Source organism: Sphingobacterium chungjuense (genome assembly GCF_011316935.1).
Lineage (GTDB): Bacteria > Bacteroidota > Bacteroidia > Sphingobacteriales > Sphingobacteriaceae > Sphingobacterium > Sphingobacterium chungjuense.
Genome location: NZ_WLYS01000006.1, coordinates 1 through 57671 on the forward strand (window position 1 = coordinate 1; position 57671 = coordinate 57671).

A 57671-nucleotide genomic window follows, 5' to 3' on the forward strand; every position below is an offset into this window, starting at 1 on the left:
TTCTAAAATTCAAAAGCTAAACTACTCACCACGCATCATGATCATTTCTTTAAAGAACTTTCTCGCCGCCGCATCGCGCTTTGGCCTTGTATATCTTATCCTTTCGGACTTGACTTTCTTTTTTTTGCTTCCCTTCCTCTGTGGTTGGGATTGCAAAGGTAGGAATCTTTTCTGATCTTCCAAATTTATTTTGAAAATAATTTTGGTGATCTCCGCTTCCCGAATCCGCTCGTTTTATCAGCTAACGCCTCCGTAAACTCGCTTTTTCTATCCTCTCAACATCCTTCCTCCCTTGCGGAGTGGTGCAAAGGTAGAATAAACTTTTACACTCCCAAAACCTTTTTTCCCTTTTTATGTTTTAGCAAAGCTAACTGCCTTAAAAAGAGAGAGATTTTTTTGAATAAAATCTGCTAATGATTCTCCCCCACCTCGTCATCGAAGAGTATACGATATGCTGGTGTATCGGTATCTTGATGCTGACCTGTTTTATTTGCCCAGAAAAAAGCGACTAAAAACAATATCGCTACCAAAGCACTACAACCAATTAATAAGAAAATAATACCCATAGCCTCTAAAAATTAAAGCAGTTTGCGTCGCTTTCCAAACCAACGCATGGACAAACTGGTAAAAGAAATAATCGTTGCTGTACTCAGCGGCATCAAAATCGCCGCGAACAAAGGTGACATCGCTCCTTGCACCGCCAGGCTTAAACCAACTACATTATATAAGATAGATATTCCAAAACTCAAACGGATCACCCATACCGCATCCTTGGCAAAGCGAAAGAAGTTGGGCAGGCGGTCAAAGTGCGCCCCATCGAGTATCGCGTCACAGCCCGGCGAAAAGTTGTTGATATCGTCACTGACGGCGATACCCATATCGGCCTTTCGCAAAGCGCCCGCATCGTTCAACCCATCGCCTATCATCGCCACCACACGATCATCTTGCTGCCAATCGGCAATTCTTCGCAGCTTGTCTGCCGGATGCTGATTGAATATTAAGCTAGCCCGATCTGGAAAAAGCACCCTCATTTCTGCACGATGTCGATCATTATCCCCTGAAATCAAATGCAGGCTATACTCCTTCGATAAATCATGCAAGACAGCACCAAGATTAGGTCGCCAAGATTGTTCGACCTGAAATACACCTTTCACCTCCCCGTTAATCTGTACATATACGACCGTGCCTTCGGCATTGACTTTCATCCCGACATGACGTGCGCTCCCCACTTTCAATAGCAACCCATCACAGGTTGCAGTGATTCCTTGGCCGGCCATCTCCTCAAAAGCACCTACGTCTTCATAACTTTTCCGACCTAGGTATTGCACGATCTGTCGACTAAGCGGATGCGAAGAATGCCGACATACAGAGGCAAGGGCTATGGATTCCTGATCATTTAGCTTCCCCTTCCAACGCATCTGAGAAGAAGAGGGTGACGAAATGGTCCCTGTTTTATCAAACACCAAACAATCAATGGCAGCCATTTGCTCTATCGCCCCTACATTCTTCACATAAAATCGATTTTTATCTAAGATGCTCAGTGCTGCCGACAAGGTAAATGGTGAGCTTAATGCTAAGGCACAAGGACAAGCGATGATCAGTACGGCAGTCAAGGCCGCCCATGCGTGGTGCATATTCCCGACGAACCACCAATAGCCCCAAGCCGACAAAGCAATAGACACCAAACCTATCGTAAAATATTTGCTAATAAAGCCCACGAAAGTTCGGTATTCTTTGGGTTTGGCTTCGTCCGGATCATTGTTCCACAATTTGGTCAAGTAGCTTTGAGACACAGGCTTCATCACTTCGAGTTCCATCGCCTCTCCCATTTGCCGGCCACCGGCATAAATCATTTCCCCTAGACCCTTGCGAACCACCTTGGATTCACCGGTAACAAAACTAAAGTCGACTGCCCCCTCTCCTTTCAACAGGATAGCATCGGCCGGAATAATTTCCTGATGTCTAATCCAGATTCGATCGCCCACCTGTAATTCCCCTAATGGTATCGACCGTTCGGCGCCGTTATTCAACACGGTGACCGCAACCGGAAAGTAAGACCGATAATCACGCTCGAAAGACAGGTGGTGATACGTATGCTGCTGCACCCAACGACCAATGAGAATAAAGAAGACTAAACTACACAACGTATCGGCAAAGCCGGGTCCCGTGTGCATAAGCACTTCAAATGCCGTGCGCAGAAAAAGTACTAGAATCCCTAATGCTAATGGCACCTCTAAATTCAAGCGACCGCGTCTCAGACTGTGCCAAGCAGAGCTGAAATAGCCGGATGCACTGTACAGAAATACGGGGAATGCTAGTAGTAAATTGAGATAACCAAAGTAATTGGAAAACTCCTTTTCAAAGGCAGACATGCCAAAATAATCTGGAAAGCTCAGCATCATCGAGTTGCCAAAGCAAAAGCCTGCTACCGCTATTTTTGCAATTAGCCCACGTTGATCCACCTTTTTATTTTGCTGCACCACATCTTGCAAGGTGATCTTTGGTTCATATCCTATTGAAATCAATAACATCACCAGTTCGCGCAAGCTAATGTTATGCTGGTCAAAAACGACGCTCACCTGCTTTTTCATGAAATCGACTTGTCCGCGCGATATTCCTTTATTGATGCGATAGAGATGTTCCAAAAGCCAGATACAAGAACTGCAGTGAATGGCCGGAATATAAAAGGTAATGATCGATCGTTCCTCATCCATATAATCCAACAGCTGCGCAATGATCTTGGGCTCGTCTAAGTAGCTTAGATCTACGTTATGATTATCACGCTGCGATTTGCCTGGATGCGTATTATACTTATAATAACTATCCATCCCATTGTTGTACATAATTTGATAGACGGTCTGACAACCCAAACAGCAGAATTGTCGCCCGTCGAGCAGGTATGGTGATGGACCTAGACTATCTCCACAATGATAGCATGCTTGATCAACGAGTAATTCGGAAGACATAGGGAATGTGTTTTAGGGTAATGATCTACACGGCCTGACTAAATCGAACCGGTAAAGTATCCGTTTCTTGGTGTAAATATTCATCAAATGCCGTACACACATTTCGTATGAGTGCTTTTCCCAATGGTGTAGCACGCACTACATTATCCTTTACACGTACTAATCCATCAGTTCGCAGGGATTGAAGACGTTTTATGATCTGCGCATTCTTGCTCCTATCTTTGGGATCTAACACCACTTTGTAGCGACACATCATCTCCAAAATATACCGCCGTGATTGCTCATCATCTTTCGATAATACATGCCCGCGCAAAACAGGCAATTCGTTTTGATCCAGTAGTCGATAATACTCCTCTACCGTTTTCACATTTTGTGCATAGGCCGACCATGCATCACTGATAGATGATACCCCCAAACCGATCAAGATCGGTGTATAGCTATCCGTATAACCCATAAAATTGCGATGCAACGCGCCATTCTCTGATGCCAATAACAAGCTGTCACCAGGCAAAGCAAAATGATCCATACCGACTTCTTTATAGCCTGCTTCGACGATCATGCCTTTCCCGAGTTTATATAAATCCATTTTTTCTTTGCCTACCGGCAAATCCTTCTCACTAAAATGCCGCTGACCGGGCTTGATCCAAGGCACATGTGCATAGCTATAAAAGGAGATGCGCTCTGGCTTCATCGATAGTGCAACCGTAATCGTATCAAATACCGAATGTAGCGTTTGCAAAGGCAAACCATAAATCAAGTCGAAATTGATGGATGTGTAGCCAATGGCGCGCGCTTGCTCCATCACTACTTTCACATCCTCGACGCTTTGCTTACGATTAATTACGCGCTGCACTTCGGGATCAAAATCCTGAATACCTAAACTAAGTCGTCTAAATCCAACATCATATAGCACCTGAAGGTGCTCTGCCGATGTATTGGCTGGATGTGCTTCGAAAGAGAAAGCAGGATTGGCATCGAGCGTATTGCCTTCTAAGACCGCAGCGATGAGTTGACGTAAATTTTCTGGAGCAAAAAATGTAGGCGTACCACCGCCCAAGTGAATTTCTTTGATACGTAACGGCTGATTACCTAAAATGGTACGATACATTTGCCATTCTTTTATGACGGCATTAATATAAGGCGCTTCCACCTGATGATTTTTGGTAATACGGGTATTGCAACCGCAATACGTGCATAAGCTTTCACAAAATGGCAGATGTATATAGACGCTAATGCCTTGCGCTGGATCTTGGCCAAAGTTTTTCTGCAATTGAGTGATCCAGCCCGCCGCACTAAAACTAGCCTCATTCCAGCAAGGCACCGTTGGATAAGAGGTATAACGCGGAGTCGCGACGTTATATTTATCGATGAGCTCATTTAGATTATCGGACATGTGGTTGTCCTCCTTCCCGTGCTGCATCAGTACCTTTTTTCGCGCAATCCATGCGGCATTGACAGGCTTTTCCGGCGCAGCCGCCCACCATCCAATTGGTTAGATTTTGCACGACTTGCGTAGCGATACCGTAAGGCGTCTGGTCGTCAAATGGTGTATTGGCTACATGCATTCGGAGTATGCCCGCAGCCGAAAGATCGATATGCGCGGTGGATGTGGTGCGCGTAATGACACTTCTCACACCAAGATGGTACAGATTCACCAACGCTTGCTGATCCAACACATCACGCTCCGATATGACGATCACCTCTTTGCCTTCCACAAAGTGCATAGTATCCATAGTCAATGGATTGGATATAAACGTAAAATCGTGAACTTTTGAATTGGCTTTGATAAGCAGTTCCTTTTCCTGCTCTAATATACTGTATGCTATAACTCTCATATCTTTCTTCGGTGTTTGCAGTTGATAAAAAACTACGAACAAAGATACCGGACACGAGTAGGCAGCCTCATGTATTGCATCAGCAAAAAATATGATCTTCGTCACCTATTGGCAACGGATTCGGAAAGTTTAGTGTTTGATACGATGAAGCTTTTCTACCGAGTTGACGACGATCGAATTGCCTTCTTTATGAATCAATTTCTCGTCTTTGAAATCGGCCAGCATGCGACTAATCGTCTCATTGGCTGTGCCGGCCAGTGCCGCAAGATCCTCACGAGAGATCCGGATGGTACATTGATCTTGTTGCGGAGCAGATTTTTCGGCCACCTCAATCAGCGCATTCGCGACGCGCTTACGCACCGTATCGTAAGCGAAGCCCAACATTTGCTTCTCCTTTGCTTGCACATTTCCAGAAAGCATTCGGATCACTTGCGCTGCCAATGCAGGTTTCCTATACATTAGCTCGAAGAAATCCTCTTTGGGTAGCAGCGCTACTTCGGCATCCTCAAGAGCAACAGCATTGTCACTATAACTCGTGTTGAGCAAAGGGGATTCGTAGCCAAAAAGTTGGTGTTCGGTAATAATCGCAGTCGACAATTCTCGGCCATCCACATAACTCAAAAAGGTGCGCACTTTACCTTTTATTACATAGTATATGAAGTAAGGTATATCACCCGCTTCGTACAACAGTTGTTTTTTCTTGACACGCTTAATGCGTGCTTCCCCGACCATCTGATCTAATAGAATTTCTTGCGCAATATCTTCCTTCGGCTCATTGGTTGCATGCGCAGAAAGTTGATTTCTCTTTTTCAGGCGCACTTCGATGGCATTAAGCAATTCGATATCGTCGAACGGTTTAGTCAAATAATCATCCGCCCCCATTTCCATCGCCTTGCGGATATCGGATCGCTCGGTCTTTGCCGTCAGGAAGATAAAAGGAATGTTTTTCGTGGTAGGATATTTCCCCAACATATAAAGCACACCATAGCCATCCAACTCAGGCATCATAATATCACAAAGAATAATATCAGGCACCTGCTCTAAGGCCAAATCCACTCCTTCGCGACCATGAGAAGCAGTAAACACTTGGTAATTGTCGGTGAGCTCCAAGATTTCTGCTGTACCTTCTCGGATTTCTAAATGATCTTCAATGATCAGTACCTTTTGCTTATGTGATGCCATGTTATGCTTTACTTGCAGAAAAAGTCATGCTAAAGGATGCGCCACGGTGCAACTCAGACCAGTAGCTCAGCTTACCCCCCATGAGTTCTACATAGCGCTTTACGATGTTCAGACCCAAGCCCGTACCGGGAATACTTCCCGTATTATGCGCTCGGAAAAAGGGTTCAAACAAACTCTGCTGCTCTTCCTGCGGAATTCCAATTCCATTATCTTTTACGGTGATGGCACAAGATTGTCCATTTATTTCGGTAGAAAACTCAATGTACGTATCTTCTCCAGAATACTTGATCGCATTGGATATCAGGTTAATAATACTACTTTTTATCAGATGTGGATCTAAGTCAAAGCTACCTTCAGAGCCCGTGTGTTGGTACACGATCAACTGATTTTTTTTGCAGATCAACTGCATCTCCTCAGTGATTTCCTCGGCCAACTGCACCAGATTGATCAATTGCTTCTCTACACGCACGACACCTGCTTCCAGCTTCTCTAAAGAGAGAAAGTCATTGAGGATGGTGTTCAGCAATTGAACCGAACCTTTGATCCGTGCCGTGTGCTTCGCTACCGCTTCGTGATCTGGCTTTTGCATGTATTTTTCGATCAGCGAAGCAGAAAGTTGCACCGAACTAAGCGGCGTCCGAAATTCATGCGATGCCATAGACACAAAACGAGATTTAAGCTGACTCAGTTCCTTCTCTTTCTCTAAAGAGATACTCACTTCTTGCTTTGCTTCTTCCAATTGCGAGACCAGATTGATCAAGTCTTTGGTACGGTCGCTTACTTTTTCTTCGAGTTCCACGGCATACTGCCGGAGTTTATCTTCGGCCGCCTTTTCCTTGGATAGATCGTGGATAAACCCGGTAAATATCTTTCGATTCTGATAAAACACCTCACTGACCGCTAAGCGAAAAGGAAACGTGGTACCATCTTTCTTGCGGCCGAGCACTTCGCGTCCTAAACCGATAATCTTGGCATGCCCCGTACGTTCATAGTTCTGTATGTATGAATCGTGGTTACCGCGATCAGGCTCTGGCATCAGCATACGGATGTTTTGTCCTACGACTTCTTCCGCACGATAACCAAACAAAGCCAATGCGGAAGGATTGATTGATTCTACCACGCCACGATTATCGATGGTTATAATACCATCGATAGCGTGGACGATAATGGCCTCTAATAGTTTTGCGTTATCCAAAGCAAAGATTACTTCACTAGTTTTTTGTATTTAATGCGTTGTGGCGCTATATCTCCTAGGCGTTTTTTGCGGTTTTCTTCGTACTCCGTGTAGTTACCTTCGAAGAAATACACTTGAGAATCGCCCTCGAACGCTAAAATATGCGTACAGATACGATCCAAAAACCAACGGTCGTGCGAGATGACGACCGCACAGCCGCCAAAGTTCTCTAAACCTTCCTCTAGCGCGCGTAGCGTATTCACATCAATATCGTTCGTCGGCTCATCCAGCAATAGTACATTAGATCCCTTTTTCAAGGTAATGGCTAAATGTACGCGGTTGCGCTCTCCACCAGATAACACGCCTACTTTTTTCTGCTGATCCGCGCCATTGAAATTAAATTTAGAAACGTAGGCGCGAGAATTGACCGATTTCGTACCGAGATTGATGTTTTCATTGCCATCGGTGATGTTTTCCCAAACAGATTTTTCGGCATCCAGATCGTGATGCATCTGATCTACATAACCCAGGGCAACCGTTTCACCGACTTTGAACGTACCCGTATCCGGTTGTTCCTGACCGGTAATTAATCGGAATAACGTGGTTTTACCAGCACCATTGGGGCCAATAATACCGACGATTCCTGCCGGAGGAAGTGAAAAACTAAGGTTTTCGAATAAAATACGATCTCCATACGATTTAGAAATCTGATCGGCTTCGATCACCACATTTCCCAAACGTGGTCCTGGCGGAATGAATAATTCCAATTTCGCTTCGCGATCCTGCGTTTCTTCCGAAGCCAGCTTTTCATAGTTATGCAGACGTGCTTTTGATTTAGCATGTCTCGCTTTAGGCGCCATACGTACCCATTCCAGCTCGCGCTCCAAGGTTTTCTGGCGTTTGGTTTCTTGCTTTTCTTCTTGTGCTAAGCGTTTGGCTTTCTGATCCAACCAAGACGAATAGTTGCCTTTCCACGGAATTCCTTCTCCACGATCTAACTCCAAAATCCAACCCGCTACATTATCTAAGAAATAGCGATCGTGCGTTACGGCGATCACTGTTCCTTGATATTGCTTTAAATGCTGTTCTAACCAGTCAATCGATTCGGCATCCAAGTGGTTGGTCGGCTCATCGAGTAACAAAACATCGGGTTCTTGCAGCAATAAACGACAAAGTGCCACGCGACGGCGCTCACCTCCTGACAAATTGGCAATTACCGCTTCTGGATCAGGACAGCGAAGTGCATCCATCGCACGTTCTAACTTGCTGTCTAATTCCCACGCGTTGCTCGCATCAATCTTATCCTGCAGCACCCCTTGGCGTTCTAGCAATTTATCCATCTCATCGGCATTCTCATATACTTCTGGAAGGCCAAATTTTTGGTTGATTTCTTCGTATTCTGCCAACACCGCTACGGTTTCCGCTACCCCCTCTTCTACTATCTGGCGAACCGTTTTTTCTAAATCCAACTGCGGTTCTTGTTCCAAATATCCGACCGAATATCCGGGTGAAAAGACCACTTCACCCTGTATGGATTTGTCCAATCCGGCGATGATTTTTAATAGCGAAGATTTACCCGAACCATTCAATCCGATTACTCCGATTTTGGCACCATAAAAGAAGGATAAATAGATATTTTTGAGTACTTTCTTAGATGGTGGGAAGACCTTAGAGACCCCTGCCATCGAGAAGATTATTTTTTCGTCTGACATAGCAAAATTGTAACTTATTTCAGACAAATATAGCGATTTGAAGTCAATTACTGCCATTTTGATCGTCCTTGGTCGGTGGCGCGATTGTTGATAAATTTATTGAAACATTAACGTAAAGGTTATTTGTAATTTTACTTACATTTACGATAGCACAAATAATTAGAAAGGTTTATAGATGGAAGCTAAATTTTCACCACGAGTAAAGGATGTGATCTCGTATAGTCGGGAGGAAGCCTTGCGTCTTCGTCATGATTATATCGGCACGGAGCATCTTTTATTGGGATTGATACGTGAGGGGGATGGTGTAGCAATTCATGTTTTGAAAAACATTGGATTGGACATGGCCGCCGTGCGTGAGTCCATAGAAGATGCCGTGAAAGGTTCTTCGATGTCCCGCACACCTATTAGCAGTGTACCGCTAACTAAGCAAGCAGAAAAAGTTCTTAAAGTCACGTATTTAGAAGCTAAAATCTTCAAAAGCGATATTATTGGAACAGAACACTTATTGCTAGCGATATTGCGCGACGAAGATAATATCGCCTCACAAATATTGAATAAACATCAGGTTACGTACGAGCAGTTCAAAAATGAATTGGCTCAAAACAAACCTGACATTACCAGCGAAGCAGCGGGCACGCCTCCGGGCGACGATGATTTTGCGGAGGATGATGCACAATTTGCACAACCAAAAAAGGTTTCGGACATTAAGTCCAAAACTCCGGTGTTGGACAATTTCGGGCGCGACCTCACCAAAGCTGCAGAAGAAGGAAGATTGGATCCGATTGTCGGACGCGAGAAAGAGATCGAACGCGTATCTCAAATATTATCCCGCCGCAAAAAGAACAATCCTATTCTGATCGGTGAGCCAGGTGTTGGTAAGTCGGCTATCGCCGAAGGATTGGCACTACGCATCGTACAACGCAAGGTATCTCGCGTTTTGTTTAACAAACGCGTCGTCACGCTGGATTTGGCATCTTTGGTAGCGGGCACAAAATACCGTGGCCAATTCGAAGAGCGCATGAAAGCGGTGATGAATGAGTTGGAAAAATCACCGGACGTGATCTTGTTTATCGATGAGATTCACACGATTGTAGGTGCAGGCGGTGCCTCGGGTTCTTTGGACGCATCCAATATGTTCAAGCCAGCATTGGCGCGTGGAGAGATCCAATGTATTGGTGCCACCACGCTTGATGAGTACCGTCAGTACATTGAGAAAGATGGTGCATTAGACCGTCGTTTCCAAAAGGTAACAGTAGAACCTGCTAGTCACGACGAAACGATTGAGATCTTAAATCGTATTAAAGATAAATACGAGGAGCATCACAATGTCGTGTATACGGAAGAAGCGATTAATGCCTGTGTCACTTTGACCACGCGTTATATTACAGATCGCTTTCTACCAGATAAAGCTATTGATGCATTGGACGAAGCCGGATCACGCGTGCACTTGACCAATATTCACGTACCACAAACGATTATTGACATCGAAGAGAAGATCGAAGAGGTAAAAGTCGAGAAAAACAAAGTGGTGCGTAGTCAGAAATACGAAGAAGCAGCAAAACTGCGGGATACCGAGAAAAAACTGATCGAAGAGCTAGAACGCGAAAAAGCCGCTTGGGAAGAAGAAACCAAAACAACGCGCCATACCGTTACGGAAGATAATGTAGCTGAGGTGGTCGCGATGATGACGGGTATCCCGGTGCAACGTGTGAGCCAAACCGACAGTCAGAAATTGCTCAACATGGGCGAATCGATGAAAGGTCGAATCATTGGCCAAGATGAAGCGGTGCAGAAATTGGTGAAAGCGATTCAACGTACTCGTGCCGGATTGAAAGATCCTAAGAAACCAATTGGTTCATTCGTATTCTTAGGCCCTACCGGTGTTGGTAAAACAGAATTGGCTAAAGAGCTAGCTCGTTTTATGTTTGACACGGAAGATGCGCTGATCCAAGTAGACATGAGTGAGTACATGGAGAAATTCGCCGTATCCAGATTAGTGGGTGCGCCTCCGGGATATGTGGGCTACGAAGAAGGTGGTCAATTGACCGAGAAAGTGCGTCGCAAACCGTACGCCGTGGTACTCTTGGATGAGATTGAGAAAGCACACCCCGATGTCTTCAATTTACTCTTGCAAGTATTAGACGAAGGTCAATTGACGGATAGCTTAGGTCGGAAGGTTGATTTCCGCAATACGATTATCATCATGACTTCTAATATTGGTGCACGCCAACTGAAAGAATTTGGTCAAGGAGTCGGTTTTACTACCTCGGCAAAAGAAAATCAGGCTGACTCACACTCTCGCGGTGTGATCGAAACGGCGCTCAAGAGAGCCTTTGCACCAGAGTTCTTGAATCGTATTGATGATGTAATCGTGTTTAATTCATTGGTCAAAGAGCATATCTTCAAAATTATTGATATCGAACTAAGAGCCTTATTTGGAAGAATTTCTGATCTAGGTCATACGATTGAACTTTCTGATGATGCAAAGAATTACATTGCAGAGAAAGGTTATGACACGAACTTTGGTGCACGACCGTTAAAACGTGCTATCCAGAAACACTTAGAAGATCCTATCGCAGAAGAGATTCTAAAAGACAATCTGAAAAGTGGCGACACTATTTTGGTGGAGTTCGACAAGGAGAAATCGGAAATCATTGTATCGGCAAAAGCTAATGCCACACCGGAAGGTGACGATGTCAAATCAGACAAGCCGGATAAGAAAAAATAGAACTTTAAATAGATTTAAGGAGCGCTATTGGTAGCGCTCCTTTTTTATGGCAATATTTTTGTTATAAGTGCTTAAACCCTCAAGGCACTTTGACAGTCGAAAACACATACACCTATATAGAGATAAACATTAGCAATACATTTAAAACAAATAACTCATTATGAAAAGAATTCTATTAGCCTTAGTGATAGCATCTGCTACTATGCTATCCTTCAACTCCTGTACAAAAGAGTATATTACCAATGAGAGCTTCCTACCTGGCATAGGTTTTTACGAAGATTTGGCTGGCGGAAGCGCTTGGGTAGCTATCAGTGGTCGTCCAAATGAATATGAACAAAGTATACCTATTCCTGAATTGGATCAGGCAGCATTTGAAGACGGGCATGTTAGTGTATCAATAGGCACAAGAACTGGATCTGGAATACAAGAGTTTCATAATATACCGGGAACTGTAGACGGTCGTACATATGATGTGCGTTATGCTAGAGAACGCGTTACAATTACAGTATTTACAACAGGAACTCTACCAGGTCCTTTAGTGGCTAAGGTCATTTTGACCGACGCTGGTATAGGGAACTAAGTTTCTTCCCAAATCCAAAAATTAAGAACCATTACGGTCTTATAAGCCTTACCCATATATCCATGGAGTAAGGCTTTATACCTTAGAGTCCAAAGTTCATTATTTATTAATTTTGATAGCCTTCAGATGATCCAACGGTATTCTGAAGGCTTTTTTTGTACAAAATAATGCAATTTACCCTATAACATTAATTTATTAATAAATAATTAATTTTCCCACTTAAGCACAAATATATATAGCAAAAAAATGCTAAAAAATTCACACTAAACACATTAAAGCGAAATAAATTTTGACTACTTTGCGGTAAATACGATCATTCCAAGACCAATTTTTATGAGCATTATTAACTTTGAAACTGCCACATTCAAGGAATTCGAAAACATTCCTGACCACGATCTGGCCGCTACCACAAAAGTTTTTAAAGAGTTTACAGATTACATGGAAAGCAATGAGCAAATGAACTTTCGCTTCATTACACGTGGATCTGGTCCGGAAGTGATTGTAAGTTCACCATTCCTAAAAGAACCCACCTCCTGCGTAAGCCTAGTATCAAATGACTATCTAAACTTCACCCAGCACCCTAAAGTCAAGCAAGCCGCTATCGACGGGATCACGAAGTACGGAACTGGCGCAGGCGCATCACCGCTGATTGGCGGACATCATGAGTACCATGTCATGCTGGAAAACAAATTATCTGCTTTTTTTAACAAACCAAAAGGCAGTAGTATAGTCTTTACAACAGGATACACCGCCAACAGTGCTACTTTATTAGCGCTATTAAAACTGGAGGATTGTGCCATTGTGGATATGGAGGTTCATGCCAGTGTATACGAAGGATTATTAAACACCAATACCAAACGCTTCCCGCATAACAGTATGGTGCATTTAGAACGCGCATTAGCAGACACGAAAAATACCCATCGTACGCGCTTGGTCATCATTGACGGCGTTTATTCACAAAATGGAGACTTAGCAAAATTAGATGAGATCAAAGAACTGGTTAAATCTTATGGCGCGTATTTAATGATGGATGATGCTCATGGTATCGGCGTACTTGGTGAAACCGGACGTGGTGCGATCGAGGTATATGATGCTTTGGAAGATGTTGATATTATTGCCGGCACCCTGAGCAAAGCATTCGGACATATCGGTGGATTTATCATCGCTTCACCTGATATTATTAATTATTTGCGTTATCAATCAAGGCAACAAGTTTTTTCCTCTACATCGACTCCCGCTACTTATGGCCTGCTAAAAGCCATAGATCTGATAGATGAAGAACCGCATTGGCGTAAACAGCTCGCTGAAAATGTTACCTATTTCCGAAATGGGTTATTAAGCCTTGGACTTGACATAGGTACGAGTGCATCCCCAATCATCCCGATCAAGATCGGAGATCCACATCGCACAGCTACGGTTGCCCGTATGATGTTACAAGCAGGAATTTATGCCAACTGCATAGTTTATCCCGGAGTAGCGAAAAAAGATGCGAGAATACGCACCAGCTTGATGGCAACGCATACTAAAGCGCATTTAGATCAGACATTAAATGTGCTAGAAGACATCGGAAAGAAAATTAGCTTGCAAAAATTACGCTAAATGAGTTTATTTCTTTTCGAATATGGATATAAATGACTAGTTTTGAATAGGTAGACAAGTAATAATGGCTAAACAACAAAGAAAAACTTACCGCGGCGTTAAAAACGACAAAGAGCGGACAATGGGCAAACTCGTCCAAGCTGTAGGAATAGTTCTCGAAGAAAAGGGCTACACAGGACTTACTATTGCAAATATTTCTAGAAAAGCAGGTGTAGATCGCAAATTGGTAACCTTGTACTTTGGTTCTGTAGAGAACCTGGTGGAGACCTATATCAAAGATAAGGATTACTGGGTGGCTGCGACCGTGGGCGCTATGGAATACTTTGGTCAGTCCCCTAAAGAGGGTTCTAAAGGCTTTTTGGAGTCTCTATTGACAAACCAAATGAAAGAGTTTGCCAAAAATCAGGAGATGCAAAAAGTAGTATTATGGCAGATAAGCGAAAATAGCGAGATCATGTCTAAAGTTACGCAAGAGCGCGAAAAAATGAGCGCCTTGTTTTTTGCATTTGCGGATAGAGAGATTGGACCAGATAAATTAGACTTGCGTGCTGTTACAAGCATATTAGTCGCAGGTATCTACTATTTGGTATTACATTCTAAAAATACCGATAGCTTATTCTGCGAAATTGACCTTACGACAGAGGAAGGCATGAAACGAATTGAAGATGCTGTTAAATTAATCCTTAAGTGGACGTATGACAGCGTGGAAATTCCACCAGTATCTGCCAACTAGGTAGAGCTTTGATTTTATAAATCAACCTCACAAACTAATTAGCAGCGATCCCATTAAAAAGGCTCAATATCCACTTGGATATTGAGCCTTTTTAATACAGCTAAACGGACCTGCGTATTTATTTACTAGCGAGTACCGCTTTCGTAAATTCCGAGTCCGACGGAGTTATGGCAGATCTAAAGCGATGTACCAATTTTCCGTCTGCATTAATAACAAACTTCTCAAAATTCCATTTAATATCTCCCGTAAAATCTGGATTAGGAGCGGAGGTCAAATACTTGAATAGTGGTGTGGCCTTATCCCCTTTTACATCTACCTTCTCAGATAGGATAAATGTAACTCCGTAGTTCTCTTCGCAGAAAGCTTGGATAGCATCATTTTCATCCAGCTCCTGACCGCCAAAGTTATCCGATGGAAAGCCAATGATCACCAATTGGTCACCATGCTGCTCATGCAATGCCTGCAAATCCTTGTACTGCTTCGTAAATCCACACTTGGAAGCCGTATTCACCAACACCAATGTTTTACCTTTGAAAGAGGAAAGCTGGATTTCCTTTCCGTCAATTGTCTTGATGCTATAATCATACACACCATTATTCAATGGCATAAGCATCGTAAAAACCAATAACATCTGTAACATATCTTTAATATATAAATGTAAAAATTACTTTATTCAAATTCCGCTCCATAATTGCCAACAGCTAAAGAGTTATCCATTTCCCTACGAATAACAAACTCATAAAGCGGCTTGATCGGGCTTTTCAAAATCCGCCCTACCCTCACACCATGCAACTCACAGACGTCTCGTAGTTGCATATCGAAGTGGAAAGCCACTCGACCGACGAAATTACATTCATGCTCTGCGTAATTAGGATAGGTCATGATATGAGTCCGGACGAACTCATCGAAACCATTACGCAACAAAGTATCTATGTAAGAATTTAATCTATTTTGATCCATAAATGGCACAAAAGAAGCTAAGTATGCATTCGGTCGGTCTTTTTGGTAAACGTTCTTAACGACCACCTCTTTGGTTAAGCGATATTGTTCCTCAAATAACTTAGCAACATCCCGAGGCATATTGCCATAGAGAAAATCCATAATTAATTGCTTTCCAAACCAAGCACCGGAGCCTTCATCGCCCAATACATAGCCGTTGCCATGTAAACTGGGTGATAAATATTCGCCATCAAAAAAGCTCATGTCTGATCCTGTACCGATATTGCAAACAATGCCTTCTTGCGTACCTAATGTAGCATATGCCGTACCCATCAATTCGGTTTCAACCGATATAAAGGCATCTGGAAAAATGGCAGAAAGTGCATTGGATACGATTTCACGTCTATCTGGTGTAGAACATCCTGCACCAAAAAAATAAACTTCGTGTACTTCTGAAATATACGGAATGATTTCCGGCACCTCACCCAGTACACGAGCAATCTCTTTCTCACTTACGAAATATGGATTCAACCCTTTTGTCCGAAAAGACAAAGGATCACTATCTGGTAAATGTAACATCCATTCCGAACTCGACGACCCACTATCTGCTACTAAAATCATAATTTATTACTAGTAATCACTACTTCAAATATACTATTATTCTCCCGAATTTGTTTTAGCCGCTTGCAAAGCGCTGTCGATGATCTGGGTATAAAAAGCTGTTTCTGTCATACCAAAAGCCCGTACCTGCTGTGGAATAAAACTCTGTGCCGTCTGCCCAGGCGTCGTATTAATCTCAATAAAGTAAAAACGACCCGTCTCCTTTTGTAGAAAGAAATCCACCCGTACCATACCACGGCAATTCAACTTACGATACACATCCTTTATAATGCGGGCACTAAGCGCGTTTTGTTCTTCGGTAATAGCAGCCGGCGTGATTTCTTCTGTCAGCCCCGGAATGTACTTCGCTTCGTAATCAAAGAATTCTCTAGTCGTGATCACTTCCGTAGCGGGCAATACCACTAAGTCGCCATCGGTATTTCGAAAGATACCGCGCGAAAACTCGCGACCTTCAATAAACTCTTCGACTAGTACTTGCTGTCCGGTATGCGCCGCATCATACGCTTTCGCTATGGCGCTATCCAATTCATCTATCGTTTTTACTTTCGTCATCCCGATACTGCTACCTCCCGCATTGGGTTTTACAAAAAATGGTAAGGATAACTTTTCTTTTACTTGCTCTGTCGCAGTTTTTCGATCTCCAGCAAACAGCAGCACCGAGTCGGCCAAATGTATATCCGCAATGCCGGCTAATACTGCCTTTGTATAGCCTTTGTTCATTGTCAAGGCAGACGTGAGGGCATCACAACTGGTGTACGGCAGTCCGATCATATCAAAATATCCTTGCAGCCTCCCATCTTCGCCTGGGCTACCATGCAAAACGATAAAAGCAAGATCAAAAGTGATCTGATGATCGTCGATCACCAGCGAGAAATCATGTCTATTAATATCGAATTTCACACCAGCATCGTTCACATAAAACCACTGATCGCGCATGATCGATATCGGATATACCTCGTAACGTTCGGCATCCAGTTTGGAATGTACAAACGCGGAGCTTTTAAAAGAGACAGCTGCTTCCTCTGTATATCCACCCGTAATTAGGGCTATTTTTGTTCTCATATAATATTGTCTGATCTAGTATTTTTTGGTCAACAAATATAAATAATTACTCTTCACATTATCGCACCGCGATCTTCACCACAATTAAGGAAAACACCAACAGACACAAAGGCGTGTAATAAAGTGTATCATGGTACGCAAAGACCGTTTGCTTTACATGCTTGAAAAGACCGACATACTTAAAATCACCCATTGCTCTCACCAAAAAAATCAATGCAATGATGACCCATAAAATCCTCTCATACAACAAGGGCACAACACGTGATAACTCGACATGAGTAAGTAGCAGCAAGGCACCAAAAAATAAACCGATCACTACGCATGCCCCGAATCCCGGATCCAATAGAGGAACACCGTCGGACGTGGTAGGAATCGCCAGTTCCTTGCTCCAAACACCTCCAAAAGCCCAATAAAAATGCATAGCACCGATACCGGAAAAGATAATTGTTAATAGCGTTTTACACAGTATTCGCATCTCCAGCCAGTTCTTAACCATGTTACAAAATACAAAAATATCTAGTAAAATATGCTACAACGAGCCACCGGCGCTTTTGGTTTAACCAGCATAGATTGCTACGCGTTGTAAGCTAATTGCGTTATATAGTTGTTTACAAATGGATGAGTCTATAATTCGAACATACGAAAAGACAGGTTTATGTATATATTTGTACGGTATTTGTAAAAGAGTATTTCGGTGAATGGGAAATAGTAACAACTTTACGAATACTACATAACAGCAAATTACGCATTACAGCAAGATACATTATATGTCAAAATTCTTTCTCTACCTAAGAACTAATACCTTTCGAAAAAATCTGATCTACGCCATCGTAGGTATCATTGTATTGTTCATCCTGACGTATATTGGCCTGCGCATTTACACAAAACATGGTGATCGTCAAGAAGTTCCCGTGTTAAAAGGGTTACACATTAGCGAAGCGATTGCACTGTTAGACAAAGTTGGATTAGAATATCAGGTAGATTCCATCTATCAATTGGATGCGCGTCCGGGTATGGTTATTGAGCAAGACCCAGAACCAGCATCAGCGGTGAAAGGTGGGAGAACCATTTACTTGACTATTATCACGCAAACCGCTCCAGAGATTGCTTTTCCAGAGGTGATCGATAAAACCCTGATTGAGGCGACTTCCATTATCAAAAATCATTCGTTGAAATTAGGTGACACGACGTATGTCAACGATATTGCACGTGATATGGTGCTTGATGCCACATTTGGCGGTCAGCCAATTACCGCAGGGCGAATGATTCCAAAAGGATCTCGCATTAATTTGGTGTTAGGAAATGGTCGGGGCAACGACCAGGTGAACATTCCGGAATTGGTCGGATTGCCGTACAGCGAAGCTGAATTTGCTTTACGTGGTTTGGGTTTAGTGGTTGGAAGCATCAGCTTTGCTGATGGATCACGCGATACGATAAACGGAACCGTTGTAGAACAAACGCCAGATATATCTGCGCAATTTATTCCATTGGGCTCTGCCATCCATCTCAAATTATCCAACTCTGTTGTACCTACTACAACCGAATAGCTCCACCTGTCATGCAAGAAGTTCAACCAGAGAAAAAAAGAAGAAACGTATGGATTCCGGTCGGAATCGTATTCGTTATTATCGCATTGATCGTATCGTGGATAGCCTACTTAGCGGTATTGGCGCCTACCGTGCAGACCGATGCCGAATACTTTTATGTACACAGTGACGATACTTACGATGATGTGATGCAACGCATCAAAGAAGAAAACATCGTACGCAATTACACACTTTTTGAATACATGGCCAAAGCCATGGATCTTCCAGAAAACATCAATCCTGGCCGTTATCGCTTAGATTCGGAAATGAACAACCGTCGCTTGATCGGCAATTTGCGGGGTGGTTATCAGGAGGCGGTGAAATTCAGATTCCAGAATGTACGATTAAAGGAAAACTTTGCCGGCTTGTTAGGACAGCATTTCGAGGCCGATTCATTAGAATTCCTGCAAGTACTACAGGATGAAAAGACCGCGGAGAAATTCGGCTTTACCTCCGACAATTTTTTCTCGATGTTTATTCCAAACACGTACGAAATCTATTGGAATACGAATCCACAGAAAATCATGGCTCGTTTCCATACAGAGTATATGAATTTTTGGAACGCAGATAGAAAAGCAAAAGCCGATGCCTTAGGCATGACCACGCAAGAAGTGAGCACCTTGGCAGCTATTGTGAAAGGCGAAGCAATGCATACCGATGAAATGCCCGCCATTGCCGGTCTGTACATCAACCGCTTAAAGCGCGGCATGCTATTGCAAGCCGATCCCACCGTGATATTTGCCAATAATGACTTTACCATCCGTCGTGTCTTGAACCGCCACCTCACCATCGATAACCCGTACAACACCTATCGTTTCAAAGGATTGCCACCGGGACCGATCATGATGCCAAGCATTGTGGCGATAGATGCCGTGTTGGATTATAAAAAACACGATTATATCTATATGTGCGCCAAGGACGACTTTAGCGGATATCATTTATTTGCCACAACTATGGCCGAGCATTTGGTCAATGCGCGCAAGTTTCAACGTGCTTTGGACGAAAGAAACATCAAGCGTTAGCACAATAGCAAAGGGGCTTTTTGTCATTTTGCTATATTAATTTTAACTTCGCCCATATGTTTGTATTCGAAAACAAGATACGTGTACGATACGCAGAGACCGATCAGATGGGCTACATGTATTATGGTAATTACGCCACATATTACGAAGTTGCACGGACTGATATGCTACGCAGCACAGGCATTTCTTACAAAGAACTCGAAGCCATGGGCGTAATGATGCCTGTGATCGAAATGCAAACCAAATACTTACAACCGGCCAAATACGATGATCTGATCACGATCAAGACGACCATTCGGGAGCTTCCTAATGTGCGAATTTGCTTTGAATATGAGCTATTCAACGAAGCAGGCGTATTGTTGAATACCGGCAAAACGTTACTCGTTTTTGTAGACATGGCCAAGAACAGACCCTGCCGTGCACCAGAAGTATTTATGGACAAAATAAAATCATATTTTTCTTAAGATGCAAAAGGTCCATAATAGACTCTTGAACGTAAGAATCTACGATAACTTTATCGAATGGACGAAAAGTGCTGTGCTACCGGGCTTTGGATCATTGCCCTTATATACGGTTTTTGCTTTTTTCTTTCAGGAAATTGCGCGTGAATCCATCCTCAACAAAGCTTCTTCCTTAGCCTACAACTTTATGTTGGCTATTTTTCCGGGAATCATTTTTCTATTTACACTTATTCCATACATCCCGGTAGACAATTTTCAGGATCAATTGATGGAACTCATGCAGGTAGCCATGCCAGAGAGTGCCTACGAATTTCTGGAAACAACCCTGAATGACATTATTAAAACCCAAAATACCGGACTATTATCCACCGGTTTTGTCTTGTGTACGTTTTTTGCGACGAATGGCATGACCACTTTGATGATGACCTTCAATAAATCTTCCTTGTCCAAAGAAGACCGTAGTTGGGGGCAGAAACGTATTGTTGCATTAGCATTATCAGTTGCCATCGTCTTGGCATTAGCCATTGGGATCTTCTTATATGCTGGCGCCAACTTTTTGATCAATTACTTGAAAAACACCATTGACTACGATCTGAACTATTTTTGGCATATCCTGATCAAGTTTGTACAATGGTTGTTTATGTTCGGCATCTATTTTTTCACGGTAAGCCTAGTCTACAAATTTGGCCCTAGTCGCAGTAAGAGATGGAAATTTTTCACTCCCGGTGCTACGCTCGCTACCGTGCTGGCTATTCTATCTTTTTCTGGGTTCGCTTATTATATAAACCAATTTGGCACGTACAATAAGCTATATGGATCTATCGGTACATTGATCGTGATGATGATCTGGATGTATTTAAATGCATTAATCTTGATCGTTGGGTTTGAACTCAATGCCAGCATTGCGCTTTCCAAACAAAGCATTAAGATTGTACGTCCGCGCACCTACAATTCCTTTAAGGCAGATAGCGCAGAAAAGTAGCCACAGCAGAGTAGCTACTGCCTTTCACTTTTCCTTAATCTTTTTTCTACATAAATAGTTGTATATAAAAGTTTTTTGTACTTTTGCAGTCTCTGCAACGCAGGGAAAAGGAGAAAATTAATTAATGGCAAAAAAACAAGAAGCAGAAAAAGAGTTAGCGGCGAAAAACGCAGAGCTACAAGGTGCTGACACTAAAGTAGTGAAAGACACTGAAACCATCGAATCTGAAGCAGATTCAAACCTAATCAACGAGATCAAATCTAGTTCACTAAGCACCCCAGAAGGTGACTTTGACTGGGATTTCGATGAAAAAGCCTTCGGTAACTACAGCGAGGCTGAGCGTACTAAACTAGAAGAGCAGTACGCTGGTACATTCAATCAAATTAACCAAGGTGAAATTATTGAAGGTACTGTAGTATCTATCAATAACAAAGACGTGGTATTGAATGTTGGATTTAAATCTGATGGTTTAGTAGCACTTTCTGAGTTCCGCGACCTTCCTGAATTGAAAGTTGGCGACAATGTTGACGTATTTGTTGAATCTCAAGAGGATGCAAATGGTCAATTAGTATTGTCACGCAAACGTGCTAAGACACAAAGATCTTGGGAAGCAATCAACGAAGCTTTGGAAAATGATGCAATCATTGATGGTTTCGTGAAATCACGTACCAAAGGTGGTTTGATCGTGGACATTAAAGGTGTAGAAGCTTTCTTACCAGGTTCACAGATCGACATCAAGCCTATTCGCGATTACGATATCTATGTAGGTAAAACAATGGAATTCAAAGTGGTTAAAATCAACCACGAATTCAAAAACGTTGTCGTATCTCACAAAGTATTGATCGAAGATGATTTGGAAAACCAAAAATCAGAGATCGTTGCGAAATTGGAAAAAGGTCAAGTATTGGAAGGTACTGTTAAAAATATCACTGACTTCGGTGTGTTCATCGATTTGGGTGGTGTTGATGGTCTACTTCACATTACAGATATTTCTTGGGGTCGTATCGAGCATCCAAGAGAAGTTCTTGCATTGGATCAAACAATCAACGTGGTTGTTCTTGATTTTGATGATGAGAAAAAACGTATCGCTCTAGGTCTAAAACAACTTTCTGAGCATCCTTGGGAATCTTTGAGCACTGATCTTGAGATCGGTTCTAAAGTAAAAGGTAAAATCGTAACTGTTGCAGATTACGGTGCTTTCCTTGAAATCATCCCTGGTGTAGAAGGATTGATCCACGTATCAGAAATGTCTTGGTCTCAAAACCTACGTTCTCCACAAGAGTTCTTGAAAGTAGGTGACGAAATCGAAGCACAAATCTTGACTTTGGATCGCGAAGACCGCAAGATGAGCTTAGGTATCAAACAATTGACTCCAGATCCATGGCAAAACATCGCTGAGCGTTACCCAATCGGGTCGAAAGTGAAAGCGGCTGTTAAAAACATGACTAACTTCGGCGTATTCGTTGAGTTAGAAGATGGTATCGATGGTTTGATCCACATCTCTGACCTTTCTTGGTCTAAAAAAATCAACCACCCGAACGAATTCACTAAAGTAGGTGAAGAACTAGAGGTTGTTGTATTAGAGCTTGACGAAGAAAACCGTAAATTGTCTCTAGGTCACAAACAATTGGAAGAAAACCCTTGGGATACTTTCGAAACTATCTTCACGGAAGGTTCACTTCACGAAGGTACTGTGATCAAAGTTGGTGACAAAGGTGATATCGTTGCACTTCAATATGGTGTAGAAGGATTCTGTCCATCGAAACATGCTGTTAAAGAAGACGGTACTGTATTGAAAGTTGACGAAACTAACGAGTTCAAAATCATTGAGTTCAACAAAGAAAACAAGCGTTTGGTAATTTCTCACTCTCGTATCTGGGAAGATAAGAAATCTGAAGCTCGTGTAGAAGAATTCAACGCACGTAAGAAAGAGGCAAAAGCTGCCAACACTGCTGTGAAAAAAGTGAAGGATTCTGTTGAGAAATCTACTCTAGGAGATCTAGGTGTATTAGCTCAGTTGAAACAACAAATGGAAGGCGACGAGAAAAACTCTAAATAGTTTTTGATCGTAACCGAATCATTTTAAATACTCCAAACCCTCCGCCATGCGGAGGGTTTTTTCGTTATATTCGTTTCGCACAAACCACCTGACGAATGAACACATTCCCATTAATCGACGTAAAAGCGTTACAATCGCTATTGGATGAGCAAAAGCCCGTCGTATTATTAGACGCTACGATTGACAAAGTCAACCAACGAATAGATCAGGATGGCGTAGCGCCAGAGCTTATCTCCCATTCTATTTTCTTCGATATCGAAGGAGCATTCTCCGATCATAGCAATCCGTTACCACATACGATGGTAGATGCCCCAACTTTTGAAAGAGAAGCAAGTGCGCTTGGTATCAATGCGGATTCTATCGTGGTTATTTACGATCGTTGGGGCATTTATTCTAGCCCGAGAGCTTGGTGGATGTTTCGTGCGATGGGACATACAAATACCTTCGTATTGCAAGGCGGATTACCTGCTTGGAAAGCAAAACAACTGCCTATTGCATCCAAACACATGGATGCCGCAACCTTGACCAAAGGAGACTTCGTCGCAAAACCGCAGAAAGAATACTGGACGAATAAAGAGGAAATCCTCTGCGGGTTACAGGAAACGGAAAATACAATCATTGACGCGCGTAGCGCAGGTCGGTTTGCCGGAAGCAGCCCAGAACCGCGAGTAGGTTTACGGTCAGGTCATATTCCGGGCTCGTACAATGTCCCTTTCGACGAAGTGCTTGCAGGCACTCATTATAAGAGCGTAGCTGAATTGCAAAAAATCTTCGAACCGCTTATCAGTGATAAACCGGTAGTTTTTAGCTGTGGATCTGGGATTTCCGCCGCTATTATCGCATTGGCTGCTCAGCAGCTAGATTACCAAAACCTTTCCATCTACGACGGATCTTGGTCTGAGTGGGGAGCGGATGAAAATGTGCCGATTGAGAAGGGCTAAGCTTTTACCAATAAGAAAAGTCCTACCCTCGCGGCGCGGGCAATGGCACATAACCATCATCTCCGGATACTTTTGGAAATTTGTGATCAACCCAATCCTGTTTAGCTTGATCTAGAATCTCTTTGCTCGTCGCGACGAAATTCCATGAAATAAAGCGTTCTTCTGGAAAAGGTTCGCCACCGAAAATGTATACCGTGGTACCTGCGGTAATCTCAAAAGTACACAAGTGCGCATCTTTCGTAATTAAGATCTGCTTTGGCCCATAGGTGTGTTCTCCACTTTTGATCTCTCCTTCTAGGATATACAAACCACTCTCACCATACAATTCACCACGAATATCAATTACTGCATCTTGTCTCGCTTTAATTTCCAGCATATACAATCTGCTGTACACTGGCACTGGCGATTTTCGGCCAAATGCTTCTCCCGCGATTAGCTTATAACTCGCATTCTCATCTTCCCAAGCCGGAATATCCTGCGCTTCGGTATGATGAAATTCAGGCTCCATAAATTCCAATTCTTTGGGCAAAGCCACCCAAATTTGCAATCCATGCATATACTTATCCCGCGTACGCAAATGCTCAGGCGTACGTTCAGAATGCACGACACCTTTACCAGCAGTCATCCAGTTCACAGCACCTGGCGTAATCTCCATGGCTGTTCCGATGCTGTCGCGGTGAAAGATGGCACCGTCAAATAAATACGTTAAAGTAGAAAGTCCGATATGGGGATGTGGACCTACATCTAGGTTTTCGTGATCTGCCAGACAAGCTGGCCCCATGTGGTCTATAAATACAAAAGGACCGATGGATCTTTTCTGGCGGAATGGTAAAAGTCTTCCCACTAGAAAATTGCCAATATCGGCCGCTTTTTCTTCAAGTATAAAATCAATATTAGACATATCCTTATCTCTTTCTGGTTGTATAAAGATAATCCTAATATTTTGAAAATCCATGCTGGCATGCACGTGCATGCCAGCATGGATGATTATTCTACGCCACCTCCGAGTGCACGATACAAATCAGTAACGGCTTGTAACTTCTCACGTTTGATATTAATGGCTTCCAGTTCATTTTCCAAAGCGCTGTTTTGTGCCGTGATTACTTCCAAGTACGTTGCCATACTGCTACGGTACAAGAGCAAGGCATCATTCGTGGCTTTCGTCAAATGATCTTTCTTAGCTTCGACCAACTTCAATCGCTCATCAGCATGCGTTGACATCGCCAACGCATCGGATACCTCACCTACGGCGGTCAACAAAGATTGACGGAATTGTACAGCTGCCTTTTCTTGCTCAATCTGCGCAATCTCATAGGCTGTTTTCAACTCCTTCTTCCGAAAAATTGGCTGCGTAATATTTCCAGCGACACTTTTCACCACAGAACCCGGTATATCAAACCAGCTATTGAATTGAAAGGAATTCACCCCGATTGAAGGTGTTAGACTTAACGTTGGGTACATAGCAGCTTTCGATAAGCCCGTTTGTGCATTCGCACTCACGACCGCATACTCTGCTGCCTTTACATCTGGTCTTCTGCTCAACAACATGGCTGGTACACCCGTATCAAAAAATTCTTCTGGCATAGCCTCGCTCAAACTACCAGCGCGCTCCAATGCAGAAGGGAAGCTTCCACACAGGATATTTAGTGCATTTTCCTGTACGGCAATATTCTGCTTCGCCAGAGGAATCAACAATTCCGCGGTTTTCTTTTGTGCTTCTGCCTGATCCAAAGCCAATGAACTAATCATCGAAGATTCATATTGCAATCGAATCATATCCAACGTACTGTCGCCCAAAGCTACATTACGCTGTGCGACTTTCAACTGCTCGTCTAACGTAATGAGCGAATAATAGGCCTGCGCCACTTGCGCGACAATGCGAGTTTTCAACGCATTCATGTTCTCTTTCTCCGCAAAATACCGAGCCCAAGCGCCTTCGCGCTGCATCTTAACTTTGCCCCAGATATCGGCTTCCCAAGATAAGCTCAACGTAGCGGTATAATCGTCCATATATGGCGTGCCCAAGAATTGCTCACTCAAAGAACCATTCAGGGAATTGCGTGATAGCCACATGCGGTTCGCGCCAACGGACAGATCCAGCGTAGGCAACAACCCCAATTTGGCTTGTTTGTACGTGAGCTCCAACTGATCCATAGATAGTTTGGCGACCATAATATCGTTATTATGCGCTAATGCTTTGTCAATTAAGGATAATAGAATTTCATCCTTAAAAAATGTATGCAAGGGTAATAACACGCTATCTGCAGTTACTCCCGTAATTTCATTTCTGTATGTATCTGGCAAGTCCACTTCTGGTCTTGCATATTTACGCCCTACCTGACATGAGGTGAGCACTAAGGCTATCCCCATGACAGAAAGAACATGTTTTGTCATCTCTTTCATCATTAATCTTTTGTAGGTGTAACTTGTTTAGGTTTGCCAGAAACCAACTCTTGCAAGTATTGGAAGAAGATGTACAATATCGGAATCACGAAAACTCCCAATACCACACCACTCAACATACCCATTGCCGCGCCCGTACTAATTGATTTATTTCCGGCTGCTGAACCACCGGTAGCCAACATCAAGGGAATCATACCCGCAATAAAGGCAAGCGAGGTCATGATAATCGGACGGAGACGTGCTCTGGATCCATCAAGGGCAGCCTCCAAGATAGAAAGCCCGGCTTTACGACGTTGAACCGCAAACTCCACAATCAAAATCGCATTTTTGGCCAACAAACCGATCAACATAATCAGACCGACCTGCACATAGATATTGTTATCTAAGCCAATCGCTCGTATGCCCAAGAAAGCACCTAAAATACCGGTCGGAATGGACAGCAATACCGCCAAAGGCAATAAGTAACTTTCGTACTGAGCGGATAGCAAGAAGTATACGAACAGGATACTCAGCATCAAGATCACCAAGGTTTGACTGCCCGCAGATTTTTCTTCCAAACTCAGACCCGTCCACTCAAAGCTATAATCGCCTGGCAATTTGCTCAATACATTTTGCTCTAAATCATCCATGATCGCACCATTACTCGTGCCCGGATTGGCGACCACGTTGATCGTGACCGAATTGTACAAGTTGTAGCGGTTCACCGATTCTGGTCCATACACTTTATTCAAGGTAACCAGCGATTTCACAGGCACCATTTCTCCCGCATCATTGCGTACAAAGATTTCATTGAATGCTTCTTCATCCGTTCTGAAGATCCCGTCTGCTTTGATGTTCACGCGGTAAAACTTACCAAAACGAGTGAAATTCAATGATTGATCTCCGGCAAAATACGTTTGTATCGTACCTAACATGGCACTTACATCTACGCCAATCTGAGCCGCTTTTTCCTCATCGACTTCCAATTCAAATTGTGGGAAGTCTGCTCTGAACATGGTATACGCATATTGTACACCTGGCCGTTGCATGATCTGCCCGATCACTTCATCGGCTCTTGCTTTGAGTGATGTTGGGTTATTTCCCATACGATCTTGCAAAACCAATTCTGCCCCAGAAGTCATCCCATAACCATCAACTGGCGGCGAACGGAAAGCCATAATAGTTCCCTCCTTCACGCCAGCAAATTTCTGCGAAATGATTCCTAAGATCTGATCGATATCATTGATCTCACCACGATCTTTTTTCTGTTTCAGCTTAATGAAACCCATGGCATAAGCTGGTCCGGCACTATTACTCAAGATATTGAAACCGGTGATTCCCGAGTTACTTTCAACAGCCTCCATGTCCATCAACAGAGTGTTGATTTTTTCAGCAACTGCCGTTGTACGATCTAGCGCCGTTCCGGGAGGCATACTCAAGCTATAGACGATAAAATTATCGTCTTCCATTGGCACAAAACTACGTGACGTACTGTTCATGATGAAGATTGCTCCTGCCGTAATGATCGCGATCAATCCCGTAGCTAACCATTTTTTCTGGGCCAAGAATTTTACCCCAACGATATAGCGGTTCGTCATGTGGTTGAAGCTGCTATTGAAAGCAGTGAAGAAACGTGTTCCAAATCCTTTCTTCTCCCCACCTTCACCATCTTCGCCATGGTGTTGGTTTTTCAACAATAAGGCACATAAAGCTGGTGTCAATGTCAAGGCATTGATCGCCGAGATAATAATCGCTATCGCTAAGGTATAGGCAAATTGTTTGTAGAAAATACCCGACGATCCAGTCATAAAACCGATCGGGATAAATACCGCAGACATGACCAATGTGATGGATATAACGGCCCCCGTAATCTCGCTCATCGCGCTGTGTGTGGCTTCGCGTGCATCCATCTTCGAGCTTTCGAGCTTACCATGCACCGCTTCTACTACCACGATCGCATCATCGACCACAATACCAATCGCTAAAACAAGCGCGAACAAGGTTAGGATATTGATCGTAAAGCCAAAGGCGAGCAAAAAGAAGAACGTACCCACAATCGCTACCGGAACAGCAATGGCAGGGATAATGGTGGATCTCCAATCTTGCAAGAATAGGAATACCACGACGAATACTAATAAGAAAGCTTCAATCAAGGTGGATTTCACTTGTCCTGTCGCTTCATCCAAACGCTCTTTGGTACTCATCAAACTGCTTTGTTTGATTCCCGGAGGGAATCTCTTCGCCGCATTCGCCAATTCCTCGCGCACTCCAATCTCGATCTCGTTCGCATTTGAGCCTGAAGTTTGCAAGATGGCGATGGTAACGGCATTCTTACCATTGAAACGGTTGTCACCACTGTAACTGATGGATCCAAACTCCACCCGAGCTACGTCTTTCAATCGTACCAAATCAGTACCATTGCGTTTCACGACGATATTTTCGTATTCCTCGGGTTGGGTTTTCTTTCCCTTGTAACGAATCACGTATTCTAATGCTGCGTCCGATTCTTCTCCTAATTTGCCGGGTGCCGACTCCAAACTCTGCTTAGAAATAGCGGCTGTTACATCTTCGGGTACCAGATTATAGCTAAACATTTTTTGCGGATTTAGCCAAACGCGCATCGAGTAATCTTTGGCACCAAATACTTGTGCCTGCCCTACTCCGGGTACCCGTTTAATCTGTGGAATCAAGTTGATGTTAGCATAATTCTGCAAAAACAACTCATCGTACCGATCATTATCTTCGGTGTACACACTGAAGATCATAATCATACTGTTTTGCTGCTTAGAAGTGGTCAGTCCCATGCGGATCACCTCTTGTGGCAAGATCGGTGTAGCCTGCTGTACGCGGTTTTGTACATTTACGGCCGCTTGATCGGGATCTACACCTTGCTTAAATACCACACGCACGGAAAACGTTCCATCATTACTGGCCGTAGAGCTAATATATTCCATGTTCTCTACACCGTTGATTTGCTCTTCGAGTGGTGTTACGACCGAGCGCAATACGGTCTCACTGTTTCCGCCAGGATAACTTCCTGATACCTGTACGGTAGGCGGCGCGATATCTGGGAATCGGGTTTGCGGCAAACGCAGCAAACCAATTACGCCCAGAATTACGAATATTACTGATATGACCGTGGCCAACACGGGCCGGTCTATTATTCCTCGTATCATGGATACTGTTTGTTTTTATACTATGTTTTGAATATTATTTTCCAAGGGTGTCTGCTGCTAGCACTGGCTGCACCACCATGCCTTCTTGCAGCACATCGATACGATTTAGAGCTATTTTCTCACCATGATCTAAACCGGATTTTACAATATAATTGTTGCCGGACTTGCCCGTGATCATAATGGGTTTCATCACCACTTTATTACTATCCGCTAAGGAGAATACGAAAAAGCGATCTTGAATATCACGCACGCTGGCCATTGGAATGGTCAGCGCTTCGGATAGCGTGCGAGTCAACACGACTTTTCCAGCACCGCCAGCACGCAATACTTTGTCCGGATTCGGGAAAGTCGCTTTCATGGCGATACTTCCAGTAGTACGATCGATGTTTCCGCTGGCGATTTCTACACGGCCAGCATGCGCGTAAGCGGTACCATCTGCCATAATGAATTTTACACTTTCCACACCTTGATCACCTTTGCTATTATTGACAAATTCAATAAAATCAGCTTCTGTCAACGAAAAGTAGACATTCACATCGTTGATCTCTGAAAGGGTAGTCATGGGCGTAGCATCGTTTGGCGTAACCAAATTTCCGATCCGTTTTGGAATACGACCGATATATCCGCTTACCGGTGCTTTAATCAGGCTAAAATCGGCATTGATCTCCGAAGAGCCTAATGCAGCGCGCGCTTGAGACACTTGCGCCTTCGCAGCGGCGTAGTTCGCTTCTGCTGTTTCTAGCTGTAGTTCGGTATATACTTTTCCAGCGACCAAAGGACGCACCTTTTCTAACTCGATCTTGGCACTTTGCTCTGCCGCGACCGCCGCTTCGTACGAGGCGCGGCTACTATTCACCTGTTCGTTGAACACATCGGCTTTGATCCGAAATAGGGATTGTCCCTTTTGCACATAACTACCCTCTTGCACAAATATTTGATCTAGATACCCGCTCACTTGGGCTTTAATATCTACGTTAACGGTACCTTCGATAGATCCAGGGTATTTCTTTTCTACTTTTGCTGCTCCATTGTGTAGTTCCATGAAATCCACATCAGGAGTGGCTGGCGGTGGAGCTGATTCTTCTTTCGATCCACAGGACACCAACAGCCCTACAGTTCCAATACATATCGTGAAAAGCACGACGATTCTGTTCGCGACAATACGCTTTTTCATAAGGTAAGATTCTATTTTGAAATGCAAAACTAAGCAAATAGACCATCGGAAATGTCAGGCAAGTTTACCGAACTGTAATATTTCGGTACTAAAACGACAACCGTCGTATTCCAAACTTTAGAGATAATTCTACTTAGTAATTCAACCAGTTTTTGAACATAGGTGCTTTTTCTCGGCTAATGATGACCTCCAATTCAGGGTTATTCTTAACGTCTACTTTTAGCTTTCCATTAAAGTAATTGTGCACTTGGCCGATGGCATCTACGCAAAGGATAAACTGCCGATTAGCGCGAAAGAAAACAGTAGGATCTAGCTGTTGTTCCAACTCTTCCATCGTGAGCGGGATTACTTCTTCATTGCCATCGGACAGATGCGCCCGCGTAATTTTCCACTCGGAATAAAAATAGATAACATCTTGCACCAGAATCGATTTGTATCCATCCTTGTATGGCAGTAAAAAACGCTTCCGAAACTTCTTTGGTTGAAAGAAGTTCATCAATCCTTCCAAAGTAGACTCATCCAACACGTGAGCCTGCTGCGACCCTAATTTGTCTAGAGCGGCAGACAGCTCCTCTTTCTCTACAGGCTTGAGCAAATAGTCAACACTATTATGTTTGAAAGCACGCACGGCGTACTCATCGTACGCTGTCGTAAAGATGATCGGACAACGAATAGGTTCTCGCTCCAGGATTTCAAAACTTAGGCCATCGGAAAGGCGCACATCCATCAGCATCAAATCCGGACAAGGATTTGCAGAAAACCACTCCACTGTGTCAGCTATGCATTCTAACACAGCGACCACTTCGACCTGCGGCCGAAGTTCTCTCAGCAATCTTTTTAAGCGATCGGCATTGGGTTTTTCGTCTTCTACGATGAGTATTTTCATGGCTTAAACAATGGAAGAGTTACCGTATATATGTGTTCATCTTGATAAATATGCGGCGCTGCTGCGGATAGCAACTTGTATCGGCGATTGATATTCTTGATACCGATACCCGAAGACGGAATCACCTTACTTAAAGGCATACGTGAATTTTCTACTTGCAACTGTGCAGCATCCGTCGTGAATATCCTAATTTGAAGCGGTCTTTTCTTATTAGTTTGGTTGTGCTTTAAAGCATTTTCGACTAAGAGTTGTAGGGTAAGTGGTGGCAAGTTATAAGAACGATATTCAGGATCTATCTGGATATCAAATTGCACCCCCTCACCAAAGCGTTGCTCTATCAGATAGCGATAGGGCTCTAAAAATTTAAGTTCTTCCTCCAGTGTCAACATATCCTTCTTGGCATTCACTAAAAGGTATCGATAGATTCTGCTAAAATTTTCTGCATACTCATATCCCACCTGTTGATCCTCTAATATCAACTCCGAGAGCACACTGAGATTATTGAACACAAAATGTGGATCGATCTGCAACTTCAATGATTGTAACTCCGCTTCCATAGCGACTTGACTGAGTTCTGCAGAGCGAATAGCTTCATTCTTCCAATTCTCCACCAGATAATTCCCAATATTGATCCCCATAATCACAAAAGAAATAACAATGCTAACCAAGATCCATTGCATGGTCTCTCTAGTTTCTGCTTCCATGGTCAGCGGATTGTTATCCAAGGGTTGTGTGTCGAATATCAGGGGACAAATAAAACTAAACACGAGATTAATCAACAGCACTGCGCTGAGATTCATGATGGTCTCTGCTGCAAACCGTTTTCCCGGTTGCTGTGTCCAAGATATTTTTGTATTCAGCCACTTACCAATATGAATGCTCGATTCGGAGATCAAAAAACAAAACAACAGGGAAGTCAGCAGATCCAATACGATATGGTCACCAGAACGTGCAAAAAAAGTTTTCCAATATACAGAAAACGGGTCTATCAAATAAACGACAAGATAAAGCAATAGGTATGCCGACCCTACGAAAAGAATCCGCTTCCAGGTATTATTTAAAAAGCTCTCTCGGGTACGCTTCATTAAGTGACTTGATTAAATCGACGACTTACATTCATCATGCGGATACAAATTTGCGAATTTAATGTCATGCAGACGTCCTAATTTAACTAAAGCACCTTATTCAGACACCGAATACGAGCATTTTTGTTCTGAAACGTCTTGGAATTTGATGGATATTATTCCGAAGAATAGTGGTTTATACGCTATTGCTGAGTGAATAATACGTGTTTGGATCAAAAAAATTATTGATGGCATCGAGTTTGCGACACTGACTTGAAAAAATAAGCACATTTTTTTACACAGCATATAATAAGCATCAGTCATCCACCCCCCGGATGACTTTTGTCTTTTTTAGACTTTTATGCCGCCGCGTGGCAACAAAATTAATCTATCTCCTTCTCAGTTTCATCCGGCCAAGAAAGTCGGTACAGACCTCTCTTTCCCAGCCTTATTTGTCAAAATATTGTCCGAAATCAAAAAATATTTCGAAAATATTTTGATAGTGTATTTTTTACACTATCTTTGTGTTATCATAATTTAGGTTTATAATTGGTTAGTAAAGGTTTTCATTCTCCCCGTTTGAAAACCTTTTTTTATGCCCTCAACATAACATTATGTCACGCTACTTGTTTATGGATAGATATCACCTATTGTCTCACCATAGAAGCATCAATTATGAAAAAAACATCCCTTTTCGCAGTACTAGTACTATTTATAAGTTTTGTTACTGCTTGTAACAGTTCAGAAGATAAGAACAAACATTCTCAACATGATGAATCGTATGATCAAGCAAATGCTTCAAGTGATACGTTACAACTGGATTCTGTAGTTAGTGATTCCGTTGACTATAACCGACCAGAATCACCACGCATGTAATTTCTAGCTGATTTTGCTTTTCTTAAAAACGTTGGGATCAGTTGTTTTCACCTAACCTTGCTTAGAAGATTATCTATTCATCTTCTGTGAATACCATTTGCCGTCTATATCGTGACAAAGTGCCTTAAATCGATCGCAAAAGATTTGTTAAATTTGCTGGCTCATTGATTCTGGTATTCACAATTATGAAGAAAAATTCATTCCTTATTTTCTGCTATGCACTGGCCTGTAGCATCACATCACTTGCACATGCACAAGTGGAGCGCCCCAAACTCGTAGTCGGTCTTATGGTCGATCAGATGCGATGGGATTACTTGTATCGTTTTGCGGATCGCTATGGAGAAGATGGATTCAAACGATTATTAAAACAAGGTTTTTCCTGTGAAAACACGTTGATCAATTACGTACCAACGTTTACCGCGATTGGACATAGTTCGGTGTATACGGGCTCTGTTCCCTCTATTCACGGTATTGCAGGAAATGACTGGATTGAGCAAGCTACTGGCCAACCGATGTATTGCACGCAAGATGATTTGGTGAAAGGATTGGGTGCCGATGGTAGCGTTGGCAAACAATCTCCAAGAAATCTATTGGCTTCAACAGTGACCGACGAATTACGCTTGGCGAGTAATTTCCGATCAAAAGTCGTCGGAATCTCGATCAAAGATCGTGGCGGCATATTACCTGCTGGTCATCTGGCGAATGCCGCTTATTGGTTTGATAGCAAATCGGGCAATTGGATTTCCAGCACCTTTTATATGGAAGCGTTGCCCAATTGGGTAAATAAATTCAACGGACAGGATCTAGCAACAAAATACATAAAGCAAGATTGGAATACGCTATACCCGATCGATACGTATGTCAATAGTATTGCCGACGACAATATCTATGAAGGCACTTGGCCGGGCGAAGAAAAACCTGTATTCCCAAGAAAGACCTCCGAATTAGTCAAAGACGCGGGTCTAGAGTTAATCAAGACTATGCCACAAGGCAATACTTTCACCTTGGATTTTGCGAAGGATGCGATTAAAAATGAAAAATTAGGCAATAATCCCGATGCGCAAACGGATTTCCTTTGCGTGAGCTTGTCAGCAACCGATTATATTGGCCACCGCTATTCTCTTTCATCTGTTGAGATTGAAGATACATACCTACGATTAGATCAAGATATTGCCGAATTTTTAAAGTATCTGGATGACACCGTGGGCGAAGGGAATTACACCTTCTTCTTAACTGCAGATCACGCGGTATCGTACAATCCATTGTACTACACCGATCAAAAGGGAAGCGGCGGATATTTATTCGCTCGTCAGATCCAACGCAAGCTGAATAGCGAACTGAAAGAAGAATTAGGCTTAGATAATTTGGTCATTAGCCTGACCAATTATCAAGTTCACTTGAACAACACCTTGATCGATTCGCTACGTATTGATCCGCAAGCAATCAGAAACCGCATCATCAAAACATTGAATAAGGAAGAAGGAATCGCGTACGTCATCGATCTAGAAGGCAATCAAAACATGTTGCTGCCAGCGCCGCTGCGTGAGAAAGTTATCAACGGTTACAACCGCAAAAGAAGTGGATCTATACAAATTGTAGTCGAGCCCCAATGGTATGCCGGAACTCCACGTTCACCAGGCACAACGCACGGCGTGTGGTCACCGTATGATTCGCATATTCCACTGATATTTATGGGCTGGGGAATTCAGCAAGGGAAAAGCAACCGACCGGTAGAAATCATCGACATTGCTCCGACCATTTCCTCTTTACTGCATATTATGGAGCCAAATGGTAGTATCGGCAAGCCGATCACCGAAGTGCTAAACCATTAAAAAAGAAAGCCTCCATCGAAAATGATGGAGGCTTCTCACATGTAATATTCAAACACTATCGACCAATTATATTTAACCGTTAGGGCATCAATACGTGATCAATCACATGAATCACGCCATTAGATTGATGTACATCAGAGATCGTAATTTTAGCGTCTCCACCTTTGCTATCTTTGATATACAAATCTTTACCCTTTTTCCACACAGTCAATTTCTCGCCTTGTACCGTGGTCAATTCAGCTTTACCATCTTTATCTAACATTTTCCAAATGGCTTTGCCGTCTAATTTTCCGGCCACGACATGGTAGGTCAAGATATTGGTAAGCGTTGCTTTGTTTTCTGGCTTCACTAAGTTTTCTACTGTACCTGCTGGTAGCATGTCAAACGCAGCATTCGTAGGTGCAAAAACGGTGAAAGGACCTTTACCTGATAATGTTTCTACTAATCCAGCCGCCTTTACTGCTGCCACCAAAGTGGTATGATCTTTAGAATTAACGGCATTTTCAACGATGTTCTTAGAAGGATACATCGGCGCGCCACCCACAGTAACTGTTTTCTCTTTTTGTTGTGCCTGCACATCTGTTGCTTGGTGCGTAAGTGCTAATGCTAATAATGCGGCACTAAATAATGTTGCTCTTTTCATGGTAGTATGATTAAAGTGTAAATTTTTAAACTTCTTTCTCTTATCTACGACAACTTCCCAATCTTGGATGTAAAAAGATTCACTTTTTTTACTTTTTCTGAGCAACTGCCTTAGCATCAGGCTCAAAATCTAAACTAATGGAATTCATACAATAGCGTTTCCCCGTTGGCTCGGGCCCATCATCGAAAATATGTCCTAGGTGCGATTCACATCGACCACACTGTACCTCGGTACGCTCCATGCCGTGGGAATGATCCTGCAAATAAATAACGGATTTTTTGCGTACAGGTTCATAAAATGAAGGCCAACCACAGGTGGAGGCAAATTTGGCATCTGCCCTAAAAAGTTGATTACCACATACGGCGCAATAATAAGTTCCCGGAGCATCCAGATCTGTATACTTTCCGGTAAAAGCGCGTTCGGTAGCGCCCTCACGCGCTACGGCATAAAGATCGGCTGGAAGGATTTTTTTCCACTCCGTGTTGGACACCTTTATTTTCTTGGTATCTGTACGACTATAGTATGGATTGTTTTTCGATTGTGCTTGCACCGTTCCTATGGTAACAACCACAGCAAGCAGCAACAGTACTGTCGCTACCGAATTTGAATTACTTACTTTCATATCTTTTCCCTTTTTATGTATCATATACGTACACCTATTGGATAAGGTTTTCGGCTATTGGTTTATTCCGAAAGAAATTTCCGCTAATACTTGATTTGTAATAAGTAATGCATACATTTGAGTAAAATACAATTTGATTGAGCCCCATTACACATCTTTCCGAAGAAACACTAATCAGTTTGCTCCAAAAAAGAGATCGCCGAGCATTCAACTATCTATATGATAGTTACTCTGGTGCACTCTATGGTGTAGTGATTCGTATCGTCTTGCACAAGAATTATGCGGATGAGGTGATTCAAAATGTATTTGTAAAAATTTGGAATAACATCGAGCAATTCGATGAACAAAAAGGTCGTGTATACACCTGGATGCTGAATATTGCCCGCAATGCGGCCATTGATTACATCAAATCTAAGGGAGTAAAGAACGAACAAAAAAACCAATCGCTTCCCGATGTCGTAAATAGGTCTGAGAGTTCGAATTATGCTGTGACAGAACCTCAAGAAAAAACGGATCTGATTGGACTTCAAGATGTGATCAACGAATTGAAGCCAGAATGGAAAAAGCTGATTGATTTGGCTTACTACCAAGGCTATACCCAAAAGGAAATCGCTGAAGAGTTAGATTTGCCTATCGGAACCGTGAAGACCCGGGTGCGAGCAGCACTGTTACAGCTAAAAGTAGTATTGAATGAATATCAATAATAGCAGTGGACATTAAAGAATACATATCGTCAGGAATTATAGAATCGTACGTTCTAGGCATCGCTACCGAAGAGGAAGTGAGCATACTAGACTGTGTGCGCAACAAACATCCTGAAGTAGAAGCAGCAATCCGAGAGGCAGAGATCTTATTGGAGGATACGGCGTTTCTGCAAGCGGCTATACCGCCTGCCGAGTTACGGGAGACGATATGGGCCAGTATTGAGCAGCAAGAAAACAATAAGCCAAACCAATCTTCTGTAAGTACAGAAGAAAATACAGAAGCTCCTGCCGTGACGAGTGCAGTATCAAATCGCCGTGTGATCCAATTTAGTCCATTGGCGATTGCCGCTACTGCTTTATTAGTTTGCAGTGTAGGTTACAATGCGTATCTATATCAGCAACGTACCGCCACAGATGCCGCGATGGCACAAATCGAAACCAAAAACAAATCTTCGGAACTACTCTTGGCCGATGCATACAAAAGCTTAGATATGTTGCAAAATCCTGCAGTAAGCATGATTTCCTTGGCTGGCGTAGAAACCAACCCGCAGTTGAGCGCTGTGGTACTTTGGAATAAGGAAGAAAGCCAAGTATATCTTATGGCCGACAAGTTACCCCATGCACCGGAAGGTAAACAATACCAGTTGTGGGCATTACTTGATGGGCAACCAATTGATGCAGGCATGGTTCCTTTGGAAAAAGGGGATGTAATGCATGCCATGAAATCCATCTCGAATGCCCAAGCATTTGCGATCACATTAGAAGATAAAGGTGGTAGCCCAACACCTAATCTTGCGGAGTTACGTGTGATCGGACAAATCTAATTTCATTTCTTTGTTGGATATACACAACTCCATTCTATGATAGAATAGGAGTTTATCACGATGTTTTACATCTTGATGCCTAATACCGCTATAAGCGATCGTATTAGCTTTTGCACTTCACTTTATTTATTGGGATCTGCCGCTGCCGTAATAAACAGCAAAAAGGTCTGTTTCTTTTCGAAACAGACCTTACACTTACATCCCCCTCCCAATAATCGAAATAGATACAATCTATATACTATAATCTTATAGTCTATATACTAAAATCTAGATACTATAAGTACCCTTATGCTTGAATGAAAAGCGAAGCGATATCCAATACAGCTGGTGCTGTTAATGGTTCGTCGAAAGACTGTGTAGCAATAGCTGGTGTAAATCGACCACTCACACCTGTTAGCGTGGTAATATCTACTCCACCTTGTGCTACATTATCTTCGCCAGCATATACTGGATCTACTGCCGCGCCGATTCCAGAATCATTCGCTCCTGTAATCCAAGGTTTTTGGTTTGCTGCTGCGCCACCGCGTGCTCTACGCATAGATCTCACATGTGCCGCATGGCGTGCTTCCACAGAGTGGATTTGCAAAGCTGCCGTCAAAACGACGCGATTGCCCTTCAAAATACCAGCTTGACCTTTGTAAGCGCGTACTCCTGTATCTTCAAAAGCTTGCGCCAGCGCCAAAAAGGTATCGTAATCACTGAATACATTGGCAAAAGCACCGCCAGCGGTGAAGTCAAAATTAGGCTTAGCAACGGCATTTGACCCGAGCACACCTTTTAGAAACTCTACGTGCGCCACTTCGTGATCGCGAATAGTAACAATCGCCTGGCTCGGCGCGCCCGATGGAATCAAACCACCGGTGCTTGATCCGATCGTATAATATTCTGCTTCCAGATACTCTAGCGTCAGTGCATAGTTCAATACACCATTTACATCGGTCGGTGCAGATTGTCCGTATGCTTTATTGAATAAAGCGGTAACGGCTAATGGCAATGCAGCCAAGGATACTTTTTGTCCTAGATTGAACATATTGCGAATCGCCTGACGACGGGGGCTGATTCGTTCGTTGAACTCAGGATCCACCTGAGAAATTGACTCAAAAATATTTTGTAAATTCATGACGTTCTGTGTGTAGTTAGAAATTAATAAGTTGGTAAATCGCGTACATCCACTTTCGACTTGATGAACGGTGCTGCAGTTTGCAACACTTTGGTCGGACTGTTAGAAACATCTAAGCCATTGCTATCAATCACCTCGCTATTCGCAAATGATCCATTGCTAATTAAGTCGCGGATTACCGCAGCATGGCGTGCTTCTACAGATACGATCTTACCAGCCAATAAAAGGTATTGCTCATCTTTGATTAACCAGCCTGCACCATTGTATGCAGATACACCTAAATCTTCAAAAGCCTTAGCCGTTCCTAAAACGCTATCTCTGCTGGAGAAGTTGACAGCAGAGAAATCAAATTCTAAGGAATTGATTGCTCCTCTGCCCAATGCCGCCTTAAAGAACTCGCGGTGTGCTACCTCATGATCGCGCACATCGGTAAGCAATTGCTTTTCTAGATCAGACATTCCGGAGAAAGGCTTGTTGGCCACTTCAATATAAAAAGCAGCTTCCAACTGCTCTAGAGCATAAGCGTAATTTAATATCGCAATATCGCCGCTCCCAAAATAGAAGCCGCTACCGTTCATATCATCTGGGCCATCATCTTTGGCGCAGCTAGCAAAATTAAGTAAGGCAACACCAGCGAGACCGCCACCAGCTAATTTCAAAAAATTTCTTCTTTGAAGTCCTTTGCTTGTATGATCGGAGTCCTCCGCATACAATTGGTCTTTCAATGCGTTTGTTTCTTTCATGACAATATATTTTAGTTTTAATATGATAGTTTTATGACATGTACGACTAAACCACTGAATCCGGTTTTTCACCTATGTAATTATTTTCACATTTGTGGGTTTGCGCTAGTGTGAGGGCTATATTTATTTTCTAATTTATGTGGTTAGCCCGGTTTTTTTCGTACCGGTGAATATAAAAGAGCAGCAAAATTGACAAACCAAAAATTGGTATTAATGGTTAAACATGTATTAATTTGTATAGACAAAAAGAGATAAACATGATAGCAACAAAAGGTTATGCCGCTCAGAAAGCGGGAGAGAAATTAGCAGCTTGGGATTTTGAGCGCAGAGATCTGGGTCCAAATGATGTGCAGTTCGATATTTTATACTGTGGTGTATGCCACTCCGATTTACATCAGATCCGTGATGATTGGTTTAAGGGGTTGTATCCAATGGTACCCGGGCATGAAATTGTAGGACGCGTTGCTCAGGTTGGCGATCAGGTTAGTAAATTTAAAGTAGGTGATCTAGTTGGCACTGGATGTATGGTGGATTCCTGCGGTCACTGCGAAAGTTGCCAAGACGGCGAGGAACAATACTGTGCAGAGGGCAACATACAAACCTACAATAGTGTCAACAAATACACCGATGGAATGCCTACATATGGTGGTTATTCTAAAACAATCGTGGTCAAAGAAGAATTCGTATTACGCGTTCCTGAAAATTTACCATTAGAAGCTACAGCGCCATTATTGTGTGCAGGTATTACCACGTATTCTCCGCTTCGTCACTGGAAAGTAGGTAAAGGAACTAAGTTAGCTGTGCTTGGTCTTGGCGGCTTAGGCCACATGGCTGTCAAGTTTGGCGTTGCGTTTGGCGCTGAGGTAACGGTATTGAGTACTTCCGAAGGAAAACGCGAAGATGCGAAACGTTTGGGTGCACATCACTTCATCGTAACCACGGATAAAGAGCAGTTCAAAGCCGCAAGAAGATCTTTTGATTTTATACTAGATACCGTAAGTGCCGAGCATGATATTGCGGCCTACATGTCACTACTTAAGACAAATGGAACTCATATCTGTGTAGGTGTTCCATCGAAACCAGCACAGATTCCACCATTCTCTTTGATTGGAGGAAGAAATAGTCTTAGCGGATCGTCTATTGGTGGCATTGCCGAAACACAGGAGATGCTTGATTTCTGCGGTGAACACAACATTGTTTCTGATGTAGAGGTTATAAACATAGATTACATCGATCAAGCCTACGAGCGAATGGAAAAAAATGATGTTAAATACCGCTTTGTAATCGACTTAGCATCATTATAAAAGCACATATAAGTGCCTAATTTTAAAAAATAACGTATAATCATGTCCATATTATTTAGCCCAATAACTATAAAATCCATAACGCTAAAAAACCGTATTGTGACTTCACCGATGTGTATGTATTCATCAGAAGATGGCTTTGCTACAGATTGGCATTTGGTGCATTACGGTACACGCGCGATGGGCGGCGCTGGCGCCGTGATGCTAGAAGCTTCTGCAGTACGAGCAGACGGACGGATATCCGTCGGCGATCTCGGCATTTATAAAGATGGCCACATAGAAGGACTTTCTCGTATTGCCAAGTTTATAAAGGATAATGGCGCAGTTCCTGCGATCCAACTGGCGCATGCTGGTCGAAAAGGTAGTACTTGGGTAGCTGGTGATCAAAGTAAAACATTGCATACCGAAGCAGAAGGCGGCTGGACTTTGCTGGCGCCTTCCCCGATTGCCTTTTCTTCGCACACGCCTACTCCTCGAGAGATGACCGTCGAAGATATTCATCAGCTACAGCAAGACTTCAAAGCAGCGGCCAAAAGAGCGTTGCAAGCGGGTTTTGAATGGATAGAAATACACAGTGCGCACGGTTATTTGATCAACGAATTTCTCTCTCCGTTATCTAACAAACGTAACGATTCTTATGGGGGAAGCATCGAGAACCGTGCTAAATTTCTTTTGGAAATCCTGAGCGCTGTGCAAGAAGAATGGCCAGCCGATCTTCCCATATCCGTACGTATTTCGGCGACAGATTGGTCGGATGAAGGATGGACTATAGAAGATTCCAAATGGCTGACAGCAAAACTGATTACGGCAGGCGTGGATATTATTGATGTATCCAGTGGTGGCGTGATTGGCGGCGTACACATACCCGTTGGTGCGAGCTATCAAGTGCCATTGGCAAGCGCTTTAAAGCAATCTATTGGTAACAAGGCGGTGGTCAGCGCAGTTGGTATGATAACCAATGCTCAACAAGCGGAAACAATCTTGGTAAATGGTGATGCAGACTTAATATTCTTTGCTAGAGAATTATTGAGAAACCCATACTTCCCATTAGCTGCGGCCGCTGAGCTGGGCGAAGAAGTAAATCCGCCCGTACAATACAAGCGCGCTTTTGTCTAGCCGTGTATTCGCGGAAGAGGCGATGGCTCGCTTATGTGACACGGGATTATACGCAATCATGACGAAAAGTAAAACTAATTAAGGTTATGATTGTCGTTATACGGAGATACGTTAAAGGATAAAAAGTATATGCAACAATCAACTAGAGAGCCGTTAGACATTTTACACGATTTGGTCGAAATCAATAATGATCGCATCGAAGGATATAGCAAGGCGATCGAATTGCTACCTGGCGGTCAACATACCGATCTACGCAGCATATTTGAAAAGTACCGCGATCAATCTGCTGATTTTAAAACCGAGATTGCACCATTGGTCTTGCAGATTGGACAAGACCTGACAGAGCATACTCGCCTCAGTGGAAAGATTTTTCGTGCATGGATGAGTTTGAAAACGACCTTCTCTTCCGCAGATCGGCTTAATGTGCTTGAATTAGCGGAACAGGGAGAAGAAGAATTTGATAAAGTATATCAAAACTTCTTGGACCATGAAATTGGAGATGATAATCCTATTCGTGAGATGCTATTGCGACAAAGTCAAGATCAAAAGGCAGCTTACGATCATATCAAAATGTTGCACGACAATGCCAAAGTTAATGTGTAAAGTCTTCATTGGTTTTTAGGCAAAAGAAAAACAGAATACAACCTAGTTTTTCATAAAATATCTAGCTCGGTGATCGGCCTAGTAAAAAATTATTAGGCCGATTTCTTTCGTTAGATGCCATAAAAGCCTCTCTTATTCCGCCGTATCCGATTAAGCTTGCGAGTTAGGAATTTTCCCAGAAAATCCTTACCTTTGTATCAACACCTCAAGATAGTCCAGCTAGACTAGCTAGGACACGGGATTAGTCAACAAACATCAAGAGTTGACGATTTCATTATTGTTTCACTTAAATCCATATATGTCAAGAAATCAGCTCACATTCAAAAAGAAAGAACGCGCTAAAAAGCAACAACTAAAGAAAAAAGAAAAGTTGGAGAAGCGAGAATACAATAAAGCGAACAACAACAAAGGAAAAGATTTAGAAGAAATGTTTGCCTATGTTGACGAGTTCGGTAATATCTCGAACACTCCACCAGAGACAACCTACAAATTCAAGGAAGAGGATTTGCAGCGTCCTGCTGACCCTACAGAAGTAGAACACTTCGGTAAAGTTTCTTATTTCAATGATGCCGGAAGATACGGTTTTATTCGTGACAACGAAACGAGTGAAACAGTGTATTTCAACGATCGCCTAGCGGGCATCGATCTTAAGATTGGTGACAAGGTGAAGTATAAATATGCGCGCAGCAAACAAGGTAATCAAATCACCGAAGTCGAGCTACAGAGTTAACCCTTCGTTGGTTGCTCATCAGATGCATTACAATGCCTCTGCTATATAAAACATAAAGCCCTGATAAGTATGATACTAATCAGGGCTTTTCTTATGGAAGATACTTAGTTATTTGCCTTCTTCGATCTGAAATCCGATCAATTTCTGAATGCTTTTGAGCACGCTTCGCTCCTCTTGACTGCAAAACGATAGCGCGATCCCTCCCTTGCCGGCACGGCCTGTACGACCTATTCGGTGTACATACGTCTCTGCATCGGCAGGCAAATCGTAGTTGATCACATATGGCAGCTCATGGATATCAATCCCGCGGGCGGCAATATCCGTTGCAATTAACAAACTTATTTTGCCAGCTTTAAAATCTCCTAACGCCTTCTGACGGGCATTCTGCGATTTGTTACCGTGGATCGCAGCGACAGTAATGCCATGCTTAGACAGTTTCTTGACCAAACGATCAGCGCCATGTTTTGTACGAGTAAACACTAAACATTGCGTGATTCCATTGCTCTTTACCAACTTTAGCAGAAAATCAACTTTATCCGTCTTTTCTACAAAGTAGATAGCTTGCTTCACAGTCTCTGCTGTAGAAGAAACGGGCGATACAGAAATCTCTTTGGGCTGCTGTAAAATAGTTCCGGCAAACTTGCGAATAGCGGAAGGCATGGTTGCAGATAAGAACAAGGTCTGCCGCTGAGCAGGTACTTGCTTTAGAACACGTTTGATATCGTGGATAAACCCCATATCTAACATATTATCTGCCTCGTCCAATACCAAATATTGTACTTGGTTCAATTTTACCAAACCTTGGGTCATCAAATCGAGCAGACGACCTGGCGTAGCTACCATAATATCTACACCACGTTTGATAGCATCTACTTGTTTGGACTGAGATACACCTCCAAAAATCACGGTATGTTTCAAATTGGTAAACTTACTAAACAACGCAAAGCTTTCCCCAATTTGGATACTCAGCTCGCGAGTGGGCGCCAATACCAACGCCTTTATACCACCGTGATTAGAGCGAGCAGCTTGGCTAAGCAGTTGTACGATTGGAATCGCAAATGCGGCAGTTTTGCCCGTTCCGGTCTGTGCACAGCCAATCAAATCATTTCCTGCAAGGATTACCGGAATCGCCTGCTCTTGTATGGCAGTAGCCTGCGCATAATTCACCTCTTTCAAGGCTTTTTTTATAGGATCAATTAATCCTAATTCATCAAATGTCATCTATTTCTGTGGTTGAACATTGAACCCAATCTCCGCCAGATACAGCAAAAGATTAGGACATCAAATCATGTAAATTCGAATGTCGGGCTAGATATGATGTATCCCCTTTTTGGAGAAGATACAAAGCATTGGTAGAGCCTACATCGGCCACAAAAGTAGGGATATAAATATGGATATTACAATATTAATCCACACTACTAATCGTCGCAATCATTTCATGCGTTTTTTGTCTGATTTTGTCTGGAAAATCCTTCAAGGCATCGTCTTTCAGTGCATACAATCCTTGTTCTTCGTACATATCAGGTTTGTAGAAGCAGTCTCGCAAAGAGCTTACTTCCGAATCCTGATTTTGAAAATAAGATTCAAATTGAGAATCAATCGCCTCCACTAATTTATCTAGTTGTTCTTTGGTGATGCTATGTGTGTTCATAATTAGTAAACAAATAAATGCAGCAAGTGGTTTTTTTATCGGGCAACTTAGCGTAATAATTACGTCTGTAAGCAAATTGAAAATTCAGTTTATTGTTCTACCTTTATAACCTATCTATAGGTATGGCATTAAACGAAGTTCTCTGTGAGAACGAACCAATCCACTTAGTTGGGCAGATTCAACAATTTGGGAAACTAATTATTCAGAATGAGCATCGAGAAATCGTCGCTCTAAGTGAAAACTGGAATAGTTATATCCCAAACCAAGACTTGACCTACTTCCTAGGCAAACCCATGGAGCAGTTTGTTGCGCGCCTCGAAGAAATTGATCAAGAACCTCTGCTATCATTTATTGATGCTATAGCACCTACTTCCAGTGATCGCCACGTCATGCAGATGGAGCTTGGAAAGCAAAATCATATCGTAAAGGCTTATCGTGTTCATCAAAATCTTCATATTGAGTTTGAAGAGGTTGGTGATGTCAATGAGCATACTTTACAGTTGTCCTCTTATTCGAAGAGGATCAATCAAGCTGGCGAGCATGTTTGGAATGCGCTCTGCGAAAATATTCGATCTATTATTGGTTACGATCGCGTCATGATTTACCAATTTTTAGAAGATAACAGTGGCCAGGTGATTGCAGAAAGCAAGCGTAGTGATATTTCTTCGTATTTTGGCTTTCGATTTCCCGAGTTTGACATTCCAAAACAGGCACGAGCATTATACTTACAACATCACGTGCGACAAACGTCGGACATTGATGCACCAACTTATGCTCTCTTGTCCAATCAACGGGCGGCATTCGATCTAAGCACGTGTAATCTACGCGCACTTTCTCCTATACATCTACAATATCTTAAAAATGCCGGAGCACAGGCAAGCATGAGCTTCTCGATCATTGTACAGGATAAGTTGTGGGGTCTGGTAGCTTGCCAGCACAGCAAGCCCATTCATGTCGATTACCCAAAGCGTAGTCTCGGACTATTTTTAACCGAGTTTGCCGTAAACAAACATCTTACCCTTTCGCGCGAACGTGATCTGGAGTCCGATCGTAAGATTGCATCTTTAGAGCTCAAACTCAAAGAGAGCACGCTGATTAAAAGTGATGTATTGACCGGTCTACGCGCTTCGTTGCCAGAATTGGCCAATCTTATCGATGCGGATGCCATTGTGGTGGTCAATAAAGATGAATTATTGTTGTACAATACCACCCTAGATAATAATCAGATTCTGGAGTTGCATCATCTAGTCTCCAGCACGACAGATAAATTGGTTTTCGAAGATCATTGTTTTGCGATCAATTATCGCGAACAACTACCCTTTGAATTGCCATTTGCAGGTCTTTTACGAGTAGATATTGATCTTAGTCGTTCATTTAGCATCTACGCCTTGCGCAACGAGGTCGTTACCGAAGAAGAATGGGCAGGTAATCCAGAGAAGATCATGGAATACGATGCAGAAGAGAATCTGTTTAGGCCGTCGCCACGACAATCCTTTGCCGCTTGGCGAAAACAGATTCATCATACAGCGCCGCAATGGAGTAGCGAGCAAGTATCTGCATTAAAACGGATTCGACAAATCGTACGAGAGAGTATACTTCGCAAATCGGAAGAGATTAATGGTCTCAACCAAGAACTTATACAACTTAATAACGCCTTGGACACGTATTCCTACACGGTTACACATGATCTTCGCAATCCACTATCCTCTATCAAGCTGACAGGCCAATTCCTTCAAAAGAAATTGGGCAAGGAAAGTGATTTGGTAGAGAGAGGGGCAACCAATATATTGGACTCGGTCGCCGTTATGGAAAACCTGATGGAGAAAATTTTCGAATTCTCGCGAGCAAAGGTGTACCAATACGAACCAGAATGGGTGGATGTGTCTGTTTCCATTCGCAAAATTATTCAAGAAAATATAGAGCGATATGGAAATAACAATGTACAGATAGAAATAAAAAGCTTACTACCACTATACGGTGAGAAAACGTTGTTTCACCAGATCTTTGCCAATATCATTGGCAATGCGATCAAATACAGCAGCAAATCAGACAAAGCGATTGTCTGCATTGAAAGTTACAGGCGAAATGATTCTATATATTATTGTATCTCCGATAATGGCATTGGAATCGGTGCGGATGAATTGGCAAATATTTACGATGTCTTCAAACGCATGTCCAATTCTTCCGGTTTCGAAGGTACCGGTGTGGGTATGGCCATTGTAAAACGTATTGTCGAACGACTACAGGCTAGCATTGAGGTAGAGAGTGAACTGAAAAAAGGCACAACGGTGCATTTGACTTTTCCAAATGCAAATATTCCCATCGAAATGTTCCCGCCAAGTATACAGGCCGGCTAGTGAGCCGGTCTGATTTTTCAACCAGATCTTAAAAATCTTCGTCGGGCAGTATTTCTGCGACTCGGCCAATACTCCCATCTTCCAAGCGTACTTTGATGCCGCGGCTATGGTATGGGGCGGAGGTGAGCAAATCTTTCACAACACCTTCTGTGAGCGTGCCACTGCGTTGATCTTTTTTTAAGATAATATTGACCAATGTTCCTCTCTTGATATCTGCTCTCGTTTTACCGTCCATCGCTTGTTTTTTTTTTCAAAAATACAAAAACTTAAAGTGAGCGAAGGGAACTAAAATTGAATCAGCAATGATTATCTTCGCAGGATGGATCTCACACCAGAAGAATTACAAGAATTACTCACAGGCAAAGACTATCCGAATGAAGTTCGGCTTAACCCAGCCGCTGTAGTTACCAATGCCCCTCAATTTTTGACCATACAATTTCTCATGGTAGCAAAGCACAAAGGCGATCTACAGCGCTGTGCGGCTTGGCAAAGACTTCGCGAGTTCTATGCCGCCACTACTGAAAATAACTAACAGCGCCGCCATACTAATCTCAAAAGGATTCTATAACTTTAGATACACACAACGAATTAAACTTTTGCTTCCATATGGCAACAACAGAAAATACTTTTTACGAAGGACAAGTCCTTTGGGCGCAGATAGACGCCAATAGACATTTAAGACATTCGGCATATGCAGATTTCTGTGCTCAGGCACGTTCCAACATGCTGAAAAGTATTGGACTTTCGCTCACAGACTTTGCCAAAAATCAGATTGGTCCCATCCTTTTTCGTGAGGAGCTCATCTATTATAAAGAGATCCACTTAGACGAATACATCCGAGTCGAAGTCGAGATGAATAAATACAACACTGTCAATTCTCGCTTTTCCTTTCGCCATACCATCTACAAAGAGAATGGAGTGAAAGCTGCCGAAGTAAATGTAGACGGTGCTTGGCTCGATCTGAAAACTCGGAAATTAGTAGCCGTACCGACTGATTGGCAATCTTACCTGGATCGCATTCCGACTTCGGAAGATTACGTACAGATCGACGAATAAGGTATTATCATTACTTTTATACATGTTATTTTTAGTTCCCACACCAATCGGCAATCTCGAAGACATGACGTTTCGCGCGATCCGCGTGTTGAAAGAATCCGATCTTATTCTGGCAGAGGATACACGCACCAGCGCGCCCATGCTGAAACACTTCGGCATTGAGAAAAGAGTATTTGCGCATCACCAGCATAATGAGCATAAAGCGGTACAGGAAATCATTCGTTTTCTGAAGGAAGGTCAGCAAGTTTCGCTCATTTCGGATGCCGGCACGCCAGCCATATCCGATCCAGGCTTTCTTTTAGTTCGCGAAGCGATCAAAGAAGGCATTGAAATACAGTGTTTGCCTGGCGCTACCGCATTTGTGCCCGCTTTGGTGAATTCGGGTCTGCCGAATGATCGCTTTTGTTTCGAAGGCTTCCTGCCTGTTAAAAAAGGTAGACAAACGCGTCTGATTGCGTTGAGCAACGAAAATCGCAGTATGATTTTCTATGAGTCACCGCACCGTATCGGACGTACGATCAATGATTTTATCCAATATTTTGGTGAAGAACGGCAAGCTTCCATTTCTCGTGAAATATCCAAACTCTACGAAGAGACGGTGCGCGGAACGCTCTTGGAACTCAAGAATCACTTCGAGCAGCATCCACCAAAAGGTGAATTTGTATTCTGCGTAGCTGGACAAGAAAGTTAGTACCGCTTTTTGCTTATCTTTGAACAATACATTTGCTTCGTTTTAAACATTTTATAGAATAAAAATGAGTATCGAAAAATATACATGGGATGGACAAGATGCTAAAGTAGTCGAGAAAATTCATGGGAAAATCCTGGACATGCTGACCTCTGGCGAATCCATCAACTATATCGCCGTCCAGAAAAAACCAGCCGTAACGCTGCTTCCAGATAGTATCACGCTGAGCAACAAACGCATTTTTTTGTGCGAATTTGCGAAATTAGGTTTGGCCACCAATTTTGAAATATTCTCTTGGCACGATATCAAAGACATTTCTTTCAAAGAGGAGATCTTTGGGTCTAAAGTGACCGTAATTCCATTTACGGGAGAAAATCTCACCGTGGATTATATCCCAAAAGTACAAGCACGCAAACTGTACCAATTGATCAAAGAAGCGTTGGATACCATGCAGGATGCGAAAAGTAGCCCAAAAGTTACTGAGAGTGCTCCCGCTTCGCCAGCACCGGCGCAGCAGCCAAGCACGCCACCAGCACCAAAAGCGATCACTTTTGATGATGAAAGCAAACTTCCTGGACATTCTGCGCCGACGCTAGATCGTCCTGCGCCGAGCGCAGTCGAACCGCCACGAATCACGACGCCGACACCAACGCCTCCTAAAGAAGAAGAGGACGATGAAAGCACGAAAAAACTGACTCGTTTGAAAAATTTGTTTGACAGACAGCTGATTTCGCAAGCGGAATATGAAACCAAGAAAGCAGAAATCTTAAGAGACTTATAAACCGCATCATGCGCAACAAATATCTTCTGGCACTTTTAAGTGCCTTTTTATTGTGGTTTGCTTGGCCACCAATACCGTATACTAGTCCACTTCTTTTTCTTGGCTTCGTACCTTTACTGATCGCGATCGAGCAGGTGATACGAGGAGATTTCGCGCAAAAAGGTCGCAAGGTATTTTTGCTATCTTTTGTTACTGGAGTCGCGTGGAACACCGCATCCATTTACTGGGTGTACAATGCTATGAATGCCTTTTTGCCCGCTGGCGCTTCGCTTTTGGTCGCATTAATTCCTTTTTGCTTAGGACCATTATTGATGGCTTTAGCTTTCAGAGGATATTATGCTTTGCGCAAAAAATGGGACATCTGGCTAAGTTTTATCGGGCTCATTTCCTTTTGGATTGCCTACGAATATCTACATCAAACTTGGGACCTTTCATTTCCTTGGATGACGCTGGGCAATGGCTTCGCATCCTTACATCAATTGGTGCAATGGTACGAATACACCGGTGTTTACGGTGGCACGGTCTGGATCTGGTTGGTTAATATTTTGGTTTTCCTCATTTTCTGGCAATACAAAATGCGTGTAAACGCCTATCCGCCATCGCGATTAGCGATCATACTCGGCGCGATTTTGTTAATTCCTGCCGGCTTATCGCTTTGGCGCTACGCGCAATACGAAGAGCATATCAACCCATCGGAAATCGTGGTGGTACAACCTAACATTGATCCCTATCACAAATTTGGTTCTATTACGCCAAATCAGCAGTTAGATATATTGCTTGATCTTTCACGCCAAGTCGCCAAGCCAAACACTGAGTTTTTTGTGTGGCCAGAAACGGCCATCTCCTCTCCTAATGGCATCAACGAAGAAGATTTTAGAGAATACCCGAGCTACCAGCGGATTTTTGAATTCTTGAATGCATACCGCAATGGCAACGTGCTGTCTGGTATAGAAAGTTATCGTATTTACCCAGATCAACAGAGCATTACCGCACGGAAATACGATGAAGGTGTATACATTGACCATTTTAATGCTGCTGTACTGATTGATCAATCCAGTAAATTGGAATTTTATCACAAATCTAAATTGGTTCCGGGTGCCGAACAATTGCCCTTTGGCGAGATGCTGGCTTTTATGAAACCGTTGTTTGCGCATTTTGGTGGTACGACGGGTGGTTATGGTAGCCAATCAGAACCTTCAGTTTTCTATTCGCAAAGCGGAATAGGCGCTGCACCAGTGATATGTTATGAGTCTATTTGGGGAAATTATGTGGCAAAATACATTGAAAACGGCGCACAGTTTATTGCGATCGTGACCAACGATGGTTGGTGGAGTGATACTTCGGGTAAGGATCAACACTTTCAATATGCTAGACTTCGTGCTATCGAAAACCGCCGTTGGGTAGTAAGATCTGCAAATACAGGAATCTCCGGCTTTATCAACCAACGTGGGGATGTGGTGCAAAGAAGTGATTGGTGGGTTCCGGCATCGCTTAGTCAAGAAATCAACTTAAATGAAGAATTGACTATCTATACTCGATTCAAGGATCTAATTGCCTACGCCTTTTTGTTCACGGGCATGCTTTCGGTCATTTTATTATTCGTGCCACGCACGAGATAATACGTTTTTGTTTACTCATTTACTATATTTGCGCCATGCAAGTTTATCTGGATAATGCCGCAACTACCCCGATTGATCCTTCGGTAATCGAAGTGATGGTAGAAGCTATGACGAAGAGTTATGGAAATCCATCGTCTATTCATGGACATGGCCGTGAGGTGAAGACAATGATCGAGCGGGCACGCAAGACGGTCGCAAGCTTAATCAATGCTTCTCCATCGGAGATTTTCTTTACTTCGGGTGGTACCGAAGCCGACAATATGGCAATTGTACGTGCTATTGAAGGTTACGGCATTACACATGCCATCACCTCGCCTTTGGAGCATCACGCGGTATTACACACGCTGGAGGAATTAGAAAAAGAAGGCAAAGTACACTTGGATTTACTTCGTGTTTCTGAAACAGGCGTGATCGATCTAACGCATTTGGAAGAGCTATTAGCAAAAAATCCAAGGACCTTTGTATCCATCATGCATGCCAATAATGAGTTGGGTAATATAACCGATCTTGCGCGGGTATCTCAGATTTGCCAGCAGTACGAAGCGATTTTCCATTCGGATACCGTGCAGACTATGGGACACTATAAGCATGATTTGAAAGAATTGCAAATAGACTTTATCACCGGTGCTGCGCATAAATTCCACGGCCCAAAAGGAGTAGGATTTCTGTACATCAACGGAAAAAACAAAATAAAACCATTACTTTTTGGAGGCGCGCAGGAGCGCAATATGCGTGGCGGTACCGAAAACGTCTACGGCATTGTAGGCTTGGCCAAAGCCTTGGAACTGGCGTACGAAGACATGGAAGGGCATCAGCAAACAATTCAAGAGTTGAAATCTTACATGAAACAGCAATTGACGGAACGTATTGTTGGCGTTGCGTTCAATGGCGTGACGGACGATCAAGATTCACTTTACACCGTGTTGAACGTTTCTTTACCACCAAGCGATATGGCCGACATGATGTTATTCAACCTAGACATTAAGGGCGTATCTGCTTCTGGCGGTAGTGCTTGTAGCTCGGGTTCTGATATTGGATCGCACGTTTTGCGTGGTATTGGTGCAGATCCGCAACGACCTTCAGTTCGTTTCTCCTTCTGTAAATACAATACGCGAGAAGAGATTGACTATGTGGTAGAGCAACTCGAAAAACTCTACGTAAAATCATAAAAACAAATCGGGCTCACCAAATGATAGTGAGCCCGATTTGTTTAATACTATATCTGCCCGATGGGTCAATCTACTGATCGACCTTGTCTAAGATGTATTTTCCAGCAAGATTGCCGGTCATCTCTTTGCCAGACAAATCTAACTGACTCAAACGATCTTCCTCAATTTTGTAGTTATAATCTTCGCTATCCAGATGTAACACATCAGCATCTACTCGCCAATTGCCGTCCCTGCGAAATAGCTCATCGCTTTTGCCAACGTATCTATAATGCAAAGAATACGTGCGGTCTCTGTTTAAAACCAAGGTGGTTGAAATTGCAGAGCAATCTGCACAGGGCAAATTGCCTTCATAGCGACCCGATAAATTATATTTATGACGATTGCGGTCTGCGGTCGATTCCACGTCCGCATTAGCTTTATTGTTGATACAAGAGACCAACAGAAAGCATGTAGCTAAGAGGAAAGCGATATGTAAGTAGATCCGCATGGGTATTAGTTTTACACTTGCTAGACCCAAACAAAAAATATACCACTTCCCTAAATTGTTTGAATAATTAACATTTAATAGCTTTTCGCTGTTTTAATCATCCTCATCCTCTTCACCTAATGCCATATTATACGCGCCTCTTAATTCGCCAAGGGCATGCATATTGCGTTTGGATTGAGCGATTTGCATACCTTGCCGATAGATTTCCAATGCGCGTTCAAGTTGATCTTGTTTTTCTAAAAACTTGCCAAAGTGATAGTAGGTACCTACATAATCCGTAAAGCTGGAAATCATATTTTCAAATCCCTCTAGTGCCGCGTCTTTGTTCTCCAATTTGACATGCTCCATGGTAATGGCATAGTGCAAGAACGGATCTTGCGGCGATTCCTTTAATAGCTCCTGTAATTGCTCCAAACGTTCATTCATAGTTCAAAGTTACTAAATTGAGAAACATGTCCCCGTACAAATATTATTGGCTCTTCAAAAGCATTATTTACTATGCTAGCATAGATTTTTACACTAAATTGATATTTGCCAAAAAAGAAGATAAATAGCGACAAAAGTAATAAAATAGCCAAAATAAAGAGCTAAAAATACAAATTTCATAAAAAATAACTAATATAATTATTAAAAATATAATAAAATATTGAGAAATATTTCATCATTACACAACAATACGCTACGAGATTTAGTTTATAATAATGTAAGTTTGAAATAGAACGCACACACATCGTTTAAATATAAATTATGAGAATCCTAGTTTGCATTAGTCATGTGCCGGACACGACATCCAAGATCACTTTCAATAGTGACCACACCGAGTTCAACCAATCCGGCGTACAATTTATCATTAATCCATACGACGAAATCGCCTTATCACGCGCCGTCGAATTAGTAGAGGGAACAGATGGAACGGTCACTGTCATCAATGTAGGTGACGCAAGCACCGAACCTACCATCCGCAAAGCGCTGGCTGTAGGAGCTACCGATGCTGTTAGAATTGACGCTGCTCCTCGCGATGCTTGGTTTGTAGCGAAACAAATTGCTCACTACGCATCAGAACAATCATTTGACCTGATCCTTACCGGACGTGAATCCATCGATTATAATGGTTCGCAAGTTGCTGCATTAGTTGGTGAGTTGCTAAATATTCCTTCGGTATCTATTGTTAAAAAGTTTGATATTCAAGATCGCGAGATTACCATCGAACGAGAAATTGAAGGTGGTAAGGAAGTGCTCAGCACGCAACTGCCTGTTATTCTGGGCACGGCAGAAGGTGTAACCGAGCCAAAAATCCCGAATATGCGCGGTATCATGTCTGCACGCACCAAACCACTTCAGGTGTTGCCAGCAGTAGATGTACCAACATTAAGCACGATCTCTAAATACGAATCTCCTGCCCCTCGCGGTCAGGTAGCGATGGTGGACGACGTGGAGCAACTTGTAAACCTATTGCACACGAAAGCGAAGGTTTTATAATCATTTAAAAGAAAGAAAATATCATGGCAATATTGGTATATGTTGAAAATATAGAAGGCAAATTCAAAAAATCGGCTTTCGAGGTCGTCTCTTACGCTAAAGCTATCGCTAATGAGCAAAGCACTAGCGTGACGGCCTTATCGATCGGAAACGTAACCGACGACGAGCTCAATAAACTCGCTGGATTTGGGGCTTCCAAAATATTAAAAGTTGATCAAGAGCAGCTAAAGCAATTTATTAATAAAGCGTATGCTTCGGTCATTGCGGCAGCAGCAGACAGCGAGCAGGCGAATATCGTTGTATTATCCAATTCCTTTAGCGGTAAAGGGCTTGCACCGCGGGTGGCAGCCAAGCTAGAAGCTGGATTGGCTGACGGCGCGATGGAACTACCGACCTTTTCAGGCTCAGATTTGCAAGTAAAAAAGACCGCTTTCTCCAATAAAGCTTTTGCAACGGAAGTCATTACAGCAGATAAAAAAGTGATCGCGGTAAATCCGAACTCACACGAGCCAGTGCGTAGCGAAGAGAGCCCAGCTATTGAGACGTTGAGTCCTTCAGTAGATGCTGGTGATCTAAATATCGTGATCAAAGATATCGTTCGTGCGACAGACAAAGTTTCTTTGCCAGAGGCCGAAATCGTGGTATCCGCTGGCCGCGGAATGAAAGGCCCTGAAAATTGGGCGATCATTGAAGAACTTGCCGCGGCACTTGGCGCTGCCACAGCTTGCTCGAAGCCTGTTTCCGACGCAGGATGGCGCCCACATTCGGAACACGTAGGCCAAACGGGTATCGTAGTAAGTCCGAATTTATACATCGCAATCGGTATCTCGGGTGCTATACAGCATTTGGCGGGCGTAAGTTCATCGAAAACCATTGTGGTGATTAACAAAGATCCAGAAGCGCCATTTTTCAAAGTGGCTGATTATGGTATCGTGGGCGATGCGCTCGAAATCGTACCAAAGCTCACCGCAGCGGTACAAGCGCACAAAGCGAACTAGATCAAATACAAATCGGTTAATTGCTGATTCAAAGGCAACCACGGCTGTAAAAAATGCCATGGTTGCTTTTTTTTTGCTGTTTATATTCCCATCTTTGTATCGGAAACGGACCAACTTGGTCTTGTCCATCGAGCAGAGATTTTTTCGAACGATAAACAAGACTTCGTAAACGACCAACGGGACATTGTGCATGAAGAAAATACAATTAGATATCGTAGGACTATCCTACAGTCAAACCCAGTCTGGTGCTTACGCGCTTGTGTTAGGGGAAATAGGTGGCAATCGCAGACTGCCCATCATCATCGGCGGGTTTGAAGCGCAGGCCATTGCGGTAGAGATTGAAAAAATGACGCCAAGCCGTCCACTTACACACGATCTTTTCAAAACCTTCGCAGAGACATTCGCCTTAACTATTTCTGAAGTACTGATCTACAACCTTGTGGATGGTATTTTCTACGCCAAATTGCAATGCCGCGATAAGGATCAGGTGGTCACAGAGATCGATGCACGTACATCAGATGCCGTGGCTTTAGCAGTTCGCTTCAAGTGCCCGATTTACACCTATGATTTCATTATGAGTTCGGCAGGAATTGTGATCGAGGGCAATGACTTTGCTTTCTTAGAAAATATCGAACGCTTTGACAGCAGTCATCAAGATGACGTTCAGAAAGAAGAAGATTCGCACCGCAAAAACACCGAACCGGAAAGTCCTGCAAACAAAACTAAACCCGTATCTCCCTACACTTCCCTATCATTGGAACAGCTAGAGATCAATCTGGAAAAGGCAATCCAAAGTGAGCAGTACGAAACCGCAGCAAAGATTCGCGACGAGATCGACCAAAGAAAGTCTTAACTATCTATACATAGCATTTTTTCTTACTCTACCTTTTTTATATGTCTATAAAATTGCGATTGACCATCATGAGTTTCCTCCAGTTTTTTGTTTGGGGAGCATGGTTGATTACTATTGGTGTTTACTGGTTTCAGAACAAGGGCTGGTCTGGTAATGATTTTGGCGCCGTTTTTTCGACCTTGGGGATCTCCTCACTGATCATGCCTGCATTGACCGGTATCATTGCCGATAAATGGTTAAATGTGGAGAAGCTTTATGGCGTGCTCCATATTCTTTTTGGTGCTATTTTTCTGTATTTACCACAGGTAAACGATCCGAACCAATTCTTTTGGATTATACTCGCGGCGATGTTTTGCTACATGCCGACCATCGCTTTATCCAACTCCATTGCGTACACCATATTGGAGAAATCTAAGTTGGATGTAGTCAAAGTATTTCCACCGATTCGGGTATGGGGTACGATCGGTTTTATCGCGGCGATGTGGGTGACTAATTTATCGGGTAACAAAGCTTCTGAAGGTCAGTTTTACCTTTCCGCGGTCGCGGCCTTTG

At 42.9% G+C, this 57671-nt stretch carries 54 protein-coding genes (1 of these 54 running past the window's edge); 28 read left to right on the plus strand and 26 right to left on the minus strand.

The window, feature by feature from the left end:
- Positions 1–410: 410 nt before the first annotated feature.
- The 7 genes from ccoS to ettA all read right to left on the minus strand — a co-directional run bounded on the left by ccoS (position 411) and on the right by ettA (position 8869).
- A complete protein-coding gene (gene ccoS, locus GKO22_RS13680) occupies positions 411–566 on the minus strand; it encodes a cbb3-type cytochrome oxidase assembly protein CcoS (protein WP_166335976.1) in 156 nt (51 codons plus the stop codon).
- Positions 567–578: 12 nt separating this feature from the next.
- Positions 579–2966, minus strand: coding sequence for a heavy metal translocating P-type ATPase (locus tag GKO22_RS13685; protein ID WP_166335978.1), 2388 nt, complete (start codon positions 2964–2966; stop codon positions 579–581).
- 25 nt (positions 2967–2991) lie between these two features.
- Complete coding sequence (gene hemN / locus GKO22_RS13690; protein WP_240920314.1) at positions 2992–4386, minus strand: oxygen-independent coproporphyrinogen III oxidase; 1395 nt, start codon at positions 4384–4386, stop codon at positions 2992–2994.
- On the minus strand, positions 4349–4801 hold the full coding sequence (locus GKO22_RS13695; protein WP_166335980.1) for a Rossmann-fold NAD(P)-binding domain-containing protein: 453 nt from the start codon (positions 4799–4801) through the stop codon (positions 4349–4351). Before GKO22_RS13695 ends, hemN begins: the two co-directional genes overlap by 38 nt.
- A gap of 129 nt (positions 4802–4930) precedes the next feature.
- Positions 4931–5983 (minus strand): response regulator, encoded by a 1053-nt coding sequence (locus tag GKO22_RS13700; protein ID WP_166335982.1) that lies wholly within the window; start codon positions 5981–5983, stop codon positions 4931–4933.
- Position 5984: 1 nt separating this feature from the next.
- Positions 5985–7178, minus strand: coding sequence for a PAS domain-containing sensor histidine kinase (locus GKO22_RS13705; RefSeq protein ID WP_166335984.1), 1194 nt, complete (start codon positions 7176–7178; stop codon positions 5985–5987).
- A gap of 8 nt (positions 7179–7186) precedes the next feature.
- Positions 7187–8869 (minus strand): energy-dependent translational throttle protein EttA, encoded by a 1683-nt coding sequence (gene ettA, locus GKO22_RS13710; RefSeq protein WP_166335986.1) that lies wholly within the window; start codon positions 8867–8869, stop codon positions 7187–7189.
- Positions 8870–9044: 175 nt separating this feature from the next.
- On the opposite strand from ettA, the gene GKO22_RS13715 reads away from it, so the two are divergent.
- The 4 genes from GKO22_RS13715 (at position 9045) to GKO22_RS13730 (ending at position 14509) form a co-directional block, all read left to right on the plus strand.
- Positions 9045–11597 carry an ATP-dependent Clp protease ATP-binding subunit gene (locus GKO22_RS13715; protein WP_166335988.1) on the plus strand — a complete coding sequence of 851 codons (2553 nt, stop codon included), beginning with the start codon at positions 9045–9047 and terminating at the stop codon, positions 11595–11597.
- 160 nt (positions 11598–11757) lie between these two features.
- Positions 11758–12177 carry a hypothetical protein gene (locus GKO22_RS13720; protein WP_166335990.1) on the plus strand — a complete coding sequence of 140 codons (420 nt, stop codon included), beginning with the start codon at positions 11758–11760 and terminating at the stop codon, positions 12175–12177.
- A 333-nt stretch (positions 12178–12510) separates the two neighbouring features.
- The gene (locus tag GKO22_RS13725; RefSeq protein WP_166335992.1) at positions 12511–13776 is read left to right on the plus strand and encodes an aminotransferase class I/II-fold pyridoxal phosphate-dependent enzyme; all 1266 of its coding nucleotides are present in this window, start codon (positions 12511–12513) and stop codon (positions 13774–13776) included.
- A 64-nt stretch (positions 13777–13840) separates the two neighbouring features.
- The gene (locus GKO22_RS13730) at positions 13841–14509 is read left to right on the plus strand and encodes a TetR/AcrR family transcriptional regulator (protein WP_166335994.1); all 669 of its coding nucleotides are present in this window, start codon (positions 13841–13843) and stop codon (positions 14507–14509) included.
- 118 nt (positions 14510–14627) lie between these two features.
- Here GKO22_RS13730 and GKO22_RS13735 read toward each other — a convergent pair whose 3' ends face one another.
- The 4 genes from GKO22_RS13735 to GKO22_RS13750 are packed head-to-tail and all read right to left on the minus strand — an operon-like array spanning position 14628 to position 17627.
- Positions 14628–15149 (minus strand): glutathione peroxidase, encoded by a 522-nt coding sequence (locus GKO22_RS13735; protein ID WP_166335996.1) that lies wholly within the window; start codon positions 15147–15149, stop codon positions 14628–14630.
- A gap of 29 nt (positions 15150–15178) precedes the next feature.
- Positions 15179–16069, minus strand: coding sequence for an N-acetylglucosamine kinase (locus GKO22_RS13740; RefSeq protein WP_166335998.1), 891 nt, complete (start codon positions 16067–16069; stop codon positions 15179–15181).
- Positions 16070–16105: 36 nt separating this feature from the next.
- Positions 16106–17131, minus strand: a complete 1026-nt coding sequence (locus GKO22_RS13745; RefSeq protein WP_166336000.1) for a D-alanine--D-alanine ligase — start codon at positions 17129–17131, stop codon at positions 16106–16108.
- 58 nt (positions 17132–17189) lie between these two features.
- Positions 17190–17627, minus strand: coding sequence for a DUF3995 domain-containing protein (locus tag GKO22_RS13750; RefSeq protein ID WP_166336002.1), 438 nt, complete (start codon positions 17625–17627; stop codon positions 17190–17192).
- 271 nt (positions 17628–17898) lie between these two features.
- On the opposite strand from GKO22_RS13750, the gene GKO22_RS13755 reads away from it, so the two are divergent.
- From GKO22_RS13755 to GKO22_RS13780, 6 genes are all read left to right on the plus strand, one after another.
- A complete protein-coding gene (locus GKO22_RS13755; protein WP_166336004.1) occupies positions 17899–18678 on the plus strand; it encodes a PASTA domain-containing protein in 780 nt (259 codons plus the stop codon).
- An 11-nt stretch (positions 18679–18689) separates the two neighbouring features.
- Positions 18690–19739, plus strand: a complete 1050-nt coding sequence (gene mltG / locus GKO22_RS13760) for an endolytic transglycosylase MltG (protein ID WP_166336006.1) — start codon at positions 18690–18692, stop codon at positions 19737–19739.
- Positions 19740–19795: 56 nt separating this feature from the next.
- Complete coding sequence (locus GKO22_RS13765; RefSeq protein WP_166336008.1) at positions 19796–20203, plus strand: acyl-CoA thioesterase; 408 nt, start codon at positions 19796–19798, stop codon at positions 20201–20203.
- Position 20204: 1 nt separating this feature from the next.
- Positions 20205–21182, plus strand: a complete 978-nt coding sequence (locus tag GKO22_RS13770; protein ID WP_166336010.1) for a YihY/virulence factor BrkB family protein — start codon at positions 20205–20207, stop codon at positions 21180–21182.
- Between the two features lie 124 nt (positions 21183–21306).
- Entirely contained in the window at positions 21307–23241 is a 1935-nt protein-coding gene (rpsA, locus tag GKO22_RS13775; protein ID WP_066757759.1) for a 30S ribosomal protein S1, read from the plus strand.
- A gap of 95 nt (positions 23242–23336) precedes the next feature.
- Positions 23337–24182: a sulfurtransferase gene (locus tag GKO22_RS13780; protein WP_166336013.1), complete on the plus strand. Its 846-nt coding sequence runs from the start codon at positions 23337–23339 to the stop codon at positions 24180–24182.
- A gap of 22 nt (positions 24183–24204) precedes the next feature.
- On the opposite strand, the gene GKO22_RS13785 is transcribed toward GKO22_RS13780, so the two are convergent.
- The 6 genes from GKO22_RS13785 to GKO22_RS13810 form a co-directional block, all read right to left on the minus strand.
- Positions 24205–25083, minus strand: coding sequence for a pirin family protein (locus GKO22_RS13785; RefSeq protein ID WP_166336254.1), 879 nt, complete (start codon positions 25081–25083; stop codon positions 24205–24207).
- Positions 25084–25169: 86 nt separating this feature from the next.
- On the minus strand, positions 25170–26576 hold the full coding sequence (locus GKO22_RS13790) for an efflux transporter outer membrane subunit (protein ID WP_240920315.1): 1407 nt from the start codon (positions 26574–26576) through the stop codon (positions 25170–25172).
- Between the two features lie 11 nt (positions 26577–26587).
- Positions 26588–29740, minus strand: coding sequence for an efflux RND transporter permease subunit (locus GKO22_RS13795; protein ID WP_166336014.1), 3153 nt, complete (start codon positions 29738–29740; stop codon positions 26588–26590).
- Between the two features lie 34 nt (positions 29741–29774).
- On the minus strand, positions 29775–30914 hold the full coding sequence (locus GKO22_RS13800) for an efflux RND transporter periplasmic adaptor subunit (RefSeq protein WP_166336016.1): 1140 nt from the start codon (positions 30912–30914) through the stop codon (positions 29775–29777).
- A gap of 133 nt (positions 30915–31047) precedes the next feature.
- Positions 31048–31800, minus strand: coding sequence for a LytR/AlgR family response regulator transcription factor (locus GKO22_RS13805; protein WP_166336018.1), 753 nt, complete (start codon positions 31798–31800; stop codon positions 31048–31050).
- Positions 31797–32885 carry a sensor histidine kinase gene (locus tag GKO22_RS13810; RefSeq protein ID WP_166336020.1) on the minus strand — a complete coding sequence of 363 codons (1089 nt, stop codon included), beginning with the start codon at positions 32883–32885 and terminating at the stop codon, positions 31797–31799. The genes GKO22_RS13805 and GKO22_RS13810 overlap by 4 nt, the downstream gene beginning before the upstream one ends.
- Positions 32886–33925: 1040 nt before the next feature.
- Here GKO22_RS13810 and pafA point away from each other — a divergent pair.
- Entirely contained in the window at positions 33926–35572 is a 1647-nt protein-coding gene (gene pafA, locus GKO22_RS13815; RefSeq protein WP_166336022.1) for an alkaline phosphatase PafA, read from the plus strand.
- A 79-nt stretch (positions 35573–35651) separates the two neighbouring features.
- Here the strand turns inward: pafA and GKO22_RS13820 are convergent, their stop codons facing one another.
- Positions 35652–36215: a fasciclin domain-containing protein gene (locus GKO22_RS13820; RefSeq protein ID WP_116776784.1), complete on the minus strand. Its 564-nt coding sequence runs from the start codon at positions 36213–36215 to the stop codon at positions 35652–35654.
- Positions 36216–36303: 88 nt separating this feature from the next.
- Positions 36304–36861 (minus strand): peptide-methionine (R)-S-oxide reductase MsrB, encoded by a 558-nt coding sequence (gene msrB, locus GKO22_RS13825; protein ID WP_240920316.1) that lies wholly within the window; start codon positions 36859–36861, stop codon positions 36304–36306.
- A 113-nt stretch (positions 36862–36974) separates the two neighbouring features.
- Between msrB and GKO22_RS13830 the strand changes: the two genes are divergently transcribed.
- On the plus strand, positions 36975–37541 hold the full coding sequence (locus GKO22_RS13830) for an RNA polymerase sigma factor (RefSeq protein ID WP_166336024.1): 567 nt from the start codon (positions 36975–36977) through the stop codon (positions 37539–37541).
- Between the two features lie 5 nt (positions 37542–37546).
- Positions 37547–38365, plus strand: coding sequence for an anti-sigma factor (locus GKO22_RS13835; protein ID WP_166336026.1), 819 nt, complete (start codon positions 37547–37549; stop codon positions 38363–38365).
- 286 nt (positions 38366–38651) lie between these two features.
- Here the strand turns inward: GKO22_RS13835 and GKO22_RS13840 are convergent, their stop codons facing one another.
- Entirely contained in the window at positions 38652–39485 is an 834-nt protein-coding gene (locus GKO22_RS13840; RefSeq protein WP_166336028.1) for a ferritin-like domain-containing protein, read from the minus strand.
- Positions 39486–39508: 23 nt separating this feature from the next.
- Positions 39509–40228: a ferritin-like domain-containing protein gene (locus GKO22_RS13845; RefSeq protein WP_166336030.1), complete on the minus strand. Its 720-nt coding sequence runs from the start codon at positions 40226–40228 to the stop codon at positions 39509–39511.
- Between the two features lie 257 nt (positions 40229–40485).
- Between GKO22_RS13845 and GKO22_RS13850 the strand changes: the two genes are divergently transcribed.
- The 4 genes from GKO22_RS13850 (at position 40486) to GKO22_RS13865 (ending at position 43981) form a co-directional block, all read left to right on the plus strand.
- Entirely contained in the window at positions 40486–41532 is a 1047-nt protein-coding gene (locus GKO22_RS13850; protein ID WP_166336032.1) for an NAD(P)-dependent alcohol dehydrogenase, read from the plus strand.
- 42 nt (positions 41533–41574) lie between these two features.
- Positions 41575–42648: an NADH:flavin oxidoreductase/NADH oxidase gene (locus GKO22_RS13855; protein ID WP_166336034.1), complete on the plus strand. Its 1074-nt coding sequence runs from the start codon at positions 41575–41577 to the stop codon at positions 42646–42648.
- 129 nt (positions 42649–42777) lie between these two features.
- On the plus strand, positions 42778–43251 hold the full coding sequence (locus GKO22_RS13860) for a PA2169 family four-helix-bundle protein (RefSeq protein ID WP_166336036.1): 474 nt from the start codon (positions 42778–42780) through the stop codon (positions 43249–43251).
- A 298-nt stretch (positions 43252–43549) separates the two neighbouring features.
- Complete coding sequence (locus GKO22_RS13865; RefSeq protein ID WP_116776776.1) at positions 43550–43981, plus strand: cold-shock protein; 432 nt, start codon at positions 43550–43552, stop codon at positions 43979–43981.
- Between the two features lie 108 nt (positions 43982–44089).
- On the opposite strand, the gene GKO22_RS13870 is transcribed toward GKO22_RS13865, so the two are convergent.
- Both GKO22_RS13870 and GKO22_RS13875 read right to left on the minus strand, forming a co-directional pair.
- On the minus strand, positions 44090–45202 hold the full coding sequence (locus tag GKO22_RS13870; protein WP_166336038.1) for a DEAD/DEAH box helicase: 1113 nt from the start codon (positions 45200–45202) through the stop codon (positions 44090–44092).
- 184 nt (positions 45203–45386) lie between these two features.
- Positions 45387–45632: a hypothetical protein gene (locus GKO22_RS13875; RefSeq protein WP_166336040.1), complete on the minus strand. Its 246-nt coding sequence runs from the start codon at positions 45630–45632 to the stop codon at positions 45387–45389.
- A gap of 122 nt (positions 45633–45754) precedes the next feature.
- On the opposite strand from GKO22_RS13875, the gene GKO22_RS13880 reads away from it, so the two are divergent.
- The gene (locus GKO22_RS13880) at positions 45755–47989 is read left to right on the plus strand and encodes an ATP-binding protein (RefSeq protein WP_166336042.1); all 2235 of its coding nucleotides are present in this window, start codon (positions 45755–45757) and stop codon (positions 47987–47989) included.
- 28 nt (positions 47990–48017) lie between these two features.
- Here GKO22_RS13880 and GKO22_RS13885 read toward each other — a convergent pair whose 3' ends face one another.
- Positions 48018–48224, minus strand: a complete 207-nt coding sequence (locus GKO22_RS13885) for a YwbE family protein (RefSeq protein ID WP_166336044.1) — start codon at positions 48222–48224, stop codon at positions 48018–48020.
- Between the two features lie 84 nt (positions 48225–48308).
- Here GKO22_RS13885 and GKO22_RS13890 point away from each other — a divergent pair, with 84 nt between their 5' ends.
- The 6 genes from GKO22_RS13890 to GKO22_RS13915 all read left to right on the plus strand — a co-directional run bounded on the left by GKO22_RS13890 (position 48309) and on the right by GKO22_RS13915 (position 53302).
- Entirely contained in the window at positions 48309–48521 is a 213-nt protein-coding gene (locus tag GKO22_RS13890; RefSeq protein ID WP_166336046.1) for a DUF6965 family protein, read from the plus strand.
- A 74-nt stretch (positions 48522–48595) separates the two neighbouring features.
- Positions 48596–49045 (plus strand): acyl-CoA thioesterase, encoded by a 450-nt coding sequence (locus GKO22_RS13895; protein ID WP_116776770.1) that lies wholly within the window; start codon positions 48596–48598, stop codon positions 49043–49045.
- A 22-nt stretch (positions 49046–49067) separates the two neighbouring features.
- Positions 49068–49736: a 16S rRNA (cytidine(1402)-2'-O)-methyltransferase gene (gene rsmI, locus GKO22_RS13900; RefSeq protein WP_166336048.1), complete on the plus strand. Its 669-nt coding sequence runs from the start codon at positions 49068–49070 to the stop codon at positions 49734–49736.
- Between the two features lie 64 nt (positions 49737–49800).
- Positions 49801–50514 carry a PH domain-containing protein gene (locus GKO22_RS13905; protein WP_166336050.1) on the plus strand — a complete coding sequence of 238 codons (714 nt, stop codon included), beginning with the start codon at positions 49801–49803 and terminating at the stop codon, positions 50512–50514.
- An 8-nt stretch (positions 50515–50522) separates the two neighbouring features.
- Positions 50523–52133 carry an apolipoprotein N-acyltransferase gene (lnt, locus tag GKO22_RS13910; protein WP_166336052.1) on the plus strand — a complete coding sequence of 537 codons (1611 nt, stop codon included), beginning with the start codon at positions 50523–50525 and terminating at the stop codon, positions 52131–52133.
- A gap of 35 nt (positions 52134–52168) precedes the next feature.
- Entirely contained in the window at positions 52169–53302 is a 1134-nt protein-coding gene (locus tag GKO22_RS13915; RefSeq protein ID WP_166336054.1) for a cysteine desulfurase family protein, read from the plus strand.
- 70 nt (positions 53303–53372) lie between these two features.
- On the opposite strand, the gene GKO22_RS13920 is transcribed toward GKO22_RS13915, so the two are convergent.
- Both GKO22_RS13920 and GKO22_RS13925 read right to left on the minus strand, forming a co-directional pair.
- Complete coding sequence (locus GKO22_RS13920; RefSeq protein WP_166336056.1) at positions 53373–53789, minus strand: copper resistance protein NlpE; 417 nt, start codon at positions 53787–53789, stop codon at positions 53373–53375.
- Between the two features lie 93 nt (positions 53790–53882).
- The gene (locus tag GKO22_RS13925) at positions 53883–54215 is read right to left on the minus strand and encodes a tetratricopeptide repeat protein (RefSeq protein ID WP_166336058.1); all 333 of its coding nucleotides are present in this window, start codon (positions 54213–54215) and stop codon (positions 53883–53885) included.
- Between the two features lie 321 nt (positions 54216–54536).
- Here GKO22_RS13925 and GKO22_RS13930 point away from each other — a divergent pair, with 321 nt between their 5' ends.
- The 4 genes from GKO22_RS13930 to GKO22_RS13945 all read left to right on the plus strand — a co-directional run.
- Positions 54537–55268 (plus strand): electron transfer flavoprotein subunit beta/FixA family protein, encoded by a 732-nt coding sequence (locus GKO22_RS13930; RefSeq protein WP_166336060.1) that lies wholly within the window; start codon positions 54537–54539, stop codon positions 55266–55268.
- 23 nt (positions 55269–55291) lie between these two features.
- Positions 55292–56266 (plus strand): electron transfer flavoprotein subunit alpha/FixB family protein, encoded by a 975-nt coding sequence (locus GKO22_RS13935; RefSeq protein ID WP_166336062.1) that lies wholly within the window; start codon positions 55292–55294, stop codon positions 56264–56266.
- Between the two features lie 190 nt (positions 56267–56456).
- Positions 56457–57119, plus strand: a complete 663-nt coding sequence (locus GKO22_RS13940; RefSeq protein WP_166336064.1) for a bifunctional nuclease family protein — start codon at positions 56457–56459, stop codon at positions 57117–57119.
- A 41-nt stretch (positions 57120–57160) separates the two neighbouring features.
- On the plus strand, positions 57161–57671 hold the 5' end (the start) of the coding sequence (locus tag GKO22_RS13945) for a nucleoside permease (protein ID WP_166336066.1). Its footprint extends 734 nt past the window's final position; only the first 511 of its 1245 coding nucleotides appear in the window; the start codon lies at positions 57161–57163; its stop codon lies beyond the right edge, outside the window.

Bases quoted from the DNA above. Each gene is read 5' to 3' on its own strand.
- GKO22_RS13905 (WP_166336050.1), top strand. From the start codon at position 49,801: ATGAGTATCGAAAAATATACATGGGATGGACAAGATGCTAAAGTAGTC.
- GKO22_RS13935 (WP_166336062.1), top strand. From the start codon at position 55,292: ATGGCAATATTGGTATATGTTGAAAATATAGAAGGCAAATTCAAAAAA.
- GKO22_RS13850 (WP_166336032.1), top strand. From the start codon at position 40,486: ATGATAGCAACAAAAGGTTATGCCGCTCAGAAAGCGGGAGAGAAATTA.
- GKO22_RS13875 (WP_166336040.1), bottom strand. From the start codon at position 45,632: ATGAACACACATAGCATCACCAAAGAACAACTAGATAAATTAGTGGAG.
- GKO22_RS13780 (WP_166336013.1), top strand. From the start codon at position 23,337: ATGAACACATTCCCATTAATCGACGTAAAAGCGTTACAATCGCTATTG.
- GKO22_RS13920 (WP_166336056.1), bottom strand. From the start codon at position 53,789: ATGCGGATCTACTTACATATCGCTTTCCTCTTAGCTACATGCTTTCTG.
- GKO22_RS13930 (WP_166336060.1), top strand. From the start codon at position 54,537: ATGAGAATCCTAGTTTGCATTAGTCATGTGCCGGACACGACATCCAAG.
- GKO22_RS13870 (WP_166336038.1), bottom strand. From the start codon at position 45,202: ATGACATTTGATGAATTAGGATTAATTGATCCTATAAAAAAAGCCTTG.
- GKO22_RS13755 (WP_166336004.1), top strand. From the start codon at position 17,899: ATGTCAAAATTCTTTCTCTACCTAAGAACTAATACCTTTCGAAAAAAT.
- GKO22_RS13695 (WP_166335980.1), bottom strand. From the start codon at position 4,801: ATGAGAGTTATAGCATACAGTATATTAGAGCAGGAAAAGGAACTGCTT.
- GKO22_RS13715 (WP_166335988.1), top strand. From the start codon at position 9,045: ATGGAAGCTAAATTTTCACCACGAGTAAAGGATGTGATCTCGTATAGT.
- GKO22_RS13885 (WP_166336044.1), bottom strand. From the start codon at position 48,224: ATGGACGGTAAAACGAGAGCAGATATCAAGAGAGGAACATTGGTCAAT.
- GKO22_RS13810 (WP_166336020.1), bottom strand. From the start codon at position 32,885: ATGAAGCGTACCCGAGAGAGCTTTTTAAATAATACCTGGAAGCGGATT.
- GKO22_RS13805 (WP_166336018.1), bottom strand. From the start codon at position 31,800: ATGAAAATACTCATCGTAGAAGACGAAAAACCCAATGCCGATCGCTTA.
- GKO22_RS13785 (WP_166336254.1), bottom strand. From the start codon at position 25,083: ATGTCTAATATTGATTTTATACTTGAAGAAAAAGCGGCCGATATTGGC.
- rsmI (WP_166336048.1), top strand. From the start codon at position 49,068: ATGTTATTTTTAGTTCCCACACCAATCGGCAATCTCGAAGACATGACG.
- GKO22_RS13745 (WP_166336000.1), bottom strand. From the start codon at position 17,131: ATGAGAACAAAAATAGCCCTAATTACGGGTGGATATACAGAGGAAGCA.
- GKO22_RS13740 (WP_166335998.1), bottom strand. From the start codon at position 16,069: ATGATTTTAGTAGCAGATAGTGGGTCGTCGAGTTCGGAATGGATGTTA.
- GKO22_RS13795 (WP_166336014.1), bottom strand. From the start codon at position 29,740: ATGATACGAGGAATAATAGACCGGCCCGTGTTGGCCACGGTCATATCA.
- GKO22_RS13895 (WP_116776770.1), top strand. From the start codon at position 48,596: ATGGCAACAACAGAAAATACTTTTTACGAAGGACAAGTCCTTTGGGCG.
- GKO22_RS13880 (WP_166336042.1), top strand. From the start codon at position 45,755: ATGGCATTAAACGAAGTTCTCTGTGAGAACGAACCAATCCACTTAGTT.
- GKO22_RS13860 (WP_166336036.1), top strand. From the start codon at position 42,778: ATGCAACAATCAACTAGAGAGCCGTTAGACATTTTACACGATTTGGTC.
- GKO22_RS13735 (WP_166335996.1), bottom strand. From the start codon at position 15,149: ATGTTACAGATGTTATTGGTTTTTACGATGCTTATGCCATTGAATAAT.
- GKO22_RS13700 (WP_166335982.1), bottom strand. From the start codon at position 5,983: ATGGCATCACATAAGCAAAAGGTACTGATCATTGAAGATCATTTAGAA.
- msrB (WP_240920316.1), bottom strand. From the start codon at position 36,861: ATGATACATAAAAAGGGAAAAGATATGAAAGTAAGTAATTCAAATTCG.
- GKO22_RS13790 (WP_240920315.1), bottom strand. From the start codon at position 26,576: ATGACAAAACATGTTCTTTCTGTCATGGGGATAGCCTTAGTGCTCACC.
- GKO22_RS13820 (WP_116776784.1), bottom strand. From the start codon at position 36,215: ATGAAAAGAGCAACATTATTTAGTGCCGCATTATTAGCATTAGCACTT.
- GKO22_RS13750 (WP_166336002.1), bottom strand. From the start codon at position 17,627: ATGGTTAAGAACTGGCTGGAGATGCGAATACTGTGTAAAACGCTATTA.
- GKO22_RS13685 (WP_166335978.1), bottom strand. From the start codon at position 2,966: ATGTCTTCCGAATTACTCGTTGATCAAGCATGCTATCATTGTGGAGAT.
- GKO22_RS13855 (WP_166336034.1), top strand. From the start codon at position 41,575: ATGTCCATATTATTTAGCCCAATAACTATAAAATCCATAACGCTAAAA.
- lnt (WP_166336052.1), top strand. From the start codon at position 50,523: ATGCGCAACAAATATCTTCTGGCACTTTTAAGTGCCTTTTTATTGTGG.
- ettA (WP_166335986.1), bottom strand. From the start codon at position 8,869: ATGTCAGACGAAAAAATAATCTTCTCGATGGCAGGGGTCTCTAAGGTC.
- rpsA (WP_066757759.1), top strand. From the start codon at position 21,307: ATGGCAAAAAAACAAGAAGCAGAAAAAGAGTTAGCGGCGAAAAACGCA.
- pafA (WP_166336022.1), top strand. From the start codon at position 33,926: ATGAAGAAAAATTCATTCCTTATTTTCTGCTATGCACTGGCCTGTAGC.
- GKO22_RS13865 (WP_116776776.1), top strand. From the start codon at position 43,550: ATGTCAAGAAATCAGCTCACATTCAAAAAGAAAGAACGCGCTAAAAAG.
- GKO22_RS13765 (WP_166336008.1), top strand. From the start codon at position 19,796: ATGTTTGTATTCGAAAACAAGATACGTGTACGATACGCAGAGACCGAT.
- hemN (WP_240920314.1), bottom strand. From the start codon at position 4,386: ATGCAGCACGGGAAGGAGGACAACCACATGTCCGATAATCTAAATGAG.
- GKO22_RS13770 (WP_166336010.1), top strand. From the start codon at position 20,205: ATGCAAAAGGTCCATAATAGACTCTTGAACGTAAGAATCTACGATAAC.
- ccoS (WP_166335976.1), bottom strand. From the start codon at position 566: ATGGGTATTATTTTCTTATTAATTGGTTGTAGTGCTTTGGTAGCGATA.
- GKO22_RS13915 (WP_166336054.1), top strand. From the start codon at position 52,169: ATGCAAGTTTATCTGGATAATGCCGCAACTACCCCGATTGATCCTTCG.
- GKO22_RS13725 (WP_166335992.1), top strand. From the start codon at position 12,511: ATGAGCATTATTAACTTTGAAACTGCCACATTCAAGGAATTCGAAAAC.
- GKO22_RS13940 (WP_166336064.1), top strand. From the start codon at position 56,457: ATGAAGAAAATACAATTAGATATCGTAGGACTATCCTACAGTCAAACC.
- GKO22_RS13840 (WP_166336028.1), bottom strand. From the start codon at position 39,485: ATGAATTTACAAAATATTTTTGAGTCAATTTCTCAGGTGGATCCTGAG.
- GKO22_RS13720 (WP_166335990.1), top strand. From the start codon at position 11,758: ATGAAAAGAATTCTATTAGCCTTAGTGATAGCATCTGCTACTATGCTA.
- GKO22_RS13800 (WP_166336016.1), bottom strand. From the start codon at position 30,914: ATGAAAAAGCGTATTGTCGCGAACAGAATCGTCGTGCTTTTCACGATA.
- mltG (WP_166336006.1), top strand. From the start codon at position 18,690: ATGCAAGAAGTTCAACCAGAGAAAAAAAGAAGAAACGTATGGATTCCG.
- GKO22_RS13890 (WP_166336046.1), top strand. From the start codon at position 48,309: ATGGATCTCACACCAGAAGAATTACAAGAATTACTCACAGGCAAAGAC.
- GKO22_RS13925 (WP_166336058.1), bottom strand. From the start codon at position 54,215: ATGAATGAACGTTTGGAGCAATTACAGGAGCTATTAAAGGAATCGCCG.
- GKO22_RS13845 (WP_166336030.1), bottom strand. From the start codon at position 40,228: ATGAAAGAAACAAACGCATTGAAAGACCAATTGTATGCGGAGGACTCC.
- GKO22_RS13730 (WP_166335994.1), top strand. From the start codon at position 13,841: ATGGCTAAACAACAAAGAAAAACTTACCGCGGCGTTAAAAACGACAAA.